Below are 55,336 nucleotides of genomic sequence, written 5' to 3' on the forward strand. Positions count from 1 at the left end.
CCCACGCCTGACGAGGCCCCGGCCGAACCGGAGGCGCGTTGCGGCGGACGTGACTGGGCCGCCTCGTCAAGCGCGCGTTGCTGACGCTCCAGGGCGCGCTCCTGCTCGGAGAGCTGACCACGCATGCTCTGCACCTGTCGCTCGAGGTCATTGACCCGCTGCATCAGGCGCTGGAGCAGCACGGCCTGCCCCGACTGGCTGCCCGGATCAACCCCCGTGTCCGCCACCGTGACGCTGGCCGCCGGCATGGGCGTAGCTTGCGCGCTCGAGCTGCCAGGCGCGGAGTCATCTGCCGTCTCGCCGGACGGCTGTTCATTGGAACCGCCACCCCAGTTGAGCCAACCCGGCGCCTGCTGAGCGGCTACCGGCAGGGTGGTGCCGCCAAGCAGCAGGGCGGCGGCGAGCGAGCCCGCTAACCGTGAACGGCGATTCGAAGAGATCTCGTGCATGGTATTCGGCAACTTCCTGGTCGTTTTCCTAGTCATTGAAGGGCCCCCAGACCGGGTCGCGCACCTTACCCCGATCGTAACTCAGCGTCTGCGGCTCGCCACCGATGGCCGGTGAAATCTTGAGCACCGAGCCACCGCCGGACTGTGCCGCGTACACCACCATGGCGCCATTGGGCGCGTAACTGGGGCGCTCCTCGCCACCACCGCGGCTGAGCAGTTGACGATTGCCGTCGTCGAGCGATTGCTCGGCGACGAAGAAGCCACGGTCATCGCGCACCACCAGCGCCAGGCGCTCGCCATCCGGCGAGATGCGCGGGCCGGCAGCATACGGGGTATCGAAGGTCAGGCGGCGCGCCCGGTCGTCCGGTCCGGCCTTGCGGAACACCTGCGGCTGACCGAAACGGTCCGAGGTGAAGGCGAGGCTGCGATTGTCCGGGAACCAGGTCGGCTCAGTCTCGATCGAGCCGGAGCGCGTCCACTGGACCGTCCGACGGGTATCGAGATCGACCACATAGATATCCGGGTTGCCGCCCTTGGAGAGGGTCACGGCGATCTTGTCGCCGCGCGGCGACCAGGCGGGAGCGCCGTTGATGCCGCGGTAGTCGGTAAGTTGATACCGATCGCCGGTGGACAGATCCTGCACCCAGATGGCCGAGCGGTTGCCCTCGAAGGAGACGTAGGCCAGCCGGCCGCCGTCCGGCGACCAGCTCGGCGACATGAGCGGATACGGCGACTCGAGCACGGTGCGCGGGTTGGCACCGTCGGAATCGGCAATCTGCAGGGTATAGGTGCGATTGTCGACCGAGCCGCGCTCGGTGACATAGGCAATCCGGGTGGAGAAGGCGCCGCGCTCGCCGGTCAACTCCTTGTAGACGATGTCACTGATGCGATGCGCCACCGAGCGATCCGCCGAGGTGCCGGCCGTGATCTGGCTGCCGGCCAGGCGCTGACCGGAACTGACGTCAATCAGGTAGAAGCGGGTGCGCAGTCGGTCAGCATCACGCTCGACCTGACCCATGACCAGATAGCGCGCCTTGCCGGCCCGCCAGTCGCCGATGCGCAACTGCTCCGGCGAGGCCGGGCGCCCCGGCATGGCATCCCGCGCGATGGGCGCGAACAACCCCGAACGGGCGAGGTCGTCACCGATGATCCGCGCGAGATCGCTCACCTCACCCGGCTGATCGAACGGCACCACGGCGATCGGCACGCCCGACTCGGTGCCACCGCTGATATCGATTTCCAGCGCGGCCTGTGCCGGCATGACGACGGCGAGCATCCCCGCCAGGAGCGTGGCGGCGAGCCAGCGATGCGAACGATGCAAAAGGGCCTGTACTGTCATGTGGGTCACCCCGGGTTGGCCGGTCATTCCGGCTTGAAGTTGAAACGGAGCTCTTCCTGGAAGATCGAGTCGATTTCCGGCTTGGGCAGCGGCGAGGCGGCCTCAATCGCCTGCACCACGGAACGCTCGAACAGGCGGTCGCCATCACAACGCTCCACGTTCACGCTGCGCACGCGCCCGTCGCCGTCCTGACGAACGGTAACCGTACAGGTCCAGCCAACCTGCGCCCCTCGGGGGCGCTGCCAGTTGTCCCGCACCTTGGATTGGATGGCCGCGGCCCACTTGCTCAGCGCGTCGCTCTCGGCACGCGCCTGCTGCTCGGCGGCCAACTGGTCACGCAGGGCCTGTTCACGGGCCTCACGCTCGGCACGCTCGCGGGCGGCCTTTTCCTCGGCCTCGCGGCGTGCTTTCGCTTCGGCTTCCTGGCGTGCCTTTTCCTCGGCTTCACGACGTGCTTTTTCTTCAGCCGCCTGGCGAGCCTTTTCCTCGGCTTCACGACGCGCCTTTTCTGCCGCCTCCTTGCGAGCTTGCTCTTCGGCTTCCCGGCGCGCCTTTTCCTCAGCGGCCTGGCGGGCGGCCTCTTGTGCCTCCTTGCGGGCTGCCTCGGCCTCTTGGCGCGCGGCCTCGCGGGCGGCTTCGGCCTCGGCACGGGCGCGCTCTTCCGCCTCGCGTCGTTTTGCCGCCTCCTCGGCGGCCTGGCGCTCTGCTTGCGCCTCCTTACGGGCCGCTTCGCGCTCGGCCTCGGCTTGCTCGCGGGCCCGAGCAAGCTCTTCCAGCCGTTTCTGCTCGGCTTCGGCCTCGCGCTCGCGCTGCTCGCGCAATTCTTGCAACTGCTTGGCGCGAGCCTCCTCGGCCCGACGGGCCGCGGCCGCTTCCTCGGCGGCCTGCTCGGCCTCGGTTCGTTCGCGCTCGCGACTCTCGCGCTCCTCGCGCAGCCGCTCGGCCTGTTGCTCGATCGCCTCGGAGGAGACCGATTCGGCCTCGATGCTCGGCGTGGGCTCCGATGCCGCCTCGCCACTGGGCTTGACCGATTCCGGCTGCCACAACTCGGAGAACACGATCGCGAGCACCAGCACCACGTGCAGCAGCACGGCCAAGGTGACCGCCGCGGGCATGCGTTTAAGCATCCGCCACATGGCTTACCGCTCCTCCTCGTTGCCGGCGTTCGGGTCGGAGTCGGTCACGAGCCCCACCTTGGGCGCCCCGCCCTGCTGGGCGGCCACCATGGCACGCATGACATTCTCGTAGTTCGAGGCACGATCGCCCTTCACCAGGATCGGCGTTTGCGGGTCGACCTGACGCGCGGCCGCCACCAGCTCGGTGACCGTCGCCAGGCTGACCGGGGCATCGGGGTTGTCGGCCTGATTGACGAAATATTCGCCGTCACGATTGACGCTGATCAGCAGCGGCGGCTCGTCGGTGTCTTCCAGCGGGCTGGCCGAGGCCTGCGGCGGCTCGACCTCGACCCCCTGCTGCAGCATGGGCGCAGTGACCATGAAGATCACCAGCAGCACCAGCATCACGTCGATGTAGGGGACGACATTGATCTCGGCGACCATCCGCCGTGCCCGTCGCGTGCGACGCGCCATGGCTTACTTGCCCCCCAACTGACGCTGCAGCAGCCCCAGGAATTCGTCGACGAAATTCTCGTAACGCCCGGCGAGCCAGTCGACCCGCTGGGTGTAGCGGTTGTAGGCAATGACGGCCGGGATGGCGGCGAACAGGCCCATCGCGGTGGCGATCAGCGCCTCGGCGATCGGCGGGGCCACCGCCGCCAGCGTGGCGCTTTGCATGGTGCCGAGGTTCATGAACGCGCTCATGATCCCCCAGACGGTACCGAACAGGCCCACGTAGGGGCTGACCGAGCCGACCGTGGCGAGAAACGGCACGCCTTCCTCGAGCTGGTCGAGCTGGCGATGCTCGGCCACGCGCATGGCGCGTTCGACACCGTCGATAATCTGCGCGTGCCCCCGGTCCTCGGCCTGCCGTAGGCGTTGGAACTCGCGGAAACCCGCCTCGAAGATGGCCTCGTGGCCCTCGCGCGGCCGGGCCTCGCGGGAGATGCGGTCATAGAACTCGTTGAGGCTGCCGCCCGCCCAGAAGCTGCTTTCGAACGCGCGCACGCCGCTGACCGAACGCTTGTAGGCGCGCGCCTTGTGGAAGATCAACGCCCAGGAGCCGATCGACGCCAGCGCCAGGATGATCAGGACCAGTTGCACGGGCAGGCTCGCCCCGGTAATCAGCTCGACGACGGACGGATCGGCATTCACGCGAAAGACTCCAGGATCGACTCGGGTATGGGTTTGGGACGGAAGGTCCGCGCATCCACGCAGACCACGCGCACGGACACCCCACACAGGACCGTGGAATCGGCGGAATGTTCCACGCGCTGGGTGAAGTCGATGGCCGCCGCGCGCAGGCGCGCCACCTCGCAACTGACGTTGAGCGAGTCATTAAATCGTGCCGGTCGGCGATATTCAAGCGAGGCCCGCGCCACCACGAACACCACCTGATACTCGTCGCGCAGCACGTCCTGCTCCCAGCCACGTGAGCGCAGCCACTCGGTGCGGGCGCGCTCGCAGAAATTGAGATAGCGGGCGTGGTAGACCACCCCGCCGGCGTCGGTGTCCTCGTAGTAGACACGCACCGGCCAGCGAAAGATATCGCGGCTCGACAAACCTGCTGCGCCACCCGATTGCATCATCAAGAACTCGCTCCTATCGATTCGCCCGGAGCGAAGCGAGACGCACAAAGTGCGCTCGAAGAGTGCAGGCCATGGACGGCCTGCATCCGCCTATCGGCTTGATATGTCTCGTCGCTCACTGTGCGGCTCCTTGCACTCGGGCGGCTCGCGACGGTTTGTCGAGCCGCTTAACCAACATCGTCGGAAGCCCCCGCCAGTGGATCGATCGATTCGTCCTGCCAGCGCTCGGGCGGGCGGTAGCCGAAGTGCTCCCAGGTCTGCCGGGTGGCCATGCGACCGCGCGGGGTGCGGATCAGGAAGCCCTGCTGGATCAGGTAGGGCTCGAGCACGTCCTCGATGGTGTCGCGCGATTCGCCGATCGCCGCGGCGATGTTGTCCAGCCCGACCGGGCCGCCGTCGAATTTCTCCAGCAGGGTCTCGAGCAGGCGGCGGTCCTGGTGATCGAAGCCGCGCTTGTCGACCTTGAGCATGTCCAGCGCGGCATTGGCGATCGACCGATCGACTTGGCCGCCGCCCTTGATGTCGGCGTAGTCGCGCACCCGGCGCAGCAGCCGGTTGGCGATTCGGGGCGTGCCGCGTGACCGGGCCGCGATTTCGCGGGCGCCGTGGTTGTCCATCTCCAACTGGGTCAGTCGCGCCGAACGCTCGACGATGTGCACCAAGTGGTCGACCTCGTAGAACTCGAGGCGCTGGATGATGCCAAAGCGGTCGCGCAGCGGGTTGGTGAGCATGCCGGCGCGGGTGGTCGCCCCCACCAGGGTGAACGGCGGCAGGTCGAGCTTGATCGAGCGGGCCGCCGGCCCTTCGCCGATCATGATGTCGATCTGGTAGTCCTCCATCGCCGGATAGAGGATCTCCTCGACCACCGAGGACAGCCGGTGGATCTCGTCGATGAACAGCACGTCGCCCGGCTCGAGGTTGGTCAGCAGCGCGGCGAGATCGCCGGGGCGCTCAAGCACCGGCCCGGAGGTCTGCTTGAGGCTCACGCCCATCTCGTTGGCGATGATGTGCGCCAGCGTGGTCTTGCCCAGCCCCGGCGGGCCGAAGATCAGCACGTGGTCGAGCGGCTCGCCGCGGTTGCGCGCGGCGGGGACGAAGATCTCCATCTGCTCGACCACGGCCGGCTGGCCGATGTAGTCGGCCAGCCGGCGTGGGCGCAGCGCCCGTTCGAGGGCCTCCTCGTCGGGGCGGTGTTCGGAGCTGACGAAGCGGGCGTCGTCGATGCCTTCACTCATGGCTTACTTCACCGTCTGCCGCAGGGCGAGACGAATCAGCGATTCGGCGTTGTCCGCGCCTTCCTTCTCGGCCCGGGCGATCATGCGGTTGGCCTCGGCCGGCTTGTAGCCGAGCGCCTCGAGCGCGCTCAACGCCTCGTCGCGCGGCGTGTCGACCGCCGGCTCGCCGCCGGCGATCATCGGCGCCACACCACCGGGTTGCTTGTCGAGCCGGTCGCGCATCTCGATGATCAGGCGCTCGGCGGTCTTCTTGCCGATCCCCGGCACCTTGGTCAGCGCGGTGACGTCGTCGTTGAGTACGCAGTCGCGGAACTGCGCCTCGGACATGCCCGAGAGCACCGCGACCGCCATGCGCGGACCGATGCCCGACACCTTGATCAGGGCGCGAAACAGGTCGCGCTCGCGGATGGTGGCAAAGCCGTACAGCAACTGGGCGTCCTCGCGCACCACCAGGTGGGTGTGCAGGACCACGTCGTCCTGCCCCTGGGTAGCGAAGAAGGTCGACATCGGGGCCTCGACCTCGTAGCCGATCCCCTGCACGTCCACCAGCAGAAACGGGGGTTTGCGCATCAACACGCGTCCGGCGAGTCGTCCGATCATGGGCACCTCATTTCTTGGTTCCGGCCTTGCCGGTCGAGCGGGCCATCAGGGTGGCCGCATCCATGTCGCGCCAGCCGCGCGAGTCGCTGCGGCGGCGATAGCGTCGCTGCGAGGCCTCGCGCAGGATCTCGCGCGCCTCGCTGTTCGGGCCGCTGCCGGTCACCGCGGAAAAGGCATTGCTGCGGTAGCAGTGACACAGGGCCACCGCCGCCGCGTCCGCCCCGTCGCTCGACGGCAATTCAGTAAGCCCGACCAGTCGCTGGACCATGTGGGCCACCTGCGCCTTGTCGGCCCGACCGCTGCCGACCACCGCCTGCTTGACCGTCGCCGGCATGTATTCCTCCACCGGCAGGCCCTGGCGCACCACGGCCGCCAGCGCCGCGCCGCGCGCCTGGGCAAGCTTGAGCGAGGAGGATTCGCTGCGATACATGAAGATCTGCTCGATGGCGCATTCGCTCGGCCGATGGGTCTCGATCCACTCGGAGACCACATCGAAAACGCCGCCCATGCGGGCGGCAAAGTCACCGTGAGACTGCAGGGAATGGCTCGACAGCTCGAGACAGCGGGCCCGCCCGCCGGCGAACTCGATCACCGCCAGCCCGAGCACGCGCGAGCCGGGGTCGATCCCGAGCACTCGCCGCGCGGGGCGATTCCCTGCCGGTGAATCAGGCATAGGCCGCTTCCGGGATCTCGCCGTTGTGATAAACGTCCTGGACGTCGTCGAGGTCTTCGAGCATGTCGATCAGCTTGAGCACCTTCTCGGCGGTCTCGCCCTCCACCGGCGCGTTGGTCGACGGCCGCATGGTGACTTCGCTCTCCTCGGGCGGCAGGCCGGCATCGATCATGGCCTGCTTGACGTCATGATAGGTCTCCGGCGTGGTGGTCACCTCGATCGAGTTGTCGTCGAACACCTCGATGTCCTCGGCACCGGCCTCCATCGCCGCCTCCATGACCGGGTCCTCGTCACTGCCCGGCGGGTAGTAGAGCACGCCGAGACGGGAGAACAGGAAGGCGACCGAACCGTCGGTACCCAGATTGCCACCGTTCTTGGAGAAGGCGTGGCGCACGTCGGCCACCGTCCGGGTGTTGTTGTCGGTCATGCCCGTCACGTAGACGGCCACGCCGCCCGGGCCGTAACCCTCGAAGGAGACCTCGACGAAGTCCTGCCCCTCGAGGTCACCGGCACCACGCTTGGCGGCGCGCTCGATGGTGTCTTTGGGCATGTTGGCACCCAGCGCCTTGTCCCAGGCCAGGCGCAGACGCGGATTGGCCGCCGGGTCGGCATTGCCGCCCGTGCGCGCGGCCACGGTGATCTCGCGGATGATCTTCGTCCAGATCTTGCCGCGCTTCTTATCCTGCGCCGCCTTGCGGTGCTTGATGTTCGCCCACTTGCTGTGACCGGCCATCGGCGTGATTCCTCATTGACGGTGAAAACGCGCCCCGAAAACGGGACGTATCGATAATGCGCGCCATTCTATCAAAGCCCGGCCATCACCCCGACGCCAGATGCCGGTCTTCCCGCCACCAGAAGAACCAGAGCGACAACGCCGCGAGATACAAAACGGCCATCCCCACGGCCAGGGCAAACAGGGAATCCGCCAGCCACGCGACCATCAACCCCGACACCAGGCCGGCGAACGCCATCTGGGTCGCCCCCTGCAGCGCCGAGGCCAGCCCCCGCTGTGCCGGCCAATAGTCGAGCGCGGTGATATTCAGTGCCGGCATGGTGGTCGCCATGCCCATGACGTAGAGCGTGATCGGCGTGACCGTCCACCACACGCCATGTGTGACATCCGGCGGCTGCACCCAGGCCTGGATCAGGTTGTAGACCACCGCCAGCCCGGTCAGCCCGAGGCCCAGCGCCATGGTGCCGGTCATGCTCAGCCGCCCCGCCAGCCAGTTGGTCAGGCGGCTGCCCAGGATCAGGCCGGTCACCAGCGGCACAAAGAACTTCCAGAAATCGGTCTCGTCCTGGCCCAGATGGTCGATGAGAATCACGGGGGCGGCGGCCACATACAGGAACATGCCGCCGAACAGCAGCGCGAACACCACGACCAGCTGCATGTAGCGCGGATGCGCCAGGGCCCGCGCGTAGCTCTTGAGCACGAACCGCGGCGCGAACGATTGGCGATCCCGGTGCGCCACGGTCTCCGGTAGCAGTTGCCAGATCGCCACCACCAGCAGCAGGGAGAAACCCAGCAGGAACCAGAACACCGAGCGCCAGCCGAACCATTCGTGCAACCAGCCGCCGATAATCGGCGCCGCCGCCGGGGCCGCGGCGAAAATCAGCATCACGTTAGACATCACCCGCTGGGCATCGGCGCCGGCAAACAGGTCACGCACCAGCGCCCGGCCGATCACCACGCCGGCTCCCGCCGCCAACCCCTGCCCGACGCGGGCGGCGATCAACTGCCCGATGCTCTGCGACAACGCGGCGAACACGGTCATCAGCGCGTAGGCCAGCAGGGCGAGCAGGATCACGCGCTTGCGGCCAAAGCTGTCGGAGGCCGGCCCGTAGAACAGCATCATCGAGCCGAAGGCAAGCAGGTACAGGGAAAGGGTCTGCTGGATCGCCGCCTGCCCCACGCCGAATTCGTCGGCCATGGCGTGAAACGACGGCAGGTAGGCATCGACGGTGAACGGCGCGAGCATCAACAGCCCGGCAATCACCAAAATCAGGACGGCGGCCGCACGCCCCCGTGGGGCGTTATCGACGCGTGCGGAGTCGCCGACCGGCGCGCTCACGCCGGCGCGAGTTCGCGCACACCAGAACGGTAGCGCAGGAAGCTCTTGAGTTGCTGGTGGCCGTGCTGGGTGAGGATCGACTCGGGGTGGAACTGGACGCCCTCGATGGCGTACTCGCGATGGCGGAACCCCATGATCTCGTCGACCGCCCCGTCATCAAACTGCGTCCAGGCGGTGATCTCGAGCACCTCGGGAACACTGTCGCGAGCGATGACCAACGAGTGATAACGCGTGGCCTCGAAGGGATTCGGCAGCCCTTCGAACACACCCTCGCCGGTGTGATAAACCGGCGAGACCTTGCCGTGCATCACCTCGCGGGCCCGCACCACCTTGCCGCCGAAGACCTGGCCGATCGCCTGATGCCCCAGGCAGACGCCGAGGATGGGGAGCTTGCCGGCAAAGTGGCGGATCACCTCGAGCGAGATGCCGGCCTGGTCCGGATCGCAAGGCCCCGGGGAGACCACGATGTGGCTCGGCGCACGGGCCTCGATCTCCTCGACCGTCACCTGATCGTTGCGCGCCACCCAGACCTCTTCACCCAGCTCGCCCAGGTACTGGACGAGGTTGTAGGTAAACGAGTCGTAGTTGTCGAGCATCAAGACCATTGCGATTGCGACTCCATGAGCTAAGCGGTCGGACCGCCCGAAATCCGGGCAGCGGGGTAAGCGTTGGATGGCCAGTATAGCCGACGAGAAGCGCGCCTCGATCGGACGGCTCAGTGATACTTCTCGACGGTGATGTGCCCCGGCTCACGGCGACGATGACGACGCAGGCCACGCGGCTCGAGTACCTGCTGGACCGCCTCGATCATTCCTGAGTTCCCGCACAGCATGACGTGGGCATCCTCCGCTCGCAGATCCAGCCCGACATGGCGCTCGAGCTCACCGGAGTCCAGCGCGGCCGGGATCCGTTCGCTCAGGGTGCCCGGCTGCGCCTCCCGCGTGACCACCGGCACGAAGTCGAATCGATCGCCGTGGCGCGCCTGCAATCGACGAATCGTCTCGCCATAGGCGAGATCCGTCGCCCGGCGCACCGAATGACACAACACCACCCGCTCGGCGCGCTCCCAAGGGGTGTCGGTCTTGAGCATCGACAGGAACGGACCGAGCGCGGTACCCGTCGCGAACAGCCACAGATGGCGATGCGCCGGGGTGCGCTCCATGGTCATGGTGCCGGTGACCGAGGAATGCACGAACAGGGCGTCACCGGGCTCCAGCCGGGCCAGGCGCGGCGAGAGCGGCCCTTCGGGCACGAGATTGAAATAGATCTCGTGCGGGGTCTCGTCCGGCGCGTTGACCAGCGAGTAGGGTCGCGCGACGCGCTCGCCGTCGATATCGAGTCCGACCCGGACAAACTGTCCCGCCTTGAACGCCGGCAGCGGCGCGTCAAAACGCAGGGAGTACAGCCCGTCGTTCCAGCGAATCTTCTCCGCCACCGTCACTTCGATCCATTCGCCCATCCGTTACCTCGTCTCGATTGGTCTTGCCGCTCGTGTCCAGCATGACATGGACGGCAAACCCTCAGGCTCCCACCCGCCGACGTGCCTGCTGCCGGGCCCGCCGCTGGTAGAGCGTGATGATCAGCAGCGCCGACAGGATCAGGCCAATGCCGATCTGCTTGACCGGCCCCGGTGTCTCACCCAGCACCAGCCAGGCGCTCAACACGCCGACACCGGGCACCAGCAGCGCCCCGAAGCCGGCGATCCAGGTGGGCAGGTGATGCAGTGAATACACCCACAACAACCAGCCAACCGCGCCGGCCAGCACGACGTTATAGAACAGGGCCCAGAAAAAGTTGGGCGTCGGATCGACCGCAAACGGCTCGACCCAGAGCGCGATCGCCGTCAGCAACAGGCCGCCATAGAGCATCTGCCAGGCCGTCAGGCTAAGCAGGTCCGGCTGATAGCGATGGTAGTAACGCTTCTGCCAGATCGCACCCAACGCCCAGCCGAATCCCGAGGCAAAGGCCAGCAACACCGCCGCCGGCATCAGGCCCGCCTCCCAGGGCGAGATCAACAGCACCAGCCCGGGCACGGCCAGGCCGATCGCCAACAGCTGCACGCGCGTGATCCGTTCGTTGAGGGCGAAATGCGCCATCAGGGTCAGCCACAGGGGCATCATGAAGACGATCACCGCGGTCTCGCCCGCCCCACCGCCGGCCTGAAGCGCCCACATCATGAAACCGACGAAGCCGGCGGTCTGGAACAGGCCGATCGGCAAGGCGTAGAACAACGGCGGCGGGCGCAGGCGCTTGCCGGCGAGCGGCAGGATCGCGATCAGCAGTAGGGCCGGCAGTACCGTACGCAGCGCGGCGAACCACGCCGCCGAGACATCCACCAGCACGGCCTTCATCACCACCCAGTTATAGCCCCACAGCAGGCCGAGCAAGAGCAAGGCAAACAGCGGCACCATCGCGATCGGGGCGTACTGGGGAATCTCGCGGTCCTCGACGGGACCCGGGGTTGGTTCGGTCATGCGCGCACCGGCGATTGCTCAAGGGGCGGCGATCTTAGCAGCCCCGGCCCACGCGAGGCCTACCACCGCTCCCCGCATGCTTCCGACGCATCAAGGAACCCGAGCGCCTTGAGTGCATCTCAACTACCGTAGGGTTGGCCGAGCAGGGGGCATGAACAAACAGAACGCCCCGCTGGCCACGGCCGACACTGGGCACAAGGCTCGACGTCCTGTCGTGCCGGGCCGAGCAACCAAGGAGGTCGCATCATGTTGTCATGGGCACTCGTTTTCCTGATCGTGGGCATCATCGCAGGCGTACTGGGCTTAAGCGGCATCGCGGGCGCCGCGACGCAGATCGCCTGGATCCTGTTCGTGGTGGGCCTGATCCTGGCCATCGTTTTCTTCCTGATGGGCCGACGGCCGCCTGTCTGACGACACCGCTCAACGGACAACAAAAAAACCCCGGCCAGGCCGGGGTTTTCGTTTATCCGGTCGCGTGGACGACGGATCAGATCCGACCGTAGACCTCGCCACCCTTCTCGACGAACTCGATCGACTTCTCCTTCATGCCCTGCTTGAGGGCCTCCTCCTCGTCGACGCCCATCTGGTCGGCGTACTCGCGCACCTCCTGGGTGATCTTCATCGAGCAGAAGTGCGGACCGCACATCGAGCAGAAGTGCGCCACCTGGTGCGCCTCCTTCGGCAGGGTCGCATCGTGGTACTCACGCGCCCGCTCCGGGTCGAGCGACAGGTGGTACTGGTCCAGCCAGCGGAACTCGAAGCGCGCCTTGGACAGGGCGTTGTCGCGCACCTGCGTGCCCGGGAAGCCCTTGGCGAGATCCGAGGCGTGGGCGGCGATCTTGTAGGTGATCACCCCTTCGCGCACGTCATCCTTGTCCGGCAGGCCGAGGTGCTCCTTGGGCGTGACGTAGCAGAGCATGGCGGTGCCGTACCAACCGATGTTGGCCGCGCCGATACCGCTGGTGATGTGGTCATAGGCCGGCGCGATGTCGGTGACCAGCGGGCCGAGGGTGTAGAACGGGGCCTCGAAGCAGTCCTCGAGTTCCTTGTCCATGTTCTCCTTGATCATGTGCAGCGGCACGTGGCCCGGCCCCTCGATCATCACCTGGACATCGTGCTTCCAGGCAATCTGGGTCAGCTCGCCAAGGGTCTTCAGTTCGGCGAACTGCGCCTCGTCGTTGGCATCCGCGAGGCAGCCCGGGCGCAGGCCGTCGCCCAGCGAGAAGGACACATCGTAGGCCTTCATGATCTCGCAGATCTCGTTGAAGTGCGTGTAGAGGAACGACTCCTCGTGGCGGGCGAGACACCACTTGGCCATGATCGAACCACCACGCGAGACGATGCCCGTGACCCGCTCGGCGGTCATCGGCACGTAGGCGAGACGCACGCCGGCGTGGATGGTGAAGTAGTCCACGCCCTGCTCGGCCTGCTCGATCAGCGTGTCGCGGTAGATCTCCCAGGTCAGGTCCTCGGCCTTGCCGTCGACCTTCTCCAGCGCCTGGTAGAGCGGCACGGTGCCGATCGGCACCGGCGAATTGCGCAGGATCCACTCGCGGGTCTCGTGGATATGCTTGCCGGTCGACAGGTCCATGATGGTGTCGCCGCCCCAGCGGATGCCCCAGACCATCTTCTCGACTTCCTCGGCGATGCCGGAGGTGACCGCGGAGTTGCCGAGGTTGCCGTTGATCTTGGTGCGGAAGTTCCGGCCGATGATCATCGGCTCGATTTCCGGGTGGTTGATGTTCGCCGGGATGATCGCGCGACCGCGGGCGATCTCGTCACGGACGAACTCGGGCGTGATCTCGTCGGGGATCGATGCGCCGAAGGACTCGCCCTTGTGCTGGCGCAGCAGTGCCTTGTAACGCGGGTCGGCGCGCATCTCCTGCAGCCGGTTGTTCTCGCGGATGGCAACGTACTCCATCTCGGGGGTGATGATCCCCTGACGGGCGTAGTGCATCTGGGAGACGTTGGCACCGGCCTTGGCGCGACGCGGCGGGCGGATGTGCGAGAAACGCAGGTTCTCGGTCTTCTCGTCGGTCAGGCGATCCTGGCCGAAGCGCGAGGTCGGGCCGTCGAGCTGCTCGGTATCACCGCGCTCGTCGATCCACGCCTGACGCAGCGGCGAAAGCCCCTTGAGCAGGTCGATCTCGACCTCCGGGTCGGTGTACGGGCCGGAGGTGTCGTAGACCGGGATCGGCGGATTGGAGACGATGCCGGAGTCGTTCTGCGTCGCGGTCTGGCTGACCTCGCGGTACGGCACGCGGATATCGGGGCGCGAGCCGACCGAGTAGCGCTTGTGACTGGCCGGGAACGGCTCGATCACCGTCTCGGAGAGTTTCGCCGTCTTCTGCAGGAAATCGCTGGGGATTGCGCTCATGGGTATGCCACCTGGGTTGCACGTTGGGGCATGCACGACGAGCGCCGACTGGACACGAGGAGGGAATCTCGGTTGTGCCAGACAGACTTCCCTACGCCGATGCAAGCCGGATCAGGTTCCAAGGGTGTTTCTCAGCCGTCTGCCCGACCTGTCACGGCCGGGGCGGCACCCCTAGTCTGCGGATGGGTGGCGGCCGAACATCGTCCGGGCAGCCACCGTTATGGTCGGGACGCTACCCCAGCGATCGGCAAATAACAAGTTCCCGCACGGCTTTCAGTGACTTAGCATGTCGCATTCATCGCGTCACCTCGCGCGGGAAGTTGCCGGGGCAGTGGAAAACCCGTAAATTACCGCGCACTCAATTTCCCGAAACCAGAGCCGAATTCATGCCCACCGACATCGAACTGGCCCGCTTCAACATGGTCGAGCAACAGATCCGCCCCTGGGACGTGCTCGACAAGCGCGTTCTGGAGGTGTTCTTCAACGTCCCGCGCGAGCGTTTTGTCCCGGATGCCGAGCGGGTGCATGCCTTCGCCGACGTGGCGGTGCCGATCGGCCATGGCCAGACCATGCTGCCGCCGGTCGTCGAGGGCCGCATCCTGCAGAACCTGCAGGTCCAGCCCGGCGAGCGCGTGCTCGAGATCGGCACCGGCACCGGCTTCTTCACGGCCTGCCTGGCCTCCTTGGGCAACAGCGTGCGCTCGGTGGACATCTTCCCGGAGTTCACCGAACGCGCCGGCGGCCTGCTCTCGGAGCTGGGTTTCGAGCGCGTCGTGCTCGAAACCGGCGACGGCCACGACGGCTGGGCCACCGACGAACGCTTTGACGTGATCGTCTTCACCGGCGCGCGCACCGAGATGCCGGAAGCGAGCTTGCGCCAGCTCAATATCGGCGGTCGGCTGCTGGCCATCACCGGCACGGGACCGATCCAAACCGTCTCGATGGTGACCCGCGAATCCGAGACCCACTTCCACACCGACTCCCTGTTCGAGACCCGCACCGGCTACCTGATCGGCGCCGAGCCGAAGCCGACCTTCTCGCTCTAAGGACGATCTGCGCAAACCCGATGCCACAGGCTTGTCCCGCCGGGCGCGACTTGAACCCGACATCGGCGGCACTTCCTGCCTTGGCAGCGGAACCAGCCTGACCAAGGCGGACGGTCGCCTTGGCTCTACCCGGCCCCACGGGCCAGAGCGGCATCGGATTCGTGCAGCGCCCCGCCTTTCCGACTCCTGCCCGCTATCATCCCGGTGCGAACATCCAGGTCAGAGCCCACTCCAACCGGGGCGTTTCTGCGCTAAGCTCTTGACCCGGTAACGTATACCGTGGCCGGTTGGCAGCGACCAGGCCACGGATGGCCCAGGGACGGTCGGCAAGCCGATCCTTCCCAGCTGCCGACGGCCCGTTGACGCCTTGCCCACCGATGACCGGCTGGGGTATCGTTCAATCCGTTAGCAGACTAATCAATTCCCGACCAACCTTTCCGAGGTGTCCCGACCATGCCTGTCAGTCGCAACGCATCCACTCGCGGCGTGCCCATCGCCCCGAACCGGCCGCTGCGCCGCGCCGTCCTGTCGGTCGCCATCGGCATGGGCCTGGCGGTCGGCGGCACACCGGCCTGGTCGGCCGACCTGCTCGACATCTACTCGCTGGCCGAACAGAACGACCAGCAACTGCGCTCGGCCGAACAACAGCGTCTGTCGGTCGAGCAGAACATCCCGATCGAGCGGGCCGACCTGCTCCCGCAGGTGGGTGCCGGAGCGGGGGTTCGGTTTGAGCGCACCGACACCACGATTGGCGAAGCCCCCGGCACGGACAGCAACGATGGCTTTGGCGGCAATCTCGGCCTGACGCTCGAGCAGAGCCTCTTCAACCGGACGGCCCAGCTTGAAGTCGGCCGAGCCGAACTGGAGGTGCGCCAGGCGGCGGTCGACTATGAACAGGCCCGCCAGGATCTGATCCTGCGCACCGGCCAGGCATATTTCCGCGTCCTGAACGCCGATGCCCAGCTGCAATTGGCCCAGGCCAATCGCGCGGCACTCAAGCGTCAGCTTGAACGTGCCCAGCGACAGTACGAGGTGGGGCTGGTGGCGGTGACCGATGTGGCGGATGCCCAGTCGGAATACGACCAGGCCAACGCGCAGATCATTGCCGCGCGCAACGAGCTCAACAATGCCGAGGCGGCCCTGGCCACCATCATCGGGCAGATGGTCACCGACCTGGACGACATCCGCACCAACCTTGACGTGGCCGCGCCTCAGCCGGCCGACCCCGAGCAGTGGATCGAGCTCGCCCTCGCCCAGAACCTCGAGCTGCAAAGCGCGGCCATCGGCACGCAAATCGCCCAGCAGGCCGTCGACATCAACCGCTCCGCCCGTGCCCCAACCGTCGGACTGGAGGCGCAGTACGGTTACGACAACACCTACACCGGGGGAGGATTGACTCGGCAGGATCGGCGCGGATCGCTCAACGGCAGCGTCGGTGTGCAGGTCGAACTGCCGATCTACACCGGCGGGCGGATCAATTCACGCTCTCGCAAGGCGGCCTTCGATTACCAGCGCAGCCAGTTCGATCTGGATGGCCAACGCCGCCAGGTCCGCCAGCAGACGTCCGACAGCTTCCGCGGGGTGCAGACCTCGATCAGCGAGATCACCGCCTTCCGCCAGTCGGTGGAATCCGCACGGACCAGCCTGGTCGCCACCGAAGCAGGCTACGGCGTGGGCACGCGCACCATCGTCGACGTGCTCAATGCCGAACTGCGCGTATTCGAGGCCATGGCCAACTACCTCGATGCCCGTTACGGCTACATCACCAACCTGCTGCAGCTGAAGGCCGACACCGGCCAGCTGACCGTCGCCGACCTGGAAGCCATTAATCGCCAGCTCACGGATCAGGAAACCAACGCCCTGATCGCCCCGCTGATGGGGCGCAGCGATGACGACGGCGCGAGCTCGGCGGATACCGAAATGATGCAACGCGTGCTCGAGCGTGCCCGCCGGACGGTCGACGGCGAGAACTGACACCGGCTCGCCGGGGCAGGGAATCGACGCTCCCCCGCTCGTTCAATCCAGCCACGCCGCGAGCCGCCCGACCAGACGGTCGGCCGCGCCGCGGTGCTCGGCTATCACGGCACGCGCCCGCGACCCCGTGGCCGCCCAGTCCTCGGGCCGAGCAAAGCACTCGATCACCGCCGCCGCCAGTGTCTTGCTGTCGGCCACCTCACGGCAGGCATTCCGCTCGCCGAGCACCGCAAAGACCTGGCGGAAATTCTGCACGGCCGGTCCATGCAATACCGCCCGCCCCACGGCGGCCGGTTCGATCGGATTGTGCCCACCGACAGATACCAGCGATCCGCCCATGAAAACGACCGGCACCTCGGCGAACAGCCCCGCCAGCAGCCCCGCCCGGTCGATCACCTCCACCGCCGGCCGGCTGTCCGGCGGCCGATCAGGCGCCCATGTCCCCACCGACAGGCCGGAGCGCTCGACCAGCCGCCGCACCTCGCCCGCCCGCTCGGGGTGGCGGGGCACCAGGATCAATCGGGCCTCGGGGTAACGCGCGAGCACCGCCTGGTGAGCGCCCAGCACCTGGGCCTCCTCGCCAGGGTGGGTACTCGCCGCCAGCCAGGTCAGCCGACGGTCGGTCGGCAGCGGCTCGGCCTTCTCGCTCACGGGCAGATCGAATTTGAGGTTGCCGCAGTCTTCGGCTCGCACCGCCCCCAGGGCGAGGAAACGGTCGCGGTCCGCGATGGACTGGGCGCAGATGAGCTCGACGCCGCGCAACACCTCCCGGAGCAAACCGCCACCCCAGCGGGCATATCGTCGATACGACCGGTCGGACAGGCGGGCGTTGGCGATGACCAGCGGCACGTCGGCACGTCCGGCCTCGCGCACCAGGTTCGGCCACAGCTCCGTTTCCATCACCACCATCAGCCGCGGGCGCAAACGCGCCAACACGCGACGCTGCGCGAAGGCCAGATCAAAGGGGGCATAGAAATGCGGCAGGTCCAGCCCACGGGCCGCCTCGGCGCCGGTCTCGGTGGTGGTGCTGATCACGATCGGAAGATCCGGCCAGCGCGCCTGTACCGCGCTGACCAGCATGGCCGCGGCCCGCACCTCGCCCAGGGAAACGGCATGCAACCACACGCCGCCACGGGGCAGCCCATCGCGCAGACGCCCGAACTGCTCCAGCAGGCGGCGATGCCCGGCGCGGGCATGGCGGTAGCGACGCCAGGCATCCCACAGCAGCCACGGAGCGATCAGGCTCAAGGCGACCTGGTATTGCCAGCGCCTCATGCCACGCCTCCCTGCCTAGGGACGCATTCCAGAAAGGGGCCGCACACCGGTGAGACGAACGGGCAGACAACTCGCTTCAAGTGCATAAGGCCCATTATCGCTTAGAATGCCGCTCCATGAGTGACCCTCTCCCTCCACGCATTCGCGCGACGCGCTTGCTGCTGTCGCTGGTTCCCCGGCTGATCGCCGCCTTGCCGCAACGTGCCCGACTGGCCCTCGGCCGCGGGCTCGGCTGGTTGATGGCGCGCACGCTCAAGAAACGGCGCCAGGTCATGCGGGCGAACCTCGCGGTCGCCTTCCCCGAATGGACCCTTGCGGCACGGGAGGGCACCATCGACGAGCATTTCGCCCGACTGGGGGCCGGGATCTGCGAGGGGTTCTGGGGCTGGTTCGGCAACCTCGAGCGTGTGCCCGAATACCGTGTCATCGGCCTGGAGCACCTCGAGGCCGCCCGGGCGGCCGGACGGGGCGCCATCCTGAACGCCGCGCATGTCACCGACATGGAACTGGGCGTCTACTTCGTCTCTCGCCATGCGCCCGTGCATGCCGTCTATCGCCCCAACAACAACCCGGCGATCGACGCGCTGATCGACCAGGGACGCGAGAAGCACCTGGCCGGCCTGATCCATCGGGAAGACACCCGCGCCATGGTCCGCGCCCTGCGCGCCGGTGACGTCTTGTGGACCGCGCCGGACCAGAATTACCACGGCAAGACCAGTGCCTTCATTCCCTTCTTCGGGCTGCCGGCGGCCACCAACACCGCCATGCCGATACTGGCCCGCATGGGCCGGGCCGTGATCCTGCCCTACCACGTCCGACGTTTCGGCAACCGCTACGAACTGGAGATCGAACCGCCAATCCCAGATATCCCCAGCGGCAACGACGTGGCCGACACTCAGCTGCTGGTCGAACGGCTGGAAGCGGAAATCCGCCGCCATCCGGCCATGTATTTCTGGGGCCACCGGCGGTTCAAGACGCTGCCACAGGGCACGCCGACTCCCTACTGAACCAAGAGCCTCAGCGCCAGTGTTCAGCGACCCACGGCGTGGGCCGCATCCACTTCCACTTTCCCGTCCATTCGCCTCGAATCGCCTCGTCAGGCTTGGGGTGGCCGTGAAAGACCACGACCTTGGCTTCCTTGGGCTCTCTCGGCGCAACGAACGGCGCCAGCAGCCGGGGCGGCATGCAATGCTTCTTGAAGCTCACACACCATTCCGCCGGCCAATAGACCATGTTGTAACCCGACTCGTGGAGTGTTTCGGTGAGGTAGATCTGCTCGTTGCGACGCTCGGCCATGATTTTCTCGGGATCGGCGTTATACCGATCCAGCACCCAGGACAAATCTCCGATCTTGAAACGGTAGACCGAGGAATTACCCACCACACGATCCGGGTGAGTCCAGTTGTGAATGATGCAGAAATCGCCGGGATAGTCGAAGAACGGGTCGAGCGAATCCCGAATCACGATATCTAGATCCAGAAACAGGGCATCGCCCTCCATTCCGCCCAGATCAGGGGTGAACGTGCCGAGTTTTCGCCACGCTTCGTGCATGCGATGCGATGGCACGTTGACCTCTGGCAGCGGGTGGGTTTCCACCTCCTCGCGGATGCCCGACACATCGTCGGTAAAGCAGGCAAACCGGAATGGCGGGGTGATGTTGCGGGCCACCATGCTGTACAGGGTATTCACGTCCTGGGCGCTGTAGGCATCACCCCATTTCATGCAGATCACGTTTTTCATCGGTTTCACTCTTTTTTTGTTAGCGGCTAGCGGTCCACTCGCTCATGAGTGAACAGGCCGGGGGGCAGCCCAACCGGGAAGCGCTGCTTCCGCCACCAAGGTCGATTCAACTCTTTCTCGATGTCGCTAAACCCGTTCACCAGCCTCGAGGATGGATGGGCCTCGACATAGGGCAGGATCACATTCAGCATCCAGTCCCGCCTCACCAGGATCGATTGGTTGGTCCAGTTGAGATAAGGGGATGCCGTGACGAGGTTGCCTCGCTTGGTCCGGCGGAAGACTCCCGGAAACGCCCGCTCGGGATACGGCATGGCATACGCCGCAATACCCTGCAAACGCCGAGCCTTGCGTGGCCGGACCCAACGACGAATCCTGGATCCCCACGCCCCGTCAGCCGAGCCGGAAGGCACCCGATCACCGAAATATCGGCAAAACTTTCCCAGGGTGGCGAAGTCCTGGCCGGGCGAGGCCAGACTACGGAAACGGAAGACCGGGATGCCCAGTTCCTCGGCATCGTGCAATGCCGTCGACAGCTGCCGAGCGGCCTCGTCATGGGGTTCGATCAAGGGACAATCGTTTTCCAGAAGCAGGACGTAGTCGCACTCGACTTCCTCGACAAGCGCCCTGACTCCTCCAAAAATGCCGATGTTGCTGGCCGTGCCACTGGCGGGCAACCCAAATGCCTCGGCCACCTCGCGGTCCTGATCGCTTATTTCCTGAAACAGGATGCGACAGTCATCAAATAGCGAAAACAAATCGCCATCGGCATAGGTCGCCAGGGTCTGAGAGAGCGTGCGAGGCGCCTTCCAGCTCAGCACCCCGAGTCCCACCGTAATGCCCTGCGGCCCGTTCACAGCCCCCATTACCTTACCGCCTCGCCATCGGGCCCGCCTTGTGGGCCGGCCAATCGTTCATAAAGGGCAATGGTCTCACGTTGCATCGCCTCGAGGGTGAACGGCACCTCGACCGACACCGACGGCACGCCGTCATGCCACCAAATGGCGAGTCGCTCGACCGCCTCCTCGACGCCGCCCGGCGGCACCCGCCCTTTTGGGTAGACCCGGTCCAACTGTTCGCCCACCCCGCCGTAGTCGTAGCCCAGGACCGGCCGACCCAGGGCCAAGGCTTCGGTGACCGTGCGGCCGAAGGACTCGGGCTTGCGGGTCAGTGAGAGCACCACGTCGCTGATCGACAGGAGCTCGCGTAGGTCGCTGCGCGGGCCGAGCCAGGTGATGTCTCCCTCGAGCCCACGTTCGGCGATGCGCGCCTGGACGTCCTGCCAATACGCCTGTCGGCGCGGGTGCACCCCGCCGGCCAGTAGGGCATGCACCGGGACGCCCCGCTCCTTGAGGCCCGCAATGATCTCGACGAGATCCAGCTGCCCCTTGATCTGGGTGATCCGCCCCGGCAGCGTGACGACCCACTTGCCCGCCAGCTGGGGGTTCTCGTGGAAGAAGCGCTCGCGCCAGGCCGGGTCGGGTCGGAAGGCGGGGCGATAATCGGCCGGGTCGATACCGCGGTAGATGCGCACGATCCGCGTGGGATCGACCTGCGGGCAGTGCTTGCGGATGTAGTCGACGATGCTGTCGGAGACGGCGATGACGCGTTCGCCCTTGGTCATCACCGAGCTGTACCAGCCGGGCGAGTAGGCGCCGTGGACCGTGGTGACCAGCCGCGGGCGCGTGGCTGCCGGCATGCCCTTCCAGGCGAGATAGCCGATCCAGGCGGGCAGGCGCGACCGCAGGTGGAGGATGTCGACCCCCTCATCGCGCAGCAGGCGACGCACGATCGGGATGTAGCGCAGGGTGAACAGCGACTTGCGACCGACGGGAAGGGTGACGTGCTCGGCACCCAGCGCCTCGAGTTCCTCGACCAGCCGGCCGCCCTCGGAGATGACGATCGCCCGGTGACCGGCGGCAACCAGCGCCGCGGCGATTTCGAGGGTGCCGCGCTCCACGCCGCCGCCGTCGAGGGCGGGCAGCATCTGCACCACGGTCAGGCGTCGCGCCGGGGCATTGGTGGGCTCGTTCGTTTTGGTCACCGGGCGATCTCCCTGATCGGCTTGCCGGCTCACCTGCCGGCGCAAAATAATGGCTTGTGAGGCTATCATGCCCGCATGCCGACATATCCCGACACCGTCAACGAGATCTGGGCCATGACCACCGGCGAGGCGGGCATGGCCAATCAGGCCCGCGGCCTGGCCGAGGCCGTCGCCGAGCGCACCGGCTGGCCGGTGGTACAGAAGACCATTGGCATGCCGCCTCCCTGGCGCTGGCTACCTATGCACTGGGTGCCCGCCCCGCTGGCCAAGCTCAGCCCAGAATCGGACCGGCTCGCCCCACCTTGGCCGCGCGTGCTGATCAGTTGTGGTCGGCGCAGCGCGGCGGCCTCGATCGCTATTCGCAAGGCCAGTGGTGGCAGGTGCCTCACGGTGCACGTGCAGGACCCGTTGATCCCGCCGCGCTATTTCGATCTCGTGGTGCCGCCGCGTCACGACGGGCTGACCGGGCCGAATGTGCTGGCCACGCGCGGGGCGATCCACCACGTCACCCGCGCGAAACTCGAGCAGGCCGCCGCCCAGTTCCGTGCCGGCTTCGAATCGCTGCCCCGTCCCTGGATCGGCGTACTGCTGGGCGGCTCGAACCGCACCATGACCCTCACGCCGGAAAAGGCGCGGAAGATCGGCAAACAGCTTGCCGATGCGGCGAGAAACAGCGGCGGCTCGCTGCTGATCACGCCGTCGCGGCGCACCGGCGCGACCAACACGCGCGCCTTGGCACAAACCCTCCGTGGCGTGCCGCACCGGCTCTGGCAAGGCGAAGGGCCGAACCCCTACTTCGGCATCCTGGCGCTGGCCGATTACCTCGTGGTGAGCGGCGACTCGGCCTCGATGGTCTCCGAAGCGGCCTCGACCGGTCGTCCGCTGTACGTGATCGAGTTCGGTCGCTACTCGAAGCGCTTGGCACGGTTCCATCGCGAATTGCGCGAGGAGGGCGTGACGCGTCCCTTCGACGGCTCGCTCGCGCCGTGGGAATACGCCCCGGTCGACGACACCGGGATGGTGGCCGAGGCGATCATGGAGCGGCTGGGGAAGTCGACCGGACGGCCGACGTCGGACTGACGCCCGACCTACGCGGGAGCCCTACCGACTGCCTTTATTCAGTCGATCAACTTGTACACCGCGCTGCAGTAGATGCAGCGGGCCTCGTCGCCCTTGTGCTCGAGATGGATATATACCCGCGGGTGCGAGTTCCACACCGCCTCTTCCTCGCGCGGGCAGTAGACCGGCAGGTCGGCCTGGGTCACCTCGACCACGCAGTCGGCATTGGGGGTCTCAAAGTCCTGCGGGTGGGATGCGGTATCCGGGTTCATGCTTTCGCCTCCACGTAATCGAGCCAGTTGTCGCCCAGCGGCGGGTAGCGTCCCTCGACCAGGTCGAAGTAGGTGCTCTGCAGCCGCTCGGTGATCGGGCCGCGCACGCCGCTGCCGATCGGTCGATCGTCGACTTCGCGGATCGGCGTGACCTCGGCGGCCGTGCCGGTGAAGAAGGCCTCGTCGGCAATGTAAACCTCGTCGCGGGTGATGCGCTTTTCCACCACCGGAATGCCGAACTGATTCGCCAGGGCAATGATCGTCCGGCGGGTAATGCCGTCGAGCGCGGCGGTCAGGTCCGGCGTGAAAAGCACGCCGTCGCGCACGATGAAGATGTTCTCGCCCGAGCCTTCGGCGACGAAGCCCTGGGTGTCGAGCAGCATCGCCTCGTCGTAGCCAGCCGCGGTAGCCTCGCGCAGCGCCAGCATCGAGTTCATGTAGGCCCCGTTGGCCTTGGCCTTGCACATGGTGACGTTGACGTGATGGCGCGAGTAGCTCGAGGTGCGGATGCGGATCCCTTTCTCGATGTTCTCCGCACCCAGGTAGGCACCCCAGTGCCAGGCGGCGACCATCACGTGCACCTTGAGGTTGTCGGCGCGCAGCCCCATGCCCTCGGAGCCGTAGAACGCCATCGGCCGGATGTAGGCACTCTCGAGGCCGTTCTCGCGCACGACCTGGCGTTGGACCTCGTTGAGGTGGCTTTCGGTGTAGGGCAGTTTCATGCCGAGGATCTTGGCCGAATTGTGCAGCCGGCGGGTATGGTCCTCGAGGCGGAAGATCGCGGTGCCCTGATCGGTCTTGTAGGCCCGCACCCCTTCGAACACGCCCATGCCGTAATGCAGGGTATGAGTGAGTACGTGGACCTTGGCGTCCCGCCATTCGACCATCTCGCCATCCAGCCAGATCAGACCATCGCGATCTTCCATCGACATTGCTTTTTGCCTCGCAGAGCAGTGAACCGGTGCCACGCGGCGCGTGTCGAGCAAATCGACGGCGCACCGGCGTGCAAACCCGCGAGTTTATCACCCCCGGCGGCATTCCGGCAGGAGCGTCAGTGCGCCAGCTCGACCCGGTCGCGCCCGCGCTCCTTGGCGTGGTAGAGGGCGGCATCGCCACGCGCGAGCAGGGTGTTGGCGCTGTCGCCCTCGCGGAATTGCGCCACCCCGAGACTCACGGTGCCGCCGGGGCCGAGTTCGGAGGCGGAATTGCCACGATAGGCCTCGCGGATCCGTTCGGCGACCACCGTCGCCTGGGCGAGCGCCTGCCCCGGCAGGAGGATGACGAACTCCTCGCCCCCGTAGCGGAAACAGCCGTCGCCATCGCGCACGTTCGCCCGCATCACGCGCGCCAGGCAACGCAGGGCATCGTCGCCGGCCAGATGGCCGTAGCGATCGTTGTAATCCTTGAACCAGTCGGTATCGAGCACGACCAGGCTCAGCGGATCGCCCGTGCGCAGGCTGGCGGCGATGGCCTTATCCAGACGCCGATCCAGTGCGCGGCGGTTGTAGAGCCCCGTCAGGCCATCCTGCTCGCTGAGAAAACGGTATCGATCCCGCTCTTGGGCCAGCACGGTCTCCTCTCGCTGCTTGTGACGGATGCGATTCCCCAGGGCAAACGCCAGCAACAAGGCCTCGGCCAACGAGCCCACCGGCAGGGCGATCATCAGCCAGGTGGCGTACGGCAGCCAGCCCAGCAGCATGGCGAGGTACAACAACACGGCCAACGCGAACACCGACCAGCCGAGCAACAGGTAGCCGGCCGGACCGAAACCGCGGCGCATGGCCCGCACGGCGGCCCAGACAATCGCGACCACCGCGGCGACTGCATAGACGGCCACGATGGCGAACGAGACGACCCCCACCAGCCAGATGGAGGCGGGCATCGACAGCACCGCCGCCACCATGACGCCGAGCAACGCGCGGTCGGCCAGTCGGTCATCGCGCTGGGTACGCAGGAATCGCCGCACGAACCAGATCGCCGACAACGCCACCAGGGCGACGGCCACCTGCGCCCGTGCCGCGGGCGGCACCGACTGGACGGCGTCGGGGAGCAGCGGGGTCAGGATGTTGTAGCGCAGGCCGATGTAAAGCACGGTCGCCGCCAGGAACACGGCATAGCCGAGATAGGTGCGCTCGCGCACCGCCAGCATCAGGAACAGGCTGTAGACCGCCATGCCCAGCATCGCGCCGAGATAGACGCCGAACAGGGTGTAGCGGACCAGGGTGCGAACCCGCTCCTCCTCCAGCGTGCCGAGCGTCAGGCGCAGGGCCGTCGGGCCGTCGGCACGCAACTGGATCAATACCTCTCGCTCAGCGGCAAACCGCGGCAACAACCGCCCCGGGTGCCCCGGCATGTCCAGCAACCCCACCATGTCGGTGGTCTCGCGCACCTCCAGCCAGTCACCGCCGGGGGCGCCGGGATCACGCAGGAAAATCCGCAGATCACGGAAATAGGGCCAGCGAATCGACAGCCAGCGCGACTCGCCGAGCGATTCGCCGTCGAGGCTGAACCGCAGCCAGAGCCGCCCTTGATATGGCCCGAGGTTCAAGGCGGCCGTGTCGGCGGCTCGGTAATCGAGGGCCATTGCCTCGCTGGGCGAGAGGCGCTCCTGGGTGGTGGCCCATTCGGCCTGGGAGAGGAGGTCGCGCTCGGCGTGCGCGGCCGGGACGAACAGCAGGACGGCAATCAGCAACCACCAGGCCGCCGCCGGGGACAGCACACGGCCGACCCGCCTGACGCGGGCATCCGCTTCCCCCCGCTGCGTGGCATTGCCAGCCGTCATGCGCCATCCTCGGGATTGGACGAGCCGTCACTGTCGACACGATGCCGTGTCCTGACAGTTCCTTATATGGCTCACTGTATTCCGAGTGTGGCGCCCGGGCAATATCCGACGAACCGCGATCAGCCGTCGCTGCGGCGGGGCTCGGTCGTCTCGATGCCGGCCTGGTCAAGTTGACGGCGCAGTGCCGCGATGTCCTTGCCCGGCAGGGGGCCGAGGATTACGCGGTGATAGCGCTGCCCGCGCACCTCGACCGGATCGATGCGGCTTTCGACCCCGAGCAGGGCCAGTTTGGCCTTGCGCGCCTCGGCATCGCGCGCCTTGCTGAACGAGCCTGCCTGGAGCACGTAGCGCGCCTCCGATTTGAGGTCAGACGACTCGGCGGGCGGCTCGGTGGGGGTTGCCGGCTCGTCGGCAGCGGGACGCGGGGGCCGATTCCCCTCCTCCGGCAACAGGGTGTAGAACTGGAATTCGGGGGAGACCGGCTGCTTCTCCGGTGGCTTTTCCACGCTGCGGGTATCGGTCTGGGCGGTCGGCGCCTCGGTCGGCCGGCTGTTGTTCTCCGCCGTCAGTCGCGCGAGCAGCACCACCATCCCGACCAGCAGGACCAAGGCAATCAACAGCGCCCATTTGGCACCACGATTGCCTCCCGAGGATCGGGGTCGATTCACCTTTTTGCGCCCGTTGCTGGCCATCGTGACGGTTACATCTCGTCCGGGGCATTGACGCCGAGCAGCGACAGGCCGTTGGCCAGCACCTGCCGGGTCGCCAGGACCAGGTTGAGCCGGGCGTTGCGCAACGGCGCGTCGTCACCCAGCAGGAAGGCATGCGCGTTGTAGTAGCTGTGGAAATCCTGAGCCAGATCACGCAGGTAGTGGATCAGCTGGTGCGGCTCGTGCGCCAGGGCAGCGCGTTCCACCAACGCCGGGTATTGCGACAGGCGCTTGAACAGGGCCTGTTCGTGGGGCTCGGTCAGTCGCGCATAGGCCTCGCGACCGGTTTGCGGCTCGTGGGTAAAGCCGCGCAGGGGCAACTGGCGCAATACCGACGCCACGCGGGCGTGGGCGTACTGGATGTAGTAGAGCGGGTTCTCGTTGCTCTGGCTCTTGGCCAGATCCAGATCGAAATCCAGATGCTGATTGGCCGCCCGCATGACATAGAAGAAGCGCGCCGCGTCATTGCCCACTTCCTCGCGCAGCTCGCGCAGGGTGACGAAACTGCCCGAGCGGGTCGACATCGGCACGCGCTCGCCGCCGCGATAGAGGATGGCGAACTGCACCAGCGAGACGGCCAAGTGGTCGGCCGGCTTGCCCAGTGCAGTCAGGGCGGCGCGCACGCGCGGCACATAGCCGTGGTGATCGGCCCCCCAGATGTCGATCACCTGGTCAAAGCCGCGATCGAACTTGTCCAGATGGTAGGCAATGTCGGAGGCGAAGTAGGTGGTCTGGCCGTTGTCGCGCCGCACCACGCGATCTTTGTCGTCGCCGAAGTCGGTCGAGCGGAACCACAACGCCCCGTCCCGTTCGTAGAGATGGCCTTCGGCCTCGAGCCGTTCGATGCCGCGCTCGACCAGCCCGCGGTCGGCAAGGCTCTGCTCGGAATACCAGTTGTCGTAGGTAACCCCGAACTCCGCCAGATCCTCGCGGATGTCCGACAGGATGGCATCCAGGGCGGCGCGGAACACCAGCTGGTAGTCGGTCTCGCCCAGCAGCTCGCGCATGCGCCGGATCAGCGCATCGATATGACGCTCCTTGTCGCCGTTCGGCGCATCCTCGGGCAGGTCGGCGAACACCTTGTCCGATCCCACCGCCAGTCGCCGGCCGTGTTCGTCCGCCAGCGCCGCCGCGATGTCGAGGATATAGCCCTCCGAGCGGTAACCGTTGGAGGGGAACGCGATGCTCTCGCCCTGCGCTTCCAGATAACGCAGCCAGACGCTGACGGCGAGGATGTGCATCTGCCGACCGGCGTCGTTGACGTAGTACTCGCGCTGGACGTCCGCGCCGACCGCCTCGAGCAGGCTCGCCACCACCGAGCCGTAGGCGGCACCCCGGCCGTGACCGACGTGCAGCGGGCCGGTCGGGTTGGCCGAAACGAATTCCACCTGCACGCGCTGCCCACCGGCGGCATCCGAGCAGCCGAACCGCTCGCCCTCCTCGAGGATGCGGTCGATCAGGGCGAAGGCCGCGCCCGCCTCGACGAAGAAGTTCATGAAGCCCGGACCGGCGATCTCGACGCGCTCGACCCCGGCCTGGTCGGCGAAGCCCGCGACGATGCGCTCGGCGATCGCCCGCGGCGGGCGCTTCATCGGCTTGGCCAGTTGCATGGCCAGGTTGCTGGCGAAATCCCCGTGGGCCGGGTCTTTCGGCACCGTCAGCACCGGTTTGACCGACACGTCGGCGGGCAGGTCGCCCTCGGCGACGAGTTGCTGGCAGATCGCCTGGAGACGTTGTTCGATTACGGCCTTCACGGACGGGTTAACCCCTTAGTGCTGGAAACATGACATGGGCACCGCGAACGGTACCGGGAAAGAACGCGACAGTTTAGCGGCAAGCGCGGGCCCAACCAACCGCTGGGCAACCGCTGGCCAACTGCCGGGCAACCAACCACCACGGTCGGACATGCCGGCGGGCACCTGCTAAAGTTCCTGCCGACGTTTTGAGCCCTTACCGAGAGAAACCACCAAAATGGCAGCCTTGCACGAGGACGACTTTCCCGAACCGGCCGGCGCGGACCAAAAGCGCGTCGAGACCATCGCCGGCGCGGTCAAGACCATCCTGGCCGAACTGGGCGAGGACCCCGCGCGCGAGGGGCTGGTCGACACGCCCCAGCGCGTCGCCAAGGCCCTGCTCTACCTGAACCAGGGACTGGACCAGCGCCTGGAATCGGCCATCGGCAACGCCCTGTTCGAGTCGGACAACGACGAGATGGTGGTCGTGCGCAATATCGAGTTCTACAGCCTCTGCGAACACCACATGCTGCCGATCATCGGTCATGTCGACATCGGCTATATCCCGCAAGGCAAGGTGCTCGGTCTGTCCAAGCTCGCCCGCATCGTCGACCTCTACGCGCGGCGCCTGCAGATCCAGGAGAACATGACCCAGCAGATCGCCGAGGCCGTGGAGACCGCGACCGGGGCCGCCGGTGTCGCCGTGCAGGTGCGCGCGGCGCACATGTGCATGGCGATGCGCGGCGTTCAGAAGGTCGAGTCCGAGACCATCACCTCACGGATGACCGGACAGTTCCGGGACAGCGCGGCCACCCGTAACGAGTTTCTCCAGCTGGTGGCACGGTGACGCCATGACCTCGCGCGCCCAGACCATCCTGATCACCGGCGTGACGCGCCGGGTCGGTGCCCACCTTGCCGAGCATCTGTTGGCCGCCGGCCACCGGGTCATCGGCACCTATCGTCACGAGACCGACGCCCTGCACGCGCTCATCGACCGGGGGCTGATCGCCCTGCCGCTGGATCTGCTCGAGCGGGAACGGCTCGCGGCATTCGCCCGGCAGGTCGCCGGCCAAACCGACCACCTCGACCTGATCGTGCACAACGCCTCGATCTGGCACCGCGACGAAGACGTCGCCGCGAACCCCGAACTGGCCACGGCGATGTATACCGTGCACGTGACCAGCCCGATCGAGCTGACCGAGCATCTGCAACGCGCCCTGCCCGCCCGCGAACGGGATGACGGCCACGCCGACCGGCAGGCGGTGTTCATCACCGACGCCCACATCGACGAAGGTGAACCCGACCACATCCACTACATCGCCTCCAAGGCGGCGATCGAAAGCTCGATCCGTTCGCTGGCCCTGCGCTACGCCCCGCACACGCGGGTGAACGCCATCGCCCCGGGCCTGCTGATGTTCCACCCGGAAGACGACATCGAGTACCGCCACCATCGCCTCAATCGCCGCTTATTGCCCTTCGAGCCCGGCCCGGGCGTGGTCAGCCAGACGGTCGACTACCTGATGGCCTGCCCGCTGATCAATCAGGCCGTGATCCGGCTGGACACCGGGCGGCGGTGGGGGAACTGATAGCTGGAAGCTGGAAGCTGGAAGCTGGAAGCTGGAAGCTGGAAAAAATGGTCAACGACGCGTGCGCCGGGATCAACCCCGCCAGTAACTCGGCCCACACCCCAATGCGCTCTGATCTCTGACCTCTTCCAGCTTCAAGCTTCCAGCTCGCCTTCAAGCCCACAACCGCCGCCGCACCAATACCACGGCGAGGTAGTAGGCGACCACGGCGAAACCGGCCAGTACGGCCAGGTGGGCGAGCAGGTGTTCGACCGGCTCGCCGACGATCAGGGGACGAATGACCTCGATCGCGTGCGTCAGCGGCAGGATCAGCACGGCCGTCTGCATCCAGTCGGGCAGGGTCTCGATCGGGAAGAACACGCCCGAGAGCATGAACATCGGGGTGACCACCAGTACGAAGTAGTAGTTGAAGAAATCGTAGTTGTCGGCGATGGCCGTCATCACGATGGCCGGCCCGGCGAATGCCAGCCCCAGCAGGAACACCACCGGCAGTGCCCACAGCGCCATCCAGCCACCTGGCACCGCACCAAGCAGGGCGGCGACGATCAGGATCGCCACGGCGCTCAACAGCCCCTTGAAGGCCGCCCAGATGGTTTCGCCGAGGATGATGTCGTCGATATCCAGCGGCGTGGCCATGATGGCATCGAAGGTCTTCTGCGGCACCATCCGCGTGTAGACCGAGTACATGCCCTCGAAACTGACCGAGATCATCGCCGAGGACGCCACGATCCCCGAGGCGAGGAATACCAGGTAAGGCAACCCACCGATGTCGCCCACCAGCGCGCCCAGGCCGATGCCCAGGCCCAGCAGATAGATCACCGGCTCGCCGAAGTTGAGCACGATCGCCGGACCGATCAGCTTGCGCCAGACGAGAAAATTGCGGGCGAACACGGAAAACGCCGCCATCCTTGCCCGCGGCAATTGCCAGATCGAACGCTTCATGGGCACCTCATTCGCGCAATTCCCGGCCGGTCAGGTGCAGGAACACGTCCTCGAGCCCGGCGCGACGATGGATCACCGTCAGGCCATCGGGCTGACCCAGGAAATCGAGTATCGGACCCGGCGCCGCCGTATAAACGTAGACCGCGGTGCCGTGGCGCTCGACCCGCAGGGCCATCGAGGTCAACGTGGCGAACACGCCCTCGCTGACCGTGCCACGCAACTCGATCACGTCCGGCTCGACATGGCGCTGTATCAGCTGGCCGGGGCTGCCCTGATCCAGGATGCGGCCGTGATCCATCACCACCAGTTCATCGCAGAGCCGCTCGGCCTCTTCCATGTAATGGGTGGTCAGCACCAGCGTCACGCCGCGGGCGCGCAATTCGGCCAGCCGGCCCCAGATGACGTGGCGCACCTGCGGATCGAGCCCCGAGGTAGGCTCATCCAGGATGACGACCTCCGGGTCGTTGACCAGCGCCCGGGCGATGGTCAGGCGCCGCTGCATGCCACCGCTCAACTGGTCGACCCGGGCTTCGGCCTTGTGCGTCAGGTTGGCGAAGTCGAGCAACGCGTCGACCCGCTCGGCCACCTGCGCGCGGGACAGGCCGAAAAAGCGGGCGTACATGAACAGGTTCTCCCGGACGGTGAAGTCCGGATCGAGGTTGTCGCCCTGCGGCACCAGCCCGACGCGGGCACGAATGGCGCGCGCCTCGGCCGGCAACTCGTGCCCGAGCACCGAGAGCTCACCGGCATCGAAGTCCGCCAACCCCATCAGCATCTTGAGGGTGGTGGTCTTGCCGGCGCCATTGGGCCCCAGAAAACCGAAACAACGGCCGGCCGGGATATCGAAGTCGACCGCGTCGACCGCGCGCAACGCACCGAAGCACTTGACCAGGCCACGTGCGCGCACGACGGGCGCTGTCGCCGAATGATGATGGGCAGCAGGTGGATCAGACAGGGTCACACGCGGATCCTCGGATCGAGCAGGGCCCGGATGATGGTCGACGGCGCCAGGGTTTGCAAGGTAGCCCAGGGAAGGATCGATTGGACGGGCGAACCGCCTTTGGGGCGGCCACGGGGACCTTAACGACGTGCCATCACCGAGCCGAGGTGGTCGCAGCCACAGGCCGTCACCCGGCAAAAACACCGAACGGTCCGGCTCAGGTCAGTCGTTGCGCCCCTCCTCGAGCCGCATGGCCACCCCGGCGATCAGGGCAAACGCACCGCTTTCGTCCCGGATCGGGGTGAGCGTGGTGTGCCAATGCCCTCGCCCCGCGGGCAAATCGAGCGTCTCGTGATAACGAATCGCCCGCCCCGTCTGGAGACAGGCTCGGTATTGGCGCTTCACGTGGGCGGCGGCATCGGGCGACAGGATCTCATCGGGCGTGGCACCGGCCAGTTGCTCTCGCGACAGGCCGGTGGCTTGTTCGTGGGCCGGGTTGCTGGTGATGAAGCGAAACACGCCACCGGACTCGACACCCACCACGAAGATCGCCTCCTCGACACCCTCGACAACCGAGCGATACAAGCGTTCGCTTTCGGCCAACCGCGCCTCGAGCGCCACCGTCTCGCGAGAGTCGATCAGTGCCCCCACGATCCGCTCCGGACGGCCATCGGCATCGCGAAGCAGGCGAGCGTGGTCCGTCACCCACAGGGGTGAGCCATCCGGTCGCAACAGTCGGTAGCGACTGCGCTTGCGGTCGCCCGGCCAGCGGGTGAAATCGCCCTCCTTCAGTGCGCGTTCGCGATCGTCGGGGTGCAGGGTCTGCTCCCACCAGTCCGGTCCATCGATCAAGGCATCCGGGGTGTAGCCGAGAATCTCGCGAATATTGGCGCTGACGTAATCCAGGCGGCCGGGGCGATCGGCACGGAAGGTGTAAATGACCGCCGGGCTCGCCGCGAGGAAGGCATCGAGACGATCCCGCTCTGCCTGTGCGATGGCCGCGGCCCGGCGTTCACGATCGACATCGTGGAAGAACCACCACAGTCGGGCCGGACGACCGGACTCGTCGGCAATCGGCACCACCTGCACTCGGAACCAGCCTGATCTCCCCTGCAATGCCGGCAGACGCAACGCGCCGTTCCAGCGCTCGCCGCGGGCGATGGCTCGCTCGAACGCCTCGAGCTGCAAGCCCTCGAGACCTCGCGCGAGCCAACCGCGCCCATCGACGGACTCGACGACCCCGAAGGTGCGGCGAAAGGCATCATTCACCAGCAACGAGCGTCCCTGCATGTCGGTCAGCTCCAGTGGCTGGGGGCTCAGCTCGAACAGCGCGTCACGCTCGGCCTCGGCACGATCGATGACCACCATCCACCGCGTCCGCTGCCAACGAGACAGCAGCCACAAGCCCAGCGACGTCAGCAGGAAGGCGACCACCACGGCGGCCAGCAGGGTGACCAGCCGCCGTTGCATCGCCGCATAGAGATCCGTGATCGGTTCGACCGCCACGAGTTGGGCCGGTTTATCACTCTCCTGGGTGAGAATCGGCACGGGGCGCGACACGGCCAGCCACTCACGCCCGTCGGCTGAAAACCGCCACCGTGCCGCTGGCTCGCCCTCGAGATGGCGAAGGGCGGCGGCCAGCCCGAGATGATCAACCTTGGGCCCGTCGAGGTAGTAATCGCCGTCCCCCACCGGGGCGATATGCCGCCGTTCGCGCATCTCCGCCCAGATGTTTTTTTCAGCGATAGCGGCGGGCAGCAGCAGGGTCGCGCGGGCCCCCAGGCTCTCTTCGAGGTAGCTGTCGACCGGCGTGACACCCGTGCCCACCTCGACGGTCCCGATCACCCGATCCGACCCACCGGAGGCGCCACCGGGGTTCGGGGCCCAAACCGGTTCGACCGCACGAAAGCCGGAAAACACGCGTCCCACCTCGAAACCCATGGCGCCTCGCCCGTTGCGATACACCTCGGCCAGCAACGGCCGCAGGGACGCCAGCTCGTCACCGAAACGGTCCGGGGCATGCACCCGCAGGAAACTGACCGCCTCCGGGCCCAGGTGAAACTGCATCACGCGATCCTGGCCGTGGATCAGCTCGGAGGCGATCGGGGTGACCGCCCGGGCGAGTTCGCGGCGGAGCGTTGCGGCCCCTTCAGCACCGCCAGCGCCACCTTCCAACTCGACCATCGCCCGGGCCTGTGACAGGATTTCGCGCACCCGCTCGTCCAGTGCCAGTATTCGGGCGATCCTCGCCAGTTCGGCCTGGCGACTCGACAGGGCGTAGTCGGCGGTGTCCAGCAGGCGATCGGCGCGGGCGTCGACCTCGGAGTCGAACTCCCGCTGCACCAACAGCGTGCCGAGCACTCCCAGCAACAACCACCCCACCAGCACCAGCAGCCAGACGGCACGCAGCCCCGGTCGCCGGTTAGCCGCCGGCAGCCGGGATACGGGGTCATCCTTGTACGCATTCCCTCCCATGCGACCGATTATCACGCATTTGCACACTCTCGCCTACGGTCAGGGACAAACCCGGAGCCACAAAAAACCCCGCCAATTGGCGGGGTTGTCGTTTTGAGCGGCACCGGGCAACAGCCCGGTCAAGCCAAGATCAGCGGATCTTTTGCTTGAGGCTGCCCGACTCGTAACGCTTGTACATCTCTTCCAGGGAGATCGGACGGATCTTGGAAGCCATGCCGGCCGAACCGAAGGCCTCGAAGCGTGCCTTGCAGATGGCCTGCATGCCGGCAGTCGCCTCTTTCAGGAACTTGCGCGGGTCGAAGTTCGACTTGTTCTCTTCGAGGTGCTTACGTACCGCACCAGTGGACGCCATGCGCAGGTCGGTGTCGATGTTGACCTTGCGAACGCCGTGCTTGATGCCCTCGACGATCTCTTCAACCGGCACACCATAGGTCTGACCCATGTCGCCGCCGTAGTTGTTGATGATCTCGAGCCACTCTTCCGGTACGGAGGAGGAGCCGTGCATGACCAGGTGCGTGTCCGGGATCCGCTGGTGGATCTCCTTGACGCGGTCGATGCGCAGGATCTGGCCGGTCGGCTTCTGCGTGAACTTGTAGGCGCCGTGGCTGGTGCCGATGGCGATCGCCAAGGCGTCACAGTCGGTGTGCTTGACGAACTGAGCCGCTTCTTCCGGATCAGTCAGCAGCATGTCCATGTCCAGCTTGCCTTCCGCGCCGTGGCCGTCTTCCTCGCCCATCTCGCCGGTTTCCAGCGAACCGAGGCAGCCCAGCTCACCCTCGACGGAAACACCGCCGGCGTGCGCCATCTCGGTCACCTTGGCGGTGACGTTGGCGTTGTACTCGTAGTCGGACGGGGTCTTCATGTCCGGCAGCAGCGAGCCGTCCATCATGACCGAGGAGAAGCCCGACTGGATCGCACGCAGGCAGACGCCCGGATCCGAGCCGTGGTCCTGGTGCATGACGATCGGGATGTGCGGGTACATCTCGGTGGCCGCCTCGACGAGGTGGCGCAGGAACGGCTCGCCGGCGTACTTGCGAGCACCGGCGGAGCCCTGCAGGATCACCGGGCTGTCGACTTCGTCGGCGGCCTGCATGATCGCGTGGATCTGCTCCATGTTGTTGACGTTGAACGCCGGCATGCCGTAGCTGTGTTCAGCGGCATGATCCAGCAGCTGGCGAAGCGAAATGAGCGCCATAGTGCCTCTCCTCAAGTTGAAACGTAGTTGCGAAACCGTGGCGGTGACCGGATCGGACCGATTCGGTCACCGAAAATTCAATCAGCGCGACAGCATACCCAGCGCACCCGGATATCCCAAATCGCGCCAGGACCTGACCGCCGCCCGTCAGTCGACGGAGATCACGTCCCCGACTCGAACGATCTTCATGGCGTTCGTGCCGCCCATCTGACCCATCAGGTCGCCCTTGGTGATGATCACCAGGTCGCCCTCGTCGAGCTTTTCCATCTGCTGGAGACTCTCGATCACCATCCGGTTGACCTCGGCATGGTCGGTCGACGGCACCGGGAAGTGCACCGCCTGCACGCCGCGGTAGAGACCGACGCGGCGGGCCGTTTCCTCCGAGCGGGTGAAGGTGTAGATCGGGATGTCGGTATCGACACGCGACATCCACAACGGCGTCGCCCCCGACTCGGACAACGCGACGATCGCCGCGACCGAGAGGTGGTTGGCCGTGTAGATCGCCGAGTAGGCAATCGCCTGGTCGATCCGCTCGAAGGGCACGTCCAACGGCGCGGCGCTCTTCTTCGCCTCGATCTGGTACTCGGCCCGATGGCAGACCCGCGCCATGGTCTCGACCACGCGCACCGGGTACTTGCCGGCGGCCGTCTCGGCCGAGAGCATCACCGCGTCGGTGCCGTCGAGCACCGCGTTGGCCACGTCGAACACCTCGGCCCGGGTCGGGATCGGGTTGTCGATCATGGTTTCCATCATCTGGGTCGCGGTGATGACGGGGCGGTTGAGCTCCTTGGCCATCTTGATGAAGGCCTTCTGCACCGCGGGGAGCTCGGCATCGCCGATTTCCACGCCCAGGTCACCGCGGGCGATCATGATCGCATCGGAGGCCTGGATGATCTCGCGGATGCAGTCGATCGCCTCGGCGCGCTCGATCTTGGAGACGATGTGCGCGCGGCAACCGGCTTCCTGCAGCAGGCGACGAGCCTCGTGGATATCCTCGCCCGAACGCGGGAACGAGACGGCGATGTAATCCACACCGATCTCGGCGGCCGTCTTGATGTCGGCGCGATCCTTGTCGGTGATCGCCGGCGCGGACAGGCCGCCGCCCTGGCGGTTGATGCCCTTGTTGTTGGACAGCATGCCGCCGACGGTGACGGTGGTCTGGACCTGATTGCCCTGGACATTGTCGACCTTCAGGACGATCCGGCCATCGTCGAGCAGCAGGATGTCACCCGGGCGCGAATCGGAGACCAGCGCCTTGTAGGTGATGCCCACCTTGGTCTCGTCGCCGCCATCGGGGTCGAGGTCGGCATCGAGGGTGAACGGCTTGCCCTCCTCGAGCTCAACCTTGCCATCCTTGAACCGGTCGATGCGGATCTTCGGGCCTTGCAGGTCACCGAGGATCGCGACGTAACGACCTTCGGCGGCCGCCGCCTCGCGCACCATGTCGGCGCGCCGCTGGTGGTCGGCGGCCTTGCCGTGCGAGAAGTTCATCCGCACGACATCGATACCCGCCCGCACGAGGTTGGTAATGGTGGTCAGGTCGTCGCTGGCCGGGCCGAGCGTAGCGACGATCTTGGTCCGTCGCTGTGCCGGAAGATGATCAGTGGAACCGTGCATGTTTGCCATCAGCCTTTCGCCCGCTCTTCCAGCATGGCAACCGCCGGCAGGGTCTTGCCCTCCAGGAACTCGAGGAACGCACCGCCAGCGGTCGAGATGTAGCTGACCTTGTCGTAGATGTCGTACTTCTGGATCGCCGCGATCGTGTCGCCGCCGCCGGCCAGGGTGAAGGCCTTGGTGTCGGCGATCGCCTGGGAGATGCGTTTGGTGCCATCACCGAACTGGTCGAACTCGAACACGCCGACCGGGCCGTTCCAGACGACGGTACCGGCGTTCTCGATCACCTTGGCCAGTGCCTCGGCACTCTCCGGCCCGATGTCGAAGATCATGTCGTCGTCGGCCACGTCCTCGACACGCTTGAGCACGGCCGACTCGTTCTCGTCGAACTGCTTGCCGACGACCACGTCGGTCGGCAGCGGGATGTTGGCACCGTTGCTCTTGAGCTTGTCCATCAGCGCCTTGGCCGTCGGCACGAGGTCGTCCTCGCAGAGCGACTTGCCCACGCCGTGGCCGGCGGCCTTGACGAAGGTGTTGGCGATGCCGCCGCCGACGATCAGCTGGTCGACCTTCGCCGCCAGCGCCTCGAGCACGGTCAGCTTGGTGGAGACCTTGGAGCCACCGACGATGGCGACCATCGGGCGGGCCGGGTTGGCCAGCGCCTGGGTCAACGCCTCGAGTTCCTCGGTGAGCAGGGTGCCGGCGCACGCGGTCGGCGCGAACTTGGCCACGCCGTGGGTGGACGCCTGGGCGCGGTGGGCCGTGCCGAAGGCATCCATCACGAACACGTCGCACAGGGCGGCGTACTGCTTGGCGAGCGCCTCGTCGTCCTTCTTCTCGCCCTTGTTGAAGCGGACGTTTTCCAGCATGACCACTTCGCCGCCGTCGACTGCGACGTCCTTGCCCAGGTAGTCACGCACCAGCCGAACCTCGCGGCCAAGCTTGTCGCCCAGGTCCTTGGCGACTGGGGCCAGGGAATCCTCCTCGGAGAACTCACCCTCGGTCGGACGACCCAGGTGCGAGGTGACCATCACGTGGGCGCCCTGGTCGAGCGCGGCCTTGATGGTCCCCAGCGAGGCGCTGATGCGCGCATCAGAGGTGACCTTGCCGTCCTTGACCGGCACGTTCAGGTCGGCGCGGATCAACACGCGCTTGCCGGCAAGATCGAGATCAGTCATGCGGATGACGTTCGCCATGGAAAACTCCTCAATGAGACAGATAAAAAGCGGTAAGGAATGGGGGACGACTCGGTGACGCCCAGTCCTTACGGCTCTCGCGTGGCGCGAAAGACAGGTGGAAAAACGGGTGGGAAAACCCACCCGTTCCGGTCAGTCGATTTACTTGCCGACGTGCTGCACGACGCGCAGCATGTTGCAGGTGTAACCGAACTCGTTGTCGTACCAGGCGACAACCTTGACGAAGGTGTCGTCCAGGGCGATGCCGGCCTTGGCATCGAACACGGACGGCTCCGGGTGACCACGGAAGTCGGTGGAAACGACCGCTTCCTCGGTGTAACCCAGCACGCCCTTGAGCTCACCCTCGGAGGCTTCCTTCATAGCCGCCTTGATGTCGTCCATGGAGGCGCCCTTTTCCAGCTCGGCGGTCAGGTCGACCACGGAGACGTCGGAAGTCGGCACGCGGAACGCCATGCCGGTCAGCTTGCCGTTCAGGGCCGGCAGGACCTTGCCCACGGCCTTGGCGGCACCGGTGGAGGACGGGATGATGTTCTCCAGGATGCCGCGGCCGCCGCGCCAGTCCTTCTGGGACGGGCCATCAACGGTCTTCTGGGTGGCGGTAGCGGCGTGAACGGTGCTCATCAGGCCACGCTTGATGCCGAACTTGTCGTTCAGGACCTTGGCCACCGGCGCCAGGCAGTTGGTGGTGCAGGAGGCGGCGGAGACGATCGGCTGACCGGCGTAGTCGTTGTGGTTGACGCCGTAGACGAACATCGGGGTGGCGTCCTTGGACGGGGCCGACTGCACGACCTTCTTGGCGCCCGCCTCGATGTGCTTCTGGCAGGTCTCCTCGGTAAGGAACAGGCCGGTGGACTCGACCACGACGTCGACGTCCAGGTCGCCCCACTTGAGCTGGGACGGGTCCTTCTCGGCGGTCAGGCGGATCTTCTTGCCGTTGACGACCAGGTTGTTGCCTTCGACCGACACGTCACCGTCGAAACGGCCGTGCACGGAGTCGTACTTGAGCATGTACGCCAGGTACTCCGGCTCCAGCAGGTCGTTGATGCCAACGATTTCCAGCTCCGGGAATTCCTGAGCTGCCGCACGGAACACCATGCGACCGATACGACCGAAGCCGTTGATACCGACACGAATAGCCATGGGTTTTCTCCTAATCGATACGTGGATACAAATCAGTCAGGGCGCATGCGATTGACGACACATGCGCCCAAAAACGGTTGATGCGAGCCCGGATCAGCCCAGCTTGCGGGCTTCCTCGGCGACGCGATCGGCGGTGAAACCGAAGAACTCGAACAGGTCACCGGCCGGCGCGGACTCACCGAAGGTGTCCAGGCCGAACACCTTGCCCTGGCTGCCGACGTACTTGTACCAGCCCTGGGTCACACCGGCCTCGATGGCCATGCGCGCAGTCACGCTGCTCGGCAGTACCGACTCGCGGTAGGCCTCGTCCTGGGCGGCGAAGGCCTCGACGCAGGGCATGGAGACGATGCGGACCTTCTTGTCGGTCAGCTTCTCGGCCGCGTCCATCGCCAGGCCGACCTCGGAGCCGGTGGCGATCAGGATCAGGTCCGGCGTGCCGTCGCAGTCCTTCAGGATGTAGCCGCCCTTCTCGATGTTGGCGATCTGCTCAGGCGTGCGGGTCTGGTGCGGCAGCCCCTGGCGCGAGAAGACCAGCGAGGTCGGTGCGTCGCGACGAACGATCGCCTGCTTCCAGGCCACCGCGGTCTCGACTGCGTCACACGGGCGCCAGGTCTGCATGCGCGGAATCAGGCGCATGGTGGCGATCTGCTCGACCGGCTGGTGGGTCGGACCGTCTTCGCCCAGGCCGATGGAGTCGTGGGTGTAGACGAAGATCGAACCGATCTTCATCAGCCCCGACATGCGCAGCGCGTTGCGAGCGTACTCGGAGAACATCAGGAAGGTGCCGGCATACGGCAGCAGGCCGCCGTGCAGCACCATGCCGTTCATGATGGCGCTCATGCCGAATTCGCGCACGCCGTAGTGGATGTAGTTGGCATCCGACTCGGTGGCGGTCAGCGCGGTGCAGCCCTTCCAGGTGGTCAGGTTGGACGGCGCCAGGTCAGCGGAACCGCCGACCAGTTCCGGCAGCATCTCGGCCAGGCCGGTGATCACGGCCTGCGAGGCCTTGCGCGAGGCGACGCTCTCGCCCTTGGCGTCGATCTCCTTGATCAGCGCGTCCATCTTGTCGCTGAAGTCGGCCGGCAGGTCGCCGTTCAGGCGACGCTTGAGCTCGGCGGCCTCGGCGGGATAAGCCTTCTCGTAGGCGGCGAAGGTCTCGTTCCACTCGGCCTCGGCCTTCGCGCCCTTCTCGGAGGCATCCCAGCCGGCGTAGACCTCGTCCGGAATGACGAACGGCTCGTGGCTCCAGCCGATGTTTTCGCGGGTGGCCTTGACCTCGGCGTCGCCCAGGGCGGCGCCGTGGCAGTCGTGGGTGCCGCAGAGGTTCGGCGCGCCGAAGCCGATGACGGTCTTGGTGCAGATCATGGTCGGCTTGTCGTTGACCGAACGCGCCTCGCGGATGGCCGCGTCGATGGCGTCGGCATCGTGACCGTCGACGTCACGAACGACGTGCCAGCCGTAGGACTCGAAACGCTTGGGCGTGTCGTCGGTGAACCAGCCCTCGACGTGGCCGTCGATGGAGATGCCGTTGTCGTCGTAGAAGGCAATCAGCTTGCCCAGACCCAGGGTGCCCGCCAGCGAGCAGGCCTCGTGGGAGATGCCTTCCATCAGGCAACCGTCACCCAAGAAGCAGTAGGTGTAATGATCGACGACCTTGTGGCTCGGCTTGTTGAACTGGCCGGCAAGCATCTTTTCGGCGATGGCCATGCCGACGGCGTTGGTGAGACCCTGGCCCAGCGGACCGGTGGTGGTCTCGACGCCCGGGGTGTAGCCGTATTCCGGGTGACCCGGGGTCTTGGAGTGCAGCTGACGGAAGTTCTTCAGCTCTTCAATCGGCAGCTCGTAGCCGGTCAGGTGGAGCAGAGAGTAGATCAGCATCGAACCGTGACCGTTGGAGAGCACGAAACGGTCGCGGTTCGGCCATTCCGGGTTCTTCGGGTTGTGGTGCATGTAGTCGTTCCACAGCACCTCGGCGATATCCGCCATGCCCATGGGGGCACCCGGGTGACCCGAATTCGCCTTCTGAACGGCGTCCATGCTCAACGCGCGAATCGCGTTGGCAAGCTCTCTACGTGTCGACATAAAACACTCCAAAGGGTTGAAAAAGAAGCGGTTCTGGGCGCCGTGTGCATTGCGCACGCAGACGACGGCGCCTGGCCTTGGGGCAGGCGCGGAAGTTGCGCGACATTGTCCCCAAAACCCTCACGCAAGGCAACCACCCTGTTTTTCAATTACTTAGGAACGACAGACATTGCCCTCCCGGCGAGCCAAAAAGGCCGGCCAGGCCAGCCAGCTCAGGCCTCGCGCCACTTGATCGAGCAACCCATGGAGGGAACCTGCTCCTCGGGGCCGCGACCGGTTTCGGCCACCTGCTTCATCGCCTCGAACAGCTCGCGCGGCGCGTCCGGCTCGGCCTCCTTGCGTGAGGCATCCAAGCGACCGCGGTACTGCAGCTCGAGATCCGCGTTGTAGCCAAAGAAATCCGGCGTGCAGACCGCCCCATAGGCCTTGGCGACAGACTGGGACTCGTCGACCAGGTAGGGAAAGGAGAACTTGTACGCCTCGGCGACCCGCTTCATGTTCTCCGGCGAGTCCTCGGGATAGTCGCTGGGATCATTGGACATGATCGCCACCGTGTTGACCCCCAGCCCCTTGAGTTCACGCGCATCGCGCACGATGCGATCGAGCACCGCCTTGACGTAGGGGCAATGGTTGCAGATGAACATCACCAGCGTGCCCTTTTCACCCTGCACATCACTCAGGCGCCAGATGCGCCCCTCGGTGTCCGGCAGGGCAAAATCCACGGCGGGACGACCAAAATCACAGACCGGGGTTTCGGTGCGAGCCATGAGCGAACCTCCTTGCGGCTTGTCTCTAGGGAAGGCCCAGTGTTTGGAAGGCCTAGTGCTTGAGTGAACACCAGAGTGTCGCATGACACACCAACCGGAAGGCAAACCGCCCGCCGCTCGCCGCCCGAGCGGCAACTGTGATATTTTTCCTGCGATTCGAGTATCCGCCATGACGCGGGTGATGGCACCGCAGGCCGCCCTGGCAGCCGGCCGGCCACGCAGGATCCAGACCCCGTCAGGGCAATACGCGCAAACCGGCGGCAGACCGGTCGCGGACACGAAACGATCGCCAAGGACCAGGAGAAACACCCCAATGCACGCCTCGCCGCGCCCCGCCCACGCCTCTCGCCCGACCGCTCGTCGCCACACCGGACTGCTTTCCCTGCTCCTCGGGGCCGCCGCGTTGCTGGTCGTCACTCTGCCCGCCAAGGCAGAGGACACTCTCAAGATGGCAATCGCGCCCTTCCTGCCGGAAGCGGAGCTGAGCCAGGCCTACGCGCCGGTGGCCGACTACCTGAGTCGCCGGCTGGGCGAGACGGTCGAACTCGAACTGTTCCCGAACTACCTTTCCTTCTGGGAGGCGACGCGCGGCGGCTCGGAGTTCGATATTGCACTCGATGCCGCCCCGGTGACCGACTTTCGCGTCCAGCGCCAGAACTGGCAGGTCATTGCCCGCTTCGACGGCGAGGTGACCCAGTCGCTGGTCACCCGCGATGATGACCTGATCCTGTCGCCCAAGGAGCTCGTCAACAAGCGCGTCGCGGTCCAGCCGTCGCCATCGGTCGGGGCACTGGTGCTCTATCAGCTGTTCCCCAACCCGGTCCAGCAACCGACCCTGGTCTTCGAACGCACCAACCGCGATGTCGCCACCGCCGTGCTCGAGGGCAAGGCGCGGGCCGGCGTGATCCCCTCCCCGCTGGTCGGCGGCTACCCGGGCCTGTACCCGGTGATCACGACCGAGCCCCTGCCCTTCCTGGGCTTCTCCGTTTCACCGGAGCTCAACGAGCGCACCCGCAAGGCGCTGCAACAGGCACTGTTGTCTTTTGCCGAAACCGAGGAAGGCCAGCGCATCCTCGACGAACAGCAGCTGACCGACATCGTGCCCGCGACCAACCGCTATTACCGCGGTAACGCCGAGTTGCTGATCGGCACCTACGGCTACTGAACGCCCGGCGACTGACCCGCGGGGCAAGCTGTGCCATGATTGCGCCCGCCGGACGGCTTGACCGCGCCCGGCGACACGACTCGACCGCCCCATCTGCATGCAAGAGAGGCCTGCACGACATGAGCGCACACGCCGCCAAGCGCCACCTGTTCACCTCGGAGTCCGTCTCCAAGGGCCACCCGGACAAGATCGCCGACCAGATCAGTGACGCCATCCTCGACGCGATCCTCGAGCAGGATCCCGCGGCCCGGGTTGCCTGCGAAGCATTGGTCAAGACCGGCTTCGTCGTCCTGGCCGGCGAGGTGACCACCTCGGCCTGGGTCGATGTGGACGAACTGGTGCGCGACGTGATCGTGGACATCGGCTACACCAGCTCGGAGCTCGGCTTCGACGGGCATACCTGCGGCGTGCTGAACGCCATCGGCAAGCAGTCCTCCGATATCGCCCAGGGCGTCGACCGCGAGGACGTCGCCAACCAGGGCGCCGGCGACCAGGGCCTGATGTTCGGTTACGCGACCAACGAAACCGACGTGCTGATGCCCGCGCCGATCACCTACGCCCACCGCCTGGTGCAACAACAAGCGACGGTGCGCGAGGCCGGCACCCTGCCGTGGCTGCGTCCCGACGCCAAATCGCAGGTCACCTTCCGCTACGAGGACGGGGTCCCGGTGGGCATCGACGCCGTGGTGCTCTCCACCCAGCACAACCCGGACATCGCCCAGCCCGACCTGCACGAGGCCGTGATGGAGGAGATCATCAAGCCGGTGCTGCCGGCCGAGTGGCTCGACCAGCACACCAAGTACCACATCAATCCCACCGGCCAGTTCATCATCGGCGGCCCGGTGGGCGACTGCGGCCTGACCGGGCGGAAGATCATCGTCGACACCTACGGCGGCATGGCCCGCCATGGCGGCGGTGCCTTCTCCGGCAAGGACCCCTCGAAGGTCGACCGCTCGGCCGCCTATGCCGGGCGCTACGTGGCCAAGAACATCGTGGCCGCCGGGCTGGCCGATCGCTGCGAGATCCAGATTTCCTACGCCATCGGTGTCGCCGAACCCACCTCGATCTCGGTCGACACCTTCGGCACTGGGACGGTCTCCAACGAGCGCATCACCGATCTGGTCCGCCAGCACTTCGACCTGCGCCCCTACGGCATCCTGAAAATGCTGGACCTGATCCGGCCGATCTACCGTAAGACCGCCGTCGGCGGCCATTTCGGCCGCGAGGAGCCGGAATTCAGCTGGGAGCGCACCGATCGCGCCGAGGCACTGCGCGCCGACGCGGGTCTGTAAGGCCCCGGCGCGACTCGCCCGTGCAGACCGTCCCGCGGGCGGTTATACTCCGCGACTGATTTCCCCGCCCCGACCGAGGAGCGCTGCAATCCGCTGATCAGCGGGTCAGGCTCGGCCGAGGCGTGGCGGCGGTCCGACACAGTCGGTCCGTCACCTGAACAACGGCGCTCTTGAGAACCCGCCCCATTAGAACCGGGTTCGCTTTCAAGCCTCGACTTGAACAAGAGCCGCACGTCCCGCCCTCTCGTTCAAGTCGATCCACTGAAAAGAATCGACGAGGACGCTGACCGTGAACGCAGTCACCAAACCGCAAGCCTTCAACGACTACCAGGTCGCCGACATCACGCTGGCCGACTGGGGCCGCCGCGAGATCCGCATCGCCGAGCGCGAAATGCCGGCGCTGATCAAGATCCGCGAGAAATACCGCGCCCAGCAGCCGCTGGCCGGAGCGCGCATCGCCGGCTGCATCCACATGACCATCCAAACCGCCGTGCTGATCGAGACGCTCACCGCGCTCGGGGCCGAGGTGCGCTGGTCGTCGTGCAACATTTTCTCGACGCAGGATCACGCCGCGGCCGCGATCGCCGCCTCTGGCGTGCCGGTATTCGCCTGGAAGGGCGAGACCGAGGAGGAATACTGGTGGTGCGTCGAACAGACCATCCAGGGTCCCGGGGACGACCAGCAAGCCTGGACCCCCAACCTGCTGCTCGATGACGGCGGCGACCTCACCGGCCTGATGCACGAGAAATACCCCAACCTGATCGAGGGCATCCACGGCGTCTCCGAGGAAACCACCACCGGCGTGCACCGCCTGCTGGAAATGCTCGAGGAAGGCTCGCTCAAGATCCCGGCGGTCAACGTCAACGACGCGGTCACCAAGTCGAAGAACGACAACAAGTACGGCTGCCGTCACTCGCTCTCGGATGCGATCAAGCGCGCCACCGATCACCTGCTCTCCGGCAAGCAGGCGCTGGTGATCGGCTACGGTGACGTCGGCAAGGGCTCGGCCGCCTCGCTGCGCCAGGAGGGCATGATCGTCAAGATTACCGAGATCGACCCGATCTGCGCCATGCAGGCCGCGATGGACGGCTTCGAGGTTGTCTCGCCGTACGTCGACGGTATCAACACCGGCAACGACGACGGCATCGACAAGGCCCTGCTGGGCAAGATCGACCTGCTCGTCACCACCACCGGCAACGTCAATGTCTGCGACGCCCCCATGCTGCGGGCACTAAAGAACGCGGCCGTGGTCTGCAACATCGGCCACTTCGACAACGAGATCGACACCGCTTACATGCGGGAAAACTGGGCCTGGGAAGAGATCAAGCCGCAGGTCCACAAGATCTACCGCGAGGCGACCGCCGGCGGCGCATTCGACCCGGACAGCGAGAATTACCTGATCCTGCTCTCCGAAGGCCGCCTGGTGAACCTGGGCAATGCCACCGGCCACCCGAGCCGCATCATGGACGGCTCGTTCGCCAACCAGGTACTGGCACAGATCCATCTGTTCCAGGAACGCTTCGCCGACCTGCCGGCCGGAAAGAAGGCCGAGTCGCTGCGCGTCGAGGTACTGCCCAAGCAGCTCGACGAGGAAGTCGCCCGCTACATGGTCGAAGGTTTCGGCGGTGTGCTCACGCGCATGACCGACGCGCAGGCCAAGTACCTGGGCGTGCCCGCCGACGGTCCGTTCAAGCCGGACGCCTATCGCTACTGATCTGGCGCTACTGATCTGGCGCGACCGATACGCCCCCGGGCGGCACGGCATCCCGTGTCGCCCGCCCTACATTTTCCGGAGGAAGCATGCCGATCCCGGTTTCCTGTGAATTCTTTCCGCCCAAGTCCGACGACGGCGAGGCGAAGCTGCGCGAGGTCTATCAGACACTGGCGCGCGCAATCGACCCCGAGTACTTCTCGGTCACCTTCGGTGCGGGCGGCTCGACCCAGACCCGCACCTTCGAGACGGTCCGCGAGATCCAGCGCGACTCGGGCGTGCCGGCCGCCCCGCACCTGTCCTGCATCGGCTCCTCGCGCGAGGGCATCGGGCAGATCCTCGACGACTACCGCGAGCAGGGCATCCGGCGGATCGTCGCCCTGCGCGGCGACCTGCCCAGCGGCATGCAGGACCCGGGCGACTTCCGCTACGCCAACGAGCTGGTCGCCTTCATCCGCGAGTACAGCGGTGACTGGTTCCACGTCGAGGTGGCGGCCTACCCGGAAATCCATCCGCAGGCCGCCAGTGCGGATGACGACCTGGCCAACTTCAAGCGCAAGGTCGAGGCCGGCGCGGACGCGGCGATCACGCAGTATTTCTACTCGATCGAGGCCTACCGGCGCTTTCTCGATGACTGCGAACGCCTGGACATCGCCGTGCCGATCGTCCCCGGCGTGATGCCGATCACCAACTACCAGCAACTGGCGCGATTTTCCGACATGTGCGGCGCGGACATCCCGCGCTGGCTGCGCAAACGCCTGGAGGCCTTCGGCGACGACCTGGAAAGCCTGCGCGCCTTCGGTCACGACGTGGTCGCCGAGCTCTGCCGGCAACTGGTCGATGCCGGCGCGCCGGGAATCCACTTCTACGCCATGAACCGCTCGGGACCGGTGATCCGGCTGTGCAAGGATGCCGGCCTGGTCGCGGACTGACCCCGCACGGCCGCCCCGGCGAGACGTTATACTGCCGCTCATGAGCGATTCGACCCCGCGCAAGCACATCTGGATCGAACCGGCCGACCCGGCCACGGCACGCGCCGCGGGCGAGGCCGGCGCCACGGCCCTGGTGGTGCCGGAAGGCGCCGACACGGCAGACCTGCCGCGTGTCGGCGCCGGTGGCGCGTTCCGTGAAGGCCGGGATTTCGAGCGCTACCGCATTGAGCGCGAGAGTGACGAGGAGGCCGTCCGGCCTGACCGGCTCGCCGTGATCGAACCGACCGAATGGACCATCATCCCGGCCGAGAACCTGATCGCCCGCGGCGTGGACGTGATTCAGGTGGTCGATACCGCCGAGCAGGCCAAACTCGCACTGACGATCATGGAACAGGGAGTGGCGGGCATCTGGCTGCGCCATGCGGACGCCGCCACCATCGCGGCACTGGGGCGCATGCTCGCCGAGCTCGCCCCCGCACCGGTCGAGCTGACGGACGCGCGCATCAGCGCCATCACGCCGGTGGGCATGGGCGATCGCAGCTGCCTCGACCTGATCGGCGAACTCGCCCCTGGCGAGGGCCTGCTGGTGGGCAGCTTCAACCACGCCCGCTTTCTGATCCACAGCGAAAACGTCGACAACCCGCACTGTGCCGCACGCCCCTTCCGGGTGAACGCCGGCGCGATCCACGGCTACGTGGTCACGCCCGGGGACCGCGTGCGCTATCTCGCCGAGATGGCAAGTGGTGACCCCGCCCTGGTGGTGGACAGCGATGGCCACACGCGCACGCTCGCCGTCGGCCGCAACAAGATCGAGCGCCGGCCGATGGTGCAGATCGAGGCGGTCGACGATGACGGCACCCGCTACTCCGCGATACTGCAGCACGCCGAGACTATCCGCCTGGTCTCCCTCGAAGGCCGGGCGGTAAGCGTGCTCGACCTCCGGCCCGGCGACCGGGTGCGCGTCTCGCTGGCCGAGCGCGGCGGGCGGCACTTCGGCCGACGGGTCGAAGAGACCATCAACGAACGCTGAATTCACCGCTGACTTCCGGAGCACGGCATGACCCGCAACCAGGACTGGCAACGCCGCGACCTCAACGTCCTCTGGCACCCCTGCACCCAGATGAAGGACCACGAGTCCATCCCGCTGGTACCCGTCGACCGCGGCGAGGGGCCGTGGCTGTACGACTTCGACGGTCGGCGCTACCTCGACATCATCAGCTCCTGGTGGGTCAACATCTTCGGCCACGCCAACCCCTACATCAACGACCGCATCAAGGCACAGCTCGACAAGCTCGAGCACGTGATTCTGGCCGGCTTCTCGCACGGCCCGGTGGTCGAGCTCTCCGAACGACTGGTGGAGATCACGCCCTCGGGGCTCGACCGCGTCTTCTACGCCGACAACGGCTCCTCGGGTGTCGAGGTGGCGCTCAAGATGAGCTACCACTACTGGCGCAACAGCGGCCGGCCGGAGAAGAGCGAGTTCGTCACGGTGGCCAACAGCTACCACGGCGAGACGCTCGGCACGCTCTCGGTCGGTGACGTCGGCCTGTACAAGGACACCTACGGCCCGCTACTGCGCGCCACCGCGACCGCCCCGTCGCCGGCCTGCCGCCAGGATCAGGGCGACTGTCGCGAGCGGGCCGCCGAGGCGCTCGAGGGCATGCGACGGATCCTCGAGGAGCAGGCCGACCGTACCGCCGCGGTGATCGTCGAACCCTTGGTGCAATGCGCGGCGGGCATGCTGATGCACCACCCGGACTACATCCGCGGACTGCGGATGCTCTGCGACGAGTTCGACGTCCACCTGATCTGTGACGAAATCGCGGTGGGCTTCGGCCGCACCGGCACCCTGTTCGCCTGCGAACAGGCCGACATCACCCCGGACTTCATGTGCCTGTCCAAGGGGCTGACGGCCGGCTACCTGCCGCTGGCCGCGGTACTGACCAGCGACACGGTCTACCAGGCGTTTTACGACGACTACGCGACCATGCGCGCCTTCCTGCACAGCCACAGCTTCACGGGCAACCCGCTGGCCTGCGCGGCGGCACTCGCCACCCTCGACCTGTTCGAGCGCGACGACGTCATCAACGCCAACCAGAAATCGCAGGACATCATGGACCGGCACCTCGCCGAACTGGCCGAAGAGCCCCACATCACCAACGTGCGCCGCACCGGGATGATCGCCGCCATGGACCTGGTCGACCCGGCGACGGGCGAGCCGTTTCCGTCCGGGGATCGCCGCGGGGTGCGCGCGTACCAATACGCGCTCGAGCATGAGCTGCTGCTGCGCCCGCTCGGCAACACCCTCTACTGGATGCCCCCCTACGTGCTCGACGAAGACGACTATCGACACGTATTCGAAGTCACGCGCGACGCCGCGCGCGTGGCGTCGCGCTAGCACCGATGCGCACCCGCCGCGTCTTTGTCGACCACGAACTACAAGCCGGCAGCGAAATCGACCTGCCGGCGGATACCGTCAACTACCTGAGAAACGTCCTGCGCCTGAAGGACGGCCAGCCACTGGAACTGTTCAACGGGCGCGGCTCGCGCGCCCGCGGCCGGCTGACACTGGCACGGCGCGAAGCCCGCGTGCTGGTCGAATCGAGCCAAGCCAGCCCCGCCGAGTCGGTGGTCCCGATCACCCTGATGGCCGCGCTGGCCAAGGGCGAGAAAATGGAGCTGGTGATCCAGAAGGCGGTCGAGCTGGGCGTGACTACCATCGCGCCGGTGGAAACCGAGCGCAGCGTGCTGGAACTGAAGGGCAACCGGGCCGAGAAGCGCCTGGTCCGCTGGCGTCAGATCATGATCAACGCCTGCGAGCAGTGCGGGCGCGACACCTTGCCGACCATCGAACCGATTCGCCCACTGGACCAGGCACTGGCGGCAACCGATGCGCCGGTAAAACTGGTGCTCGACCCACGCGCCCAACAGCCGCTGCAAGCCCTGCGCGATCAGCAGCGCCCCACGGGAGTGTCGCTGCTGGTCGGCCCGGAGGGCGGGCTGACCGGGGACGAAGTCGCGTTGGCCGGGGAACACGGGTTTCGGGCACTGACCATCGGACCGCGCATCCTGCGCGCCGAGACTGCAGCGATCACCGGGGTGGCGGTGCTGCAGTACCAGTGGGGCGATCTGGGATAGAAATGCCGGCCGGTCCACCGCTGACTGCCGGCCCTTCCTGTTAGCCGATCAGCGAGACTCAGTCGTCAATCTTGTCGGGACGGAAACCGGAGCTGATCGGGTAACGACGGTCACGGCCGAAGGCGCGCCGGCTGATACGCACCCCCGGCGGGGCCTGGCGACGCTTGTATTCGTTGACCAGGATCATGCCGACCACCCGGCGGACCACGGCCTCGTTCAGCCCCATGGCGACGATCTCCTCGATACTGCTGTCGTGTTCGACGAATGCCTCGATAATCCGATCGAGATCCGCGTAGGCCGGCAGCGAATCCGAATCACGCTGATCGGCACGCAGCTCCGCCGAGGGCTCGCGCGTGATGACCCGTTCGGGCACTGCGTCGAGCTCGGGGCGCACGGTTCCCCCCAGCGAGTTGCGGTAGCGGGCTAGCTGATAGACCACCGTCTTGGGGACATCCTTGATCGGGGCGAAACCACCGGCCATGTCGCCGTACAGGGTCGCGTAACCGACGGCCAGTTCCGACTTGTTGCCGGTCGTCAGCAGCAGCCGGCCGAACTTGTTCGACAAGGCCATCAAGATCACGCCGCGGGCGCGGGCCTGCAGGTTCTCCTCGGTGACGTCATCCGCCAGGCCGGCGAACAAGGGCGAGAGCGTTTCCTGGAACGAGCTGAAGACTGGCGCGATCGACAAGGTTTCGCAACGCACGCCCAGCGCCTCGCACTGAAGCTGGGCATCCTCGAGACTCATGGGCGAGGTGTACTGGGAAGGCATGCGCACGGCCAGCACGTTGTCCGCGCCCAGCGCATCCACCGCGAGCGCGAGCACCAGGGACGAGTCAATACCGCCCGACAACCCCAGCACCACGCCGGAAAACCCGTTCTTGCGCACGTAGTCGGCAACGCCGGTGGTCAGGGCGCGATAGATCTCCGCCTCGCCCTGCTGCCAGTCATGGCTGGGGCCGTGGGCGACGACTTCGCCCGTTGCCGAGATCTCCGTCCAGCCGATGCTTTCGACAAAGCCGGGCAGGTGCATGTGATTGCCGGTGCGACAGGAGACGAATGACCGCCCGTCGAACACCAGTTCGTCCTGACCGCCAACCAGATTGACGTAGATGATCGCGCAGCCGCTGGAATGCACGCGCTCGGCGATCTGGGCCTCGCGCTCGCGGGTCTTCTGACGATGAAACGGCGAGGCGTTTAGCACGCAGATGACGCGGGCGCCGGCGGCGGCCGTCTCCTCGATCGGCCCCTGGCGCCAGGCGTCCTCGCAGATGACTACCCCCACGGGGACACCATCGATCTCGGCCACCAGCGACGAAGTCCCCTTGCGGAAGTAGCGCTTCTCGTCGAACACGCCGTAGTTGGGCAGGGCGCGCTTGGCGTAGCGGGCCACGATTTGTCCGCCATCGATCAGTACCGCCTGGTTCTGCAGGCAGCCCTCGGCGTCTCGCCCCGGCGTGCCGATCAGCACGGCCGTATCGCCCACCGCCCCGGCAATTCGCACCAGCTGGGCCTCGCAGGAGTCGACGAAATCCTCGCGCAGCAGCAAGTCTTCGGGTGGGTAGCCGGAGATGGTCAGTTCGGGAAAGACGACCAGCCGGGCTTCGATCTCCTTGCGGGCCCGCGCCACCAGCTCGATCACGCGCGAGGCGTTGGCGCGACAGTCCCCGACCCGGGTGTTGATCTGGGCCAGCGCGATCCGCAGCCCGCCAACCTCGCGCTCGTCGATTCGGTTCAGATTGTCAGTCACGATGTGCTCATGCCCTCGGACTGGCTCTCGAGCACGCGGGCGGCCGTGACGCCCAGCTCGGCCGGGCTGTCCACGACGTGCACGCCGGCGGCACGCAGGGCCGCGCATTTCGCCGCCGCGGTCCCCTTGCCCCCGGCAATCACCGCCCCGGCATGCCCCATGCGCTTGCCGGCCGGCGCCGTCGCGCCGGCAATGTACGCCACCACGGGCTTGGGATACCCCTGCCGGATGAACTCGGCGGCGGCTTCTTCGGCCCCGCCGCCAATTTCACCCACCATCAGCACCAACTCGGTCTGCGGGTCTTCGGCAAAGCGCGACAGGCAGTCGATGAAATCGAGCCCGCCAACCGGGTCGCCACCAATACCGACGCAGGTGCTCTGGCCGAGACCGGCGGTCGTGGTCTGAGCGACGGCCTCGTAGGTCAAAGTGCCGGAACGAGACACGATGCCGACGCGCCCCTTGGTGTGGATCGAGCCCGGCATGATGCCGATCTTGCAGCTATCCGGCGTGATCAGCCCCGGGCAGTTCGGTCCGATCAGGCAGGCATCCGGGTAATCCTGAGCCAGCACGGCCTTGACCTTCAGCATGTCGATCACCGGGATGCCCTCGGTGATGCAGGCAATCACCTCGATACCGGCCGCGGCGGCCTCGAGAATCGAATCCGCGGCAAAGGGCGCGGGCACGTAGATCATGCTCGCCGTCGCACCGGTTTCCCGCACGGCATCGGCGACCGTATCGAACACCGGCAGGCCCAGGTGTGTCTGCCCGCCCTTGCCGGGCGTCACCCCGCCGACCAGACGCGTGCCATACGCGATCGCCTGCTCGGAGTGAAAGGTGCCCTGTTTCCCGGTAAACCCCTGGCAGATAACCCGGGTGGATTCATCGACCAGAATGCTCATCGGTCGGCCTCCCGCTTGGTGTTGGCGAGCACCACCGCCCGATTGGCGGCAGCGGCGAGATCGTCTTCGGCCGTCAACGCCAGGCCGGATTCGGCCAGCATGCGGCGCCCCTGTTCGGCGTTGGTCCCGGCCAGCCGCACGACGGTCGGCACCTCGAGCGCCACCTCTCGGGCCGCTTCGATAATGCCCTCGGCGATCAGGTCACAGCGGACGATCCCGCCGAAGATATTGACCAGGATGGCCTCGACTCGCGGGTTCGCGAGGATCAACTTGAACGCCTCGGTCACCTTGGCCGCCGACGTGCCGCCGCCGACATCCAGAAAATTGGCCGGCATCCCGCCGGCGTGCTGGATCAGGTCCATGGTCGCCATCGCCAGCCCGGCACCATTAACCATGCAGGCAATGTTGCCATCCAGCGAGACGTAATTGAGCCCATGGTCGATCGCCTTGCGCTCGGCGGGATCCTCCTGGGCGACGTCGCGGCGTTGCCACCAATCGGCTTGCCGGTATTCGGCGTTGTCATCCAGGGCCACCTTGGCATCCACGATCGCCAATTGACCGTCGGCCAGCTCCGCCAACGGATTAATCTCGATCAGGGCCGCGTCTCGTTCGGTGAAGGCCCGATAGAGCTTCAGTGCCAGTGACACGAACGCCTTCATCTGGTCAGCCCCCAGGCCAAGAGAGAACCCCAGCTCGCGGGCCTGGTAGGCGCCCAGCCCCACGGTGGGGTTGACCACCGCGCGGTGGATTGATTGCGGATGGCGTTCCGCGACCGCCTCGATGTCCATGCCGCCCTGCGAGGAGGCAATCATGACCACGCGCTGCAATGCCCGGTCGACCGTGACGGCCAGGTAGTATTCGTGTCGGATAGAGGCCGCCGGTTCGACCAGCAGCGTCTCCACCGGCAACCCGGCAGGCCCGGACTGCGTGGTGACGAGCCGGGTGCCGAGCAGTTCGCTCGCCGCCTGGCTGACCCCGGCGACATCACCGACCAGCCGTACACCGCCGGCCTTACCGCGTGCGCCGCTATGCACCTGCGCCTTTACCACCCAGCGACCGGATTCACTCGCCGACAGCCGGGCACCGTCGCCCACATCGTCGGCCGAGCGGATCAGGGCGCCCGACGGCACGGGAATGCCGAATTCGGACAGCAATGACTTGGCCTGATATTCGTGCAGGTTCATGGTGACCCGTTCCAGAATGCGTCAATGAAAAGGGGGCATTGTCGCGCACCGACGCCCTATTGTCATGCCCGCCGACGGTATCCGCAGGGCGGAACACAAGACAAGAAAAAGCCCCGGCGGGGCCGGGGCAACGAGTCACTCAGGGGAGAAATCAAAAACACGCGAGTCAGTCAGGGTGAACCGCGACGTAGGGGCGTAGCCGGCGGATGATCTGCGGATCAAGACCCCAGACCGATTCCAGGTCGTCGAAGGAGGCGAATGCGCCGACGGTCAGGCGGTGCAGGACGATTCGCTCCGCTTGCACCGGCCCGACACCACTTACGCGGGCAAGCTCGTCTGCTTACGCCTGATTGAGATCCAGAACACTTGCCTGAACCGAAACAGACGTCAGCAACAACGCGCCCAGAGCTACCCGCGAAACACCTGTGTTCGTCTTCACCACTCGCTCAACTCATCATGTGTTATCCAGAAGAGCAGGATAAGGCGAATGGCCGGCGGGGAATATCGGGATAATCCTCAATCGCCGTAGGAATCGACGTCAATCGCTGTACGCCGATTCCTACAAAGCAAAACCCCCGCAGCCTTGTGGCGTGCGGGGGTTTCAAATGGGGAGCCTGGCGTGGACCGACTTTCACATGGGGGTGAACGAGGATCGGCTGTCCGGTGGACAGCCGCAGCCGACGTGAACGCCGCAGCCGAAGGGCTGCGGCCGAGAGCCCGAAAGGGCTTCCCCAGCACGAAGAAGCCCCCGCAACCTGACGGTTACGGGGGCCTCA

General features: G+C 66.3%; 50 protein-coding genes, 1 pseudogene and 2 riboswitches (1 of these 53 running past the window's edge). Of the genes and pseudogenes, 14 read left to right on the top strand and 37 right to left on the bottom strand.

Annotated elements, in window-relative coordinates; translation table 11 throughout:
* The 14 genes from ybgF to SR882_RS11100 all read right to left on the bottom strand — a co-directional run.
* Window positions 1-449: the 5' portion of a tol-pal system protein YbgF gene (gene ybgF, locus SR882_RS11035; RefSeq protein ID WP_322521271.1), read on the bottom strand. The gene continues 517 nt to the left of window position 1, outside the view; the window shows 449 of its 966 coding nt (coding positions 1-449); it begins with the start codon at window positions 447-449; the stop codon falls past the left edge of the window.
* Between the two features lie 28 nt (window positions 450-477).
* Window positions 478-1,788 (bottom strand): Tol-Pal system beta propeller repeat protein TolB, encoded by a 1,311-nt coding sequence (gene tolB / locus SR882_RS11040; RefSeq protein WP_322521272.1) that lies wholly within the window; start codon window positions 1,786-1,788, stop codon window positions 478-480.
* Window positions 1,789-1,811: 23 nt separating this feature from the next.
* Window positions 1,812-2,924: a cell envelope integrity protein TolA gene (gene tolA / locus SR882_RS11045; protein ID WP_322521273.1), complete on the bottom strand. Its 1,113-nt coding sequence runs from the start codon at window positions 2,922-2,924 to the stop codon at window positions 1,812-1,814.
* Between the two features lie 3 nt (window positions 2,925-2,927).
* Entirely contained in the window at window positions 2,928-3,377 is a 450-nt protein-coding gene (gene tolR / locus SR882_RS11050; RefSeq protein ID WP_322521274.1) for a protein TolR, read from the bottom strand.
* A 3-nt stretch (window positions 3,378-3,380) separates the two neighbouring features.
* Entirely contained in the window at window positions 3,381-4,058 is a 678-nt protein-coding gene (gene tolQ, locus SR882_RS11055) for a protein TolQ (RefSeq protein ID WP_322521275.1), read from the bottom strand.
* Entirely contained in the window at window positions 4,055-4,489 is a 435-nt protein-coding gene (gene ybgC / locus SR882_RS11060; protein ID WP_322522417.1) for a tol-pal system-associated acyl-CoA thioesterase, read from the bottom strand. The genes tolQ and ybgC overlap by 4 nt, the downstream gene beginning before the upstream one ends.
* A gap of 170 nt (window positions 4,490-4,659) precedes the next feature.
* Complete coding sequence (ruvB, locus tag SR882_RS11065) at window positions 4,660-5,727, bottom strand: Holliday junction branch migration DNA helicase RuvB (RefSeq protein ID WP_322521276.1); 1,068 nt, start codon at window positions 5,725-5,727, stop codon at window positions 4,660-4,662.
* Between the two features lie 3 nt (window positions 5,728-5,730).
* Window positions 5,731-6,327 carry a Holliday junction branch migration protein RuvA gene (gene ruvA, locus SR882_RS11070; protein ID WP_322521277.1) on the bottom strand — a complete coding sequence of 199 codons (597 nt, stop codon included), beginning with the start codon at window positions 6,325-6,327 and terminating at the stop codon, window positions 5,731-5,733.
* 7 nt (window positions 6,328-6,334) lie between these two features.
* Window positions 6,335-7,000 carry a crossover junction endodeoxyribonuclease RuvC gene (gene ruvC / locus SR882_RS11075; RefSeq protein WP_322521278.1) on the bottom strand — a complete coding sequence of 222 codons (666 nt, stop codon included), beginning with the start codon at window positions 6,998-7,000 and terminating at the stop codon, window positions 6,335-6,337.
* The gene (locus SR882_RS11080) at window positions 6,993-7,733 is read right to left on the bottom strand and encodes a YebC/PmpR family DNA-binding transcriptional regulator (RefSeq protein ID WP_322521279.1); all 741 of its coding nucleotides are present in this window, start codon (window positions 7,731-7,733) and stop codon (window positions 6,993-6,995) included. The genes ruvC and SR882_RS11080 overlap by 8 nt, the downstream gene beginning before the upstream one ends.
* Window positions 7,734-7,818: 85 nt before the next feature.
* The gene (locus SR882_RS11085; RefSeq protein ID WP_322521280.1) at window positions 7,819-9,072 is read right to left on the bottom strand and encodes a multidrug effflux MFS transporter; all 1,254 of its coding nucleotides are present in this window, start codon (window positions 9,070-9,072) and stop codon (window positions 7,819-7,821) included.
* Window positions 9,069-9,677 (bottom strand): anthranilate synthase component II, encoded by a 609-nt coding sequence (locus SR882_RS11090; RefSeq protein ID WP_322521281.1) that lies wholly within the window; start codon window positions 9,675-9,677, stop codon window positions 9,069-9,071. The genes SR882_RS11085 and SR882_RS11090 overlap by 4 nt, the downstream gene beginning before the upstream one ends.
* A 110-nt stretch (window positions 9,678-9,787) precedes the next feature.
* Window positions 9,788-10,531, bottom strand: coding sequence for a ferredoxin--NADP reductase (locus SR882_RS11095; RefSeq protein ID WP_322521282.1), 744 nt, complete (start codon window positions 10,529-10,531; stop codon window positions 9,788-9,790).
* 61 nt (window positions 10,532-10,592) lie between these two features.
* Entirely contained in the window at window positions 10,593-11,546 is a 954-nt protein-coding gene (locus SR882_RS11100) for a DMT family transporter (RefSeq protein ID WP_322521283.1), read from the bottom strand.
* A gap of 246 nt (window positions 11,547-11,792) precedes the next feature.
* On the opposite strand from SR882_RS11100, the gene SR882_RS11105 reads away from it, so the two are divergent.
* Complete coding sequence (locus SR882_RS11105; RefSeq protein WP_082663799.1) at window positions 11,793-11,957, top strand: DUF1328 domain-containing protein; 165 nt, start codon at window positions 11,793-11,795, stop codon at window positions 11,955-11,957.
* Between the two features lie 76 nt (window positions 11,958-12,033).
* On the opposite strand, the gene thiC is transcribed toward SR882_RS11105, so the two are convergent.
* A complete protein-coding gene (gene thiC, locus SR882_RS11110; RefSeq protein WP_322521284.1) occupies window positions 12,034-13,923 on the bottom strand; it encodes a phosphomethylpyrimidine synthase ThiC in 1,890 nt (629 codons plus the stop codon).
* A gap of 71 nt (window positions 13,924-13,994) precedes the next feature.
* Window positions 13,995-14,106, bottom strand: a riboswitch (TPP riboswitch).
* A 203-nt stretch (window positions 14,107-14,309) separates the two neighbouring features.
* Between thiC and SR882_RS11115 the strand changes: the two genes are divergently transcribed.
* Together SR882_RS11115 and SR882_RS11120 are read left to right on the top strand one after the other, a co-directional pair.
* On the top strand, window positions 14,310-14,969 hold the full coding sequence (locus SR882_RS11115) for a protein-L-isoaspartate O-methyltransferase family protein (protein ID WP_322521285.1): 660 nt from the start codon (window positions 14,310-14,312) through the stop codon (window positions 14,967-14,969).
* Between the two features lie 453 nt (window positions 14,970-15,422).
* On the top strand, window positions 15,423-16,943 hold the full coding sequence (locus SR882_RS11120; RefSeq protein WP_322521286.1) for a TolC family outer membrane protein: 1,521 nt from the start codon (window positions 15,423-15,425) through the stop codon (window positions 16,941-16,943).
* 42 nt (window positions 16,944-16,985) lie between these two features.
* Here SR882_RS11120 and SR882_RS11125 read toward each other — a convergent pair whose 3' ends face one another.
* Window positions 16,986-18,218, bottom strand: coding sequence for a 3-deoxy-D-manno-octulosonic acid transferase (locus tag SR882_RS11125; RefSeq protein WP_322521287.1), 1,233 nt, complete (start codon window positions 18,216-18,218; stop codon window positions 16,986-16,988).
* 116 nt (window positions 18,219-18,334) lie between these two features.
* On the opposite strand from SR882_RS11125, the gene SR882_RS11130 reads away from it, so the two are divergent.
* On the top strand, window positions 18,335-19,225 hold the full coding sequence (locus tag SR882_RS11130; protein ID WP_322521288.1) for a lysophospholipid acyltransferase family protein: 891 nt from the start codon (window positions 18,335-18,337) through the stop codon (window positions 19,223-19,225).
* A gap of 10 nt (window positions 19,226-19,235) precedes the next feature.
* On the opposite strand, the gene SR882_RS11135 is transcribed toward SR882_RS11130, so the two are convergent.
* The 3 genes from SR882_RS11135 to SR882_RS11145 are packed head-to-tail and all read right to left on the bottom strand — an operon-like array spanning window position 19,236 to window position 21,942.
* Window positions 19,236-19,958, bottom strand: a complete 723-nt coding sequence (locus tag SR882_RS11135; protein ID WP_322521289.1) for a hypothetical protein — start codon at window positions 19,956-19,958, stop codon at window positions 19,236-19,238.
* A 26-nt stretch (window positions 19,959-19,984) separates the two neighbouring features.
* The gene (locus SR882_RS11140) at window positions 19,985-20,812 is read right to left on the bottom strand and encodes a hypothetical protein (protein ID WP_322521290.1); all 828 of its coding nucleotides are present in this window, start codon (window positions 20,810-20,812) and stop codon (window positions 19,985-19,987) included.
* Window positions 20,813-20,820: 8 nt separating this feature from the next.
* Window positions 20,821-21,942 (bottom strand): glycosyltransferase family 4 protein, encoded by a 1,122-nt coding sequence (locus SR882_RS11145; RefSeq protein ID WP_456152244.1) that lies wholly within the window; start codon window positions 21,940-21,942, stop codon window positions 20,821-20,823.
* Between the two features lie 132 nt (window positions 21,943-22,074).
* Between SR882_RS11145 and SR882_RS11150 the strand changes: the two genes are divergently transcribed.
* Complete coding sequence (locus tag SR882_RS11150) at window positions 22,075-23,079, top strand: mitochondrial fission ELM1 family protein (protein WP_322521292.1); 1,005 nt, start codon at window positions 22,075-22,077, stop codon at window positions 23,077-23,079.
* A gap of 38 nt (window positions 23,080-23,117) precedes the next feature.
* Here the strand turns inward: SR882_RS11150 and SR882_RS11155 are convergent, their stop codons facing one another.
* The 5 genes from SR882_RS11155 to argS all read right to left on the bottom strand — a co-directional run bounded on the left by SR882_RS11155 (window position 23,118) and on the right by argS (window position 28,576).
* Window positions 23,118-23,330, bottom strand: a complete 213-nt coding sequence (locus SR882_RS11155) for a zinc-finger domain-containing protein (RefSeq protein ID WP_322521293.1) — start codon at window positions 23,328-23,330, stop codon at window positions 23,118-23,120.
* Window positions 23,327-24,262 (bottom strand): branched-chain amino acid transaminase, encoded by a 936-nt coding sequence (locus SR882_RS11160; RefSeq protein ID WP_322521294.1) that lies wholly within the window; start codon window positions 24,260-24,262, stop codon window positions 23,327-23,329. The genes SR882_RS11155 and SR882_RS11160 overlap by 4 nt, the downstream gene beginning before the upstream one ends.
* Window positions 24,263-24,381: 119 nt before the next feature.
* Window positions 24,382-26,112 (bottom strand): diguanylate cyclase, encoded by a 1,731-nt coding sequence (locus SR882_RS11165; protein WP_322521295.1) that lies wholly within the window; start codon window positions 26,110-26,112, stop codon window positions 24,382-24,384.
* 119 nt (window positions 26,113-26,231) lie between these two features.
* Window positions 26,232-26,780 carry an SPOR domain-containing protein gene (locus SR882_RS11170; protein ID WP_322521296.1) on the bottom strand — a complete coding sequence of 183 codons (549 nt, stop codon included), beginning with the start codon at window positions 26,778-26,780 and terminating at the stop codon, window positions 26,232-26,234.
* 32 nt (window positions 26,781-26,812) lie between these two features.
* On the bottom strand, window positions 26,813-28,576 hold the full coding sequence (argS, locus tag SR882_RS11175) for an arginine--tRNA ligase (protein WP_322521297.1): 1,764 nt from the start codon (window positions 28,574-28,576) through the stop codon (window positions 26,813-26,815).
* Window positions 28,577-28,793: 217 nt separating this feature from the next.
* On the opposite strand from argS, the gene folE reads away from it, so the two are divergent.
* Complete coding sequence (gene folE, locus SR882_RS11180; protein ID WP_322521298.1) at window positions 28,794-29,402, top strand: GTP cyclohydrolase I FolE; 609 nt, start codon at window positions 28,794-28,796, stop codon at window positions 29,400-29,402.
* 4 nt (window positions 29,403-29,406) lie between these two features.
* Window positions 29,407-30,141: an SDR family oxidoreductase gene (locus tag SR882_RS11185; protein ID WP_322521299.1), complete on the top strand. Its 735-nt coding sequence runs from the start codon at window positions 29,407-29,409 to the stop codon at window positions 30,139-30,141.
* A 153-nt stretch (window positions 30,142-30,294) separates the two neighbouring features.
* Here the strand turns inward: SR882_RS11185 and SR882_RS11190 are convergent, their stop codons facing one another.
* The 9 genes from SR882_RS11190 to SR882_RS11230 form a co-directional block, all read right to left on the bottom strand.
* Complete coding sequence (locus SR882_RS11190; RefSeq protein ID WP_322521300.1) at window positions 30,295-31,083, bottom strand: ABC transporter permease; 789 nt, start codon at window positions 31,081-31,083, stop codon at window positions 30,295-30,297.
* A gap of 7 nt (window positions 31,084-31,090) precedes the next feature.
* On the bottom strand, window positions 31,091-31,990 hold the full coding sequence (locus SR882_RS11195; protein WP_322521301.1) for an ATP-binding cassette domain-containing protein: 900 nt from the start codon (window positions 31,988-31,990) through the stop codon (window positions 31,091-31,093).
* Window positions 31,991-32,245: 255 nt separating this feature from the next.
* Window positions 32,246-34,498: a PAS domain S-box protein gene (locus tag SR882_RS11200; RefSeq protein ID WP_322521302.1), complete on the bottom strand. Its 2,253-nt coding sequence runs from the start codon at window positions 34,496-34,498 to the stop codon at window positions 32,246-32,248.
* Between the two features lie 130 nt (window positions 34,499-34,628).
* Window positions 34,629-35,693, bottom strand: coding sequence for a class II fructose-bisphosphate aldolase (fba, locus tag SR882_RS11205; RefSeq protein ID WP_322521303.1), 1,065 nt, complete (start codon window positions 35,691-35,693; stop codon window positions 34,629-34,631).
* Between the two features lie 147 nt (window positions 35,694-35,840).
* A complete protein-coding gene (pyk, locus tag SR882_RS11210) occupies window positions 35,841-37,310 on the bottom strand; it encodes a pyruvate kinase (RefSeq protein ID WP_322522418.1) in 1,470 nt (489 codons plus the stop codon).
* Window positions 37,311-37,318: 8 nt separating this feature from the next.
* Window positions 37,319-38,503: a phosphoglycerate kinase gene (locus tag SR882_RS11215; protein WP_322521304.1), complete on the bottom strand. Its 1,185-nt coding sequence runs from the start codon at window positions 38,501-38,503 to the stop codon at window positions 37,319-37,321.
* Between the two features lie 141 nt (window positions 38,504-38,644).
* Entirely contained in the window at window positions 38,645-39,643 is a 999-nt protein-coding gene (gene gap, locus SR882_RS11220; protein ID WP_322521305.1) for a type I glyceraldehyde-3-phosphate dehydrogenase, read from the bottom strand.
* A 93-nt stretch (window positions 39,644-39,736) separates the two neighbouring features.
* On the bottom strand, window positions 39,737-41,725 hold the full coding sequence (gene tkt, locus SR882_RS11225; protein WP_322521306.1) for a transketolase: 1,989 nt from the start codon (window positions 41,723-41,725) through the stop codon (window positions 39,737-39,739).
* A 212-nt stretch (window positions 41,726-41,937) separates the two neighbouring features.
* Window positions 41,938-42,492: a thioredoxin family protein gene (locus SR882_RS11230; RefSeq protein ID WP_322521307.1), complete on the bottom strand. Its 555-nt coding sequence runs from the start codon at window positions 42,490-42,492 to the stop codon at window positions 41,938-41,940.
* A 313-nt stretch (window positions 42,493-42,805) separates the two neighbouring features.
* Here SR882_RS11230 and SR882_RS11235 point away from each other — a divergent pair, with 313 nt between their 5' ends.
* The 7 genes from SR882_RS11235 (at window position 42,806) to SR882_RS11265 (ending at window position 50,730) form a co-directional block, all read left to right on the top strand.
* Window positions 42,806-43,657, top strand: coding sequence for a phosphate/phosphite/phosphonate ABC transporter substrate-binding protein (locus SR882_RS11235; RefSeq protein ID WP_322521308.1), 852 nt, complete (start codon window positions 42,806-42,808; stop codon window positions 43,655-43,657).
* A gap of 119 nt (window positions 43,658-43,776) precedes the next feature.
* Window positions 43,777-44,949, top strand: a complete 1,173-nt coding sequence (gene metK / locus SR882_RS11240) for a methionine adenosyltransferase (RefSeq protein WP_322521309.1) — start codon at window positions 43,777-43,779, stop codon at window positions 44,947-44,949.
* Window positions 44,950-45,018: 69 nt separating this feature from the next.
* Window positions 45,019-45,126: riboswitch (S-adenosyl-L-homocysteine riboswitch) on the top strand.
* A 112-nt stretch (window positions 45,127-45,238) separates the two neighbouring features.
* A complete protein-coding gene (gene ahcY, locus SR882_RS11245; RefSeq protein WP_322521310.1) occupies window positions 45,239-46,663 on the top strand; it encodes an adenosylhomocysteinase in 1,425 nt (474 codons plus the stop codon).
* 86 nt (window positions 46,664-46,749) lie between these two features.
* Window positions 46,750-47,592: a methylenetetrahydrofolate reductase [NAD(P)H] gene (metF, locus tag SR882_RS11250; protein WP_322521311.1), complete on the top strand. Its 843-nt coding sequence runs from the start codon at window positions 46,750-46,752 to the stop codon at window positions 47,590-47,592.
* Window positions 47,593-47,632: 40 nt separating this feature from the next.
* Entirely contained in the window at window positions 47,633-48,622 is a 990-nt protein-coding gene (locus SR882_RS11255; RefSeq protein WP_322521312.1) for a 3-dehydroquinate synthase II, read from the top strand.
* A gap of 27 nt (window positions 48,623-48,649) precedes the next feature.
* Window positions 48,650-49,990 carry an adenosylmethionine--8-amino-7-oxononanoate transaminase gene (locus SR882_RS11260; RefSeq protein WP_322521313.1) on the top strand — a complete coding sequence of 447 codons (1,341 nt, stop codon included), beginning with the start codon at window positions 48,650-48,652 and terminating at the stop codon, window positions 49,988-49,990.
* A gap of 5 nt (window positions 49,991-49,995) precedes the next feature.
* Window positions 49,996-50,730, top strand: coding sequence for a 16S rRNA (uracil(1498)-N(3))-methyltransferase (locus tag SR882_RS11265; RefSeq protein WP_322521314.1), 735 nt, complete (start codon window positions 49,996-49,998; stop codon window positions 50,728-50,730).
* Window positions 50,731-50,788: 58 nt separating this feature from the next.
* Here SR882_RS11265 and SR882_RS11270 read toward each other — a convergent pair whose 3' ends face one another.
* The 4 genes and pseudogenes from SR882_RS11270 to SR882_RS11285 form a co-directional block, all read right to left on the bottom strand.
* Complete coding sequence (locus SR882_RS11270) at window positions 50,789-52,477, bottom strand: NAD+ synthase (protein ID WP_322521315.1); 1,689 nt, start codon at window positions 52,475-52,477, stop codon at window positions 50,789-50,791.
* The gene (gene sucD, locus SR882_RS11275) at window positions 52,474-53,376 is read right to left on the bottom strand and encodes a succinate--CoA ligase subunit alpha (RefSeq protein WP_322521316.1); all 903 of its coding nucleotides are present in this window, start codon (window positions 53,374-53,376) and stop codon (window positions 52,474-52,476) included. Before sucD ends, SR882_RS11270 begins: the two co-directional genes overlap by 4 nt.
* Window positions 53,373-54,560 (bottom strand): ADP-forming succinate--CoA ligase subunit beta, encoded by a 1,188-nt coding sequence (gene sucC / locus SR882_RS11280; RefSeq protein ID WP_322521317.1) that lies wholly within the window; start codon window positions 54,558-54,560, stop codon window positions 53,373-53,375. Before sucC ends, sucD begins: the two co-directional genes overlap by 4 nt.
* A gap of 166 nt (window positions 54,561-54,726) precedes the next feature.
* A pseudogene (locus SR882_RS11285) lies at window positions 54,727-54,888 on the bottom strand (ComEA family DNA-binding protein); the annotation flags it as partial.
* Between the last annotated feature and the right edge of the window lie 448 nt (window positions 54,889-55,336).

Source organism: Guyparkeria halophila (assembly GCF_034479635.1).
GTDB lineage: Bacteria > Pseudomonadota > Gammaproteobacteria > Halothiobacillales > Halothiobacillaceae > Guyparkeria > Guyparkeria halophila.

Coding starts and splice junctions, on each gene's coding strand:
- SR882_RS11155 (WP_322521293.1), bottom strand. CDS start 23,330: ATGAACCCGGATACCGCATCCCACCCGCAGGACTTTGAGACCCCCAAT.
- sucC (WP_322521317.1), bottom strand. CDS start 54,560: ATGAACCTGCACGAATATCAGGCCAAGTCATTGCTGTCCGAATTCGGC.
- metK (WP_322521309.1), top strand. CDS start 43,777: ATGAGCGCACACGCCGCCAAGCGCCACCTGTTCACCTCGGAGTCCGTC.
- SR882_RS11090 (WP_322521281.1), bottom strand. CDS start 9,677: ATGGTCTTGATGCTCGACAACTACGACTCGTTTACCTACAACCTCGTC.
- SR882_RS11100 (WP_322521283.1), bottom strand. CDS start 11,546: ATGACCGAACCAACCCCGGGTCCCGTCGAGGACCGCGAGATTCCCCAG.
- tolA (WP_322521273.1), bottom strand. CDS start 2,924: ATGTGGCGGATGCTTAAACGCATGCCCGCGGCGGTCACCTTGGCCGTG.
- SR882_RS11235 (WP_322521308.1), top strand. CDS start 42,806: ATGCACGCCTCGCCGCGCCCCGCCCACGCCTCTCGCCCGACCGCTCGT.
- SR882_RS11215 (WP_322521304.1), bottom strand. CDS start 38,503: ATGGCGAACGTCATCCGCATGACTGATCTCGATCTTGCCGGCAAGCGC.
- SR882_RS11230 (WP_322521307.1), bottom strand. CDS start 42,492: ATGGCTCGCACCGAAACCCCGGTCTGTGATTTTGGTCGTCCCGCCGTG.
- pyk (WP_322522418.1), bottom strand. CDS start 37,310: ATGCACGGTTCCACTGATCATCTTCCGGCACAGCGACGGACCAAGATC.
- SR882_RS11265 (WP_322521314.1), top strand. CDS start 49,996: ATGCGCACCCGCCGCGTCTTTGTCGACCACGAACTACAAGCCGGCAGC.
- sucD (WP_322521316.1), bottom strand. CDS start 53,376: ATGAGCATTCTGGTCGATGAATCCACCCGGGTTATCTGCCAGGGGTTT.
- SR882_RS11260 (WP_322521313.1), top strand. CDS start 48,650: ATGACCCGCAACCAGGACTGGCAACGCCGCGACCTCAACGTCCTCTGG.
- SR882_RS11080 (WP_322521279.1), bottom strand. CDS start 7,733: ATGGCCGGTCACAGCAAGTGGGCGAACATCAAGCACCGCAAGGCGGCG.
- SR882_RS11190 (WP_322521300.1), bottom strand. CDS start 31,083: ATGAAGCGTTCGATCTGGCAATTGCCGCGGGCAAGGATGGCGGCGTTT.
- ruvA (WP_322521277.1), bottom strand. CDS start 6,327: ATGATCGGACGACTCGCCGGACGCGTGTTGATGCGCAAACCCCCGTTT.
- thiC (WP_322521284.1), bottom strand. CDS start 13,923: ATGAGCGCAATCCCCAGCGATTTCCTGCAGAAGACGGCGAAACTCTCC.
- SR882_RS11125 (WP_322521287.1), bottom strand. CDS start 18,218: ATGAGGCGCTGGCAATACCAGGTCGCCTTGAGCCTGATCGCTCCGTGG.
- SR882_RS11135 (WP_322521289.1), bottom strand. CDS start 19,958: ATGAAAAACGTGATCTGCATGAAATGGGGTGATGCCTACAGCGCCCAG.
- tolB (WP_322521272.1), bottom strand. CDS start 1,788: ATGACAGTACAGGCCCTTTTGCATCGTTCGCATCGCTGGCTCGCCGCC.
- folE (WP_322521298.1), top strand. CDS start 28,794: ATGGCAGCCTTGCACGAGGACGACTTTCCCGAACCGGCCGGCGCGGAC.
- SR882_RS11130 (WP_322521288.1), top strand. CDS start 18,335: ATGAGTGACCCTCTCCCTCCACGCATTCGCGCGACGCGCTTGCTGCTG.
- SR882_RS11105 (WP_082663799.1), top strand. CDS start 11,793: ATGTTGTCATGGGCACTCGTTTTCCTGATCGTGGGCATCATCGCAGGC.
- SR882_RS11120 (WP_322521286.1), top strand. CDS start 15,423: ATGCCTGTCAGTCGCAACGCATCCACTCGCGGCGTGCCCATCGCCCCG.
- gap (WP_322521305.1), bottom strand. CDS start 39,643: ATGGCTATTCGTGTCGGTATCAACGGCTTCGGTCGTATCGGTCGCATG.
- ybgC (WP_322522417.1), bottom strand. CDS start 4,489: ATGCAATCGGGTGGCGCAGCAGGTTTGTCGAGCCGCGATATCTTTCGC.
- metF (WP_322521311.1), top strand. CDS start 46,750: ATGCCGATCCCGGTTTCCTGTGAATTCTTTCCGCCCAAGTCCGACGAC.
- SR882_RS11145 (WP_456152244.1), bottom strand. CDS start 21,942: ATGCTGCCCGCCCTCGACGGCGGCGGCGTGGAGCGCGGCACCCTCGAA.
- fba (WP_322521303.1), bottom strand. CDS start 35,693: ATGGCGCTCATTTCGCTTCGCCAGCTGCTGGATCATGCCGCTGAACAC.
- SR882_RS11150 (WP_322521292.1), top strand. CDS start 22,075: ATGCCGACATATCCCGACACCGTCAACGAGATCTGGGCCATGACCACC.
- SR882_RS11165 (WP_322521295.1), bottom strand. CDS start 26,112: ATGACGGCTGGCAATGCCACGCAGCGGGGGGAAGCGGATGCCCGCGTC.
- ruvB (WP_322521276.1), bottom strand. CDS start 5,727: ATGAGTGAAGGCATCGACGACGCCCGCTTCGTCAGCTCCGAACACCGC.
- SR882_RS11115 (WP_322521285.1), top strand. CDS start 14,310: ATGCCCACCGACATCGAACTGGCCCGCTTCAACATGGTCGAGCAACAG.
- SR882_RS11160 (WP_322521294.1), bottom strand. CDS start 24,262: ATGTCGATGGAAGATCGCGATGGTCTGATCTGGCTGGATGGCGAGATG.
- SR882_RS11095 (WP_322521282.1), bottom strand. CDS start 10,531: ATGGGCGAATGGATCGAAGTGACGGTGGCGGAGAAGATTCGCTGGAAC.
- SR882_RS11200 (WP_322521302.1), bottom strand. CDS start 34,498: ATGGGAGGGAATGCGTACAAGGATGACCCCGTATCCCGGCTGCCGGCG.
- SR882_RS11185 (WP_322521299.1), top strand. CDS start 29,407: ATGACCTCGCGCGCCCAGACCATCCTGATCACCGGCGTGACGCGCCGG.
- tolR (WP_322521274.1), bottom strand. CDS start 3,377: ATGGCGCGTCGCACGCGACGGGCACGGCGGATGGTCGCCGAGATCAAT.
- tkt (WP_322521306.1), bottom strand. CDS start 41,725: ATGTCGACACGTAGAGAGCTTGCCAACGCGATTCGCGCGTTGAGCATG.
- ruvC (WP_322521278.1), bottom strand. CDS start 7,000: ATGCCTGATTCACCGGCAGGGAATCGCCCCGCGCGGCGAGTGCTCGGG.
- SR882_RS11255 (WP_322521312.1), top strand. CDS start 47,633: ATGAGCGATTCGACCCCGCGCAAGCACATCTGGATCGAACCGGCCGAC.